The following is a 53816-nucleotide window of genomic DNA, read 5'->3' as shown; positions in this document are numbered from 1 at the left end:
TGCAGACGCCAGGGGCTCAGGTGCTTGCTCAGCGCGACATTGATGCCCGCTTCCGCAGTGTCTTCATCGCCAACACAAGCTCGGGGCTGCAACCGATCAGCTCGATTAACGGTCTCACCAGTCTGCGAGGCAAGCGGTTTTCTTTCGGTTCAGAGAGTTCGACCTCCGGCCGTTTGATGCCACAACATTTTCTTGCCAAAGCCGGAGTGACACCAAGTCAGTTCAGTGGTGGTCGGGCCGGATTCAGTGGCAGCCATGACGCCACGATCGCCGTGGTGCAGAGCGGTGCCTACGAAGCGGGTGCCCTCAATGAGCAGGTCTGGACATCGGCGGTGAACGACGGACGCGTGAACAGCAAAAAGGTGAGTGTGATCTGGAGAACTCCTGAATACGTTGATTACCACTGGGTGGTTCGCCCCAAGCTGGATCAGCGGTTCGGGCAGGGTTTCACCACGCGCCTCCAGAAAGCGATTCTTGGTCTTCAGCCCACCACACCCCGTCAGGTGACCATTCTTGAGCTGTTTGCTGCCAAGCGCTTCATTCCAGCGGAGGCGAGTCAGTACAAGCCGATCGAAAAGGTGGGCCGGGAGTTGGGCAAGATCAGGTGACAACGCTGTTGGAGCTGGATGAGGTGCGTGTTGAGGGTCCCCACGGGGATCGGCTGAACGCTGTCACTTTCAGGATCCAGAGCGGTGAGCGCATCGCCCTGCTCGGACGCAGCGGTGCCGGCAAGAGTTCACTGATCGGTGTTCTCAACGGCAGCCTGTCCCCAGCGTCAGGGCACGTGCGCTTTCAGGGTGCAGCGCTTGCGTCGCTCAGCCGGCGACAGCGCGCGCGGATCGGCACCCTCTGGCAGGACCTGCGTCTGATCGAAGAACTCAGCATTGGGCAGAACGTCAACGCCGGCGCTCTTGGCCGCCATCGCCTGCCGTGGGCTTTGGCCAACCTGTTGTTGCGGGTCGATGCGGAGGCCAGCCGATCCTGTTTGCGTCAGGCAGGTCTGGAGGAATCGCTGCTGGCTGACACGGGGCTTGATCGTCCTGTGGGGCAGCTGTCGGGAGGTCAGCGGCAGCGAGTGGCCCTGGCCCGACTGTTTCGTCAACAACCTGATCTGATGCTGGCGGATGAACCCCTTGCCAGTCTTGATCCCGCCATTGCGGCCGAAGTCCTGGAGCGACTTCTCACTTCTGAAGCCGATGGCACTCTGCGCAGTGGTGCGCAGGCTGTGCTGGTGTCCTTGCACAGACCGGAGCTGATCGATCGTTTTGATCGGGTGCTTGGCCTTCGTGCTGGACGACTTGTGATCGATGCGCCTGCATCGGCTGTCTCAGTCGATGATCTGCGCGATCTGTATGCGCCGTGATCGTTGCAATGCGGCCTACTGCACCAGCCCTTGTGCTGTTGCCGGCTCTTGCCCTGCTGCCGGTGCTGATTGTGGTGCTGAACGGAGCCCATGGCGGTGGGGCGGAGATTTTGGGCTCCTTTGTGGTTGGCGCTGTCAGTCCTTCCATGGACCCGGCTCTGTTGAAGGCCTTGCTGATCGGTCTGCAGGTCACGATCGCCACGGCACTCACTGGATGGAGCTGCAGTCTTGTGTTCGGCGTGTTGCTGGGGTGTCTGAGTTCGGAGCGCCTCTGGCTCACCTGGTCGCTTCCTGTCTGGCCAGCGATCGTGTTTCAGCGCCTGATGGCCCTCCCCCGCTCCGTCCATGAGCTGATTTGGGGATTGCTGCTGCTGCAGGTGCTTGGGCTGCATCCCTGGGTTGCGGTGATGGCGATCTCGATTCCCTATTCGTGTCTGATCGCCCGTGTCTGGCGCGATCAGCTGCAAAGCCTTGATCCTTCCCGGCTGCAGGCCATGCTCCAGACAGGCTCTTCTCCCATGGCTGCCTGCATGACGGCTTTGTCGCCTGCCATGGGCTCGGTTCTGGTGAGTTATGGGGGCTACCGCCTGGAGTGTGCGTTGCGCAGTGCCACCTTGCTTGGAGTCTTCGGGCTTGGCGGTCTGGGGATGGATCTGGAACTGAGTCTGAAATCTCTGCAGTTCCATGACCTGTGGACGGGACTGTGGTTGTTGACGCTGGTCACCGTTGCTCTGGAGCAGGGACTCCGCTGTTGGAGGCGCTGGGGTGAACAGGCTCAATTTGGACAGCGCCAGGTCATGGGGTTTGCCCTCGCGGTTGGGTTGTCAGCAGGTCTTGGCGGTGTCTGGCTGGCTCACCTGTTTCCCGAAGCAGGTTCCCTGAACTGGCTTCCTGTGCAATGGCCTGATTTCAGCAGTCTGCGCCTGGCGGCTGAGGAGCTCCCCTGGATCTCGATGCTGCGGGACACCTTGATCCTGACGGTGCTGTCGACTGGCATCGCCATTGGTCTGCCGCCATTGCTGCTGCTGCTGACCCCCGCGCGGCTCTGGCAACGCTGCATCAGTGGTTTCTGGATCCTGGTACGGGTGATTCCTCCACCTCTCGCCGTGCTCCTGCTCTTGCTGAGCAACCAGCCAACTCTGGCCATTGGCGCATTAGCACTGGGGCTCCATAACAGCGGTGTGATGGGGCGATTGCTGCAGGAGAGCCTGGAGCAGCAGGACGGCTCCGCTCAAGTTGCTCTGGCCAGCAGCGGAGCGTCGCCCCAGGTGAGCTGGCTGTATGGATTACTCAGCCCCAGGAGCCCCTCCCATCTCGCCTATGGGGCCTATCGCAGTGATGTGATTCTGCGTGAAACGGTTGTGGTCGGTCTGATCGGTGGAAGCGGTCTGGGCTGGCAACTGCTGGAATCGCTCAGCTCCTTTCACTGGGCGGCGGTGTTGCTGTTGATCACCACCTATGCGGTGCTGACCCTGACCGGTGAATGGCTCAGTGATCGCTCACGGCAGCACTGGCTGCAAAGCTGACCCTGTTCAGCTGAACAGCAGTGGATTCATGCGGGCTCCCCGTCAACTGATCGTGATCGGAGACAGCGGCGTGGTGGGCTGGGGTGATCGTGAGCGAGGCGGATGGTGTGAACGTCTTCGCTGCCATTGGATGCAGCTCCCGGATGCTCCGCTGATCTACGGGCTCGGGATTCGCGGTGATGGTCTTGAGGCGGTGTCTGCCCGCTGGGAACGCGAGTGGTCTTGCCGAGGGGAATTACGCCGGAAGAAGCCCGAGGCCCTGTTGCTGTCGGTGGGGCTCAATGACACGGCTCGGGTCGGTCGTATCGATGGCAGGCAACCCCTGGATGCGCAGGCTTTTCGCTTCGGTTTTGAACAACTGCTTCGCGCCATTCAGCCCCATGGATCGGTGTTTGTGCTGGGGCTGACGCCTGTCGATGAACAGGCGATGCCGTTTGCCGACTGTCTTTGGTACCGCAACAGTGATATTGCTCTACATGAAGCTCAGATCGAGGAAGCCTGTCTGGAGGTGGATGTTCCTTATCTCTGCCTTCACCGGGCCATGCAGGCTGAGCCTGAATGGCTGCAGTGGTTGGAGCCGGATGGCATCCATCTCAATGCCGATGGGCATACCTGGATCGAGCAACGTCTGCGCTCATGGAGTGCGCTCCAGCAATGGGCTGGGCTCCAGCCATTGCAACAAGTTATGCCCTGCTAAACGAGCAGCATTGCGAATGGAAATTTATTGGTTTTAACAAGCAAAAAAACAATAAGCTTGCGATTTTATTTGGACATACTGCTGTTATTGATTCAAGTTTGGTGTTGAACATGGCTTGAACGTTTTAATTGAATTTTGCCAAATTCTTTTCTTGTTCTCAGTGCTATCAGGCTATTCAATATTCGATGTGTTGACGCATGATTTTTGATGGCTAGCGTTAAATCGATCAGAGGAGATTAATGGCTTCAGCATTTTATCTTGATGTCCCCGCTTCTGACCCTGCTAACCCGCAAGCCAAGACTTGGGATTTTGTTTCTTCCTTAGATGGAAGTGCTGTTTTGATCGGTGAGTTTGGACAGGCGGATCGTACGCCGAAGAAAAATACACCATTATTTGGAAAAACTCTGGGTGTAAGCCATGCTCTCCACAATAATAATAAAAGTGCAAATTATAACTTTTGGAGCCTGATATCAAAGCAGGTAATGGCTGTCGATCACTCAAGTTCCAAAACAATTAGAGACTCCGCCCGTAATATTTTAGAGGCAGCCTTGCTTTATCCCGGTGAGCTGATGACGACAGCAGAGATTTCGAAACAGGGAGACAAGTTGTTCTGGGCACAGGACATAGAATTTTACCCGGGAGAAATTGGTAACGCAACACCCCAGGAAACTGCCAATCAAGTGTATGCAGGAATCATTGCTTTGCTATGGGCAGGCAGGCACTATTATGGAGCGGATTTAAAAATAATACCTGTTGCGGGTAGTGCTGTTTTGCAAAATTTAAATCCTGATAATGCTCAAAGCAAAGGATATGGCGGATTCGTTGATATTGAGAGTCTTTTAGCTTCAAAAACTTATTTGGCACAGCTCAAGCTCGGGGTTCTGCCGAAAATCAATAATAAATCCCCAAATTTAATGTCAACGTTGCATAAAAATGGCTTGATTGATGGATTTATTAATCAGGATTATAATGCTTCAAAATTGCCGGGCCAGGAGCCTATGGCAACGTTCTCTGCCTCGCTCAATACGCCATTTGCCAATCAGGTCAAGTATGCGAATGTTGTGGCGGATCCCACTTTGAATCATCCTTTCAAGCTTTATTATTCGGGAGGCTCTTTACCTGTTGATGCATCGGTTTTCTTTACCACTAGGGCTAATGCCAAGCGTGTAAATCCAATCAAAAATTTCTTTACGCCTAAAGAAAATAATATTATTTCTATCAATGCCAGTCACTTTCAGGACCTTTCAGGCAGTCCTGTTGTTGATCTGACGTCACTGGCTGGCAATCAGTCGGTTGATGTGGTGGTTGAGCTTGGGCGCAATGCTGGGAATGATTCGTATGCTGGTTTCTATAAGGTATCTGATGCTAATGGTGCTGTTAATGATCCTTTGACAGGCCAGCAGATTCTTCCGGGTGACCCGAGCTATGCGAAGGTTGCGTTGGACAAAGGCAACCTGATATCAAGTATGAAAGATTTCGAATTGGATCAAAATGGGCGTCAGGATGTTGTAAGAACTGTTGTGGAGGGCTTCATGATGGCGCCTTTTGCTATCACAACAGTATCAGGTAAAGAGACTCCTTATTTTGCCTTTTTGGATGCTAATAGCGATGGTATTAATCATTTCAAGAGGCTAGGCCAAAATGCATTCGGTTTTGAAGATATTTATGGTGGTGGCGATTTTGATTACAACGATTTGGAGATTTCGTTGCGCTTCATGGATGTAACCTAAAGCTCTTTGTTTTTATTGTTATGGTTTAAGAAAAACGAGTTAAGTTTTCGGGCTTATTATTCATGCAGATTGTGTAGGCTTTGATTCAAACGAAGATGACGCGCTTTTTCCTCTATTCACTGTTTTCGTTGATTCTTCTGGCTTTGCCTGCGGCTAAGGCTCAGCAAGGTCTTGTGAACTGTGAGGCCTTCTCCAGTGGTTTCAGCACTCCGGAGGGCTGTATCGATGGTTCACAACCCAGTTCAGGCCCAATTCCCGCGAATCAGGATGGGATCAATGACGACTGGGGTGACATGCCCTTTGGTTGGTATGGGCCGGGAGACTGGATGGATTTCTAGTGGCAGTCGGTTGGATCTTCCCTGTTGATGCGTGGGCTCTTGAGCAGCTGTGCGAGCGCTCCCACCGGCCACCCGAGGTTGCGCAAGTGGCGGGCAAGAGATCTCGACGCCTCGTAATAGCCCTCTCCGTAGCTGTGGGAATAGCCGATCTCCTTCAGTGTCAGAAGAAGCAACCGGTGCTCTCGACGGGTGCCCTCTCTTGCCTCCAGCAATTGGAAGCCCCGCTCTCTGAGCTGCTTAAGGGCCTGTTCGTTCAGATCGTCTTGAAACCCCAGATACATCACATGGTCGATCTCTCTATACGCGGTGAAAACTCGGGCGCCGCGGTGGATTTCCAGGAATTGGTAGCGCTCCGTGACGGCGATCACGGCATCCATGCAGGGGGCGAGCAGGGCATCCTCGATCTGAACGATGTTCATGGCGTTGCGCTGCCGGCGGCCAGACGTTCTTCGCAGGCCACTTCGTAGTTCCTGACTGCACCAGCAGGGATCGAACCGTTGCTTTTGAGTTGGCGTACAGAAAGCTCGACACACTGCAAGACCACGCTGGTCAGCTCGCGACCCTCGCACTGAGCCCAGCTGCGTAGCAGCACATGCAGGCTCGGTGGAACGGAAACCGTGAGCTTCACCTGGTTTTCCCGTGGGGGCGCCATCCGCTCGGTCTTTGCGTCGATTGCACTATAGCTTTAAGTCACTGTCAAGCAACCACGCGGTAGCTGCTGGGTAGCTGTGAAGTTGCTCTAAGCCTCTTTAGGTTTGTGTCTGTTACCGTCTTGGTCGCGTGCGGTTACCGCAGGGTGGCTGCCAAGGGACTTGGCGCTTCAGCGGACCCAGGTGATCATCCGATTGTTGGCGGGCATCAAGGTGATGTTCTGAAGCTTCAAGCCCTCTTCACAGGCTTGTTTCATCACCGTCGTCTGGTCTCGCACTCCCCAGGCTGGATTTCTCTCGCGCAGTGAGGCATCGAAGCTGCGATTGCTCTCACTGACGTGATCGCCGTCCACGCTGAAAGGGCCGTAAACGCAAAGCCTTCCACCGCTTGGCAGCACGGCCGCTGATTGCGTGAACAGGGCGATTGTGCAGTCCCAATCAGAAATATGGAGCAGGTTGATCGCAACCACTGCCTGTGCAGGCTCCGTCAGTCGGTTCAGCCAACCTTGGTCTCTCACATCCAGTTGCAGGGCAGCCGGCATCTTCACAGTCAGCTGCTCGTGACGAATCCATGAGTCGATGCTGCGGCAATGCTCAGGATCAGGATCACTGCATTGCCAGGTGAGCGCTGGAAACCGTTTCTGGAAGGTGACGCCGTGCTCACCGGATCCGCTGGCAATTTCAAGAACTAATCCTTGGGTTGGGAGTTGATCCGCCAGGACATTTCCAATCGGGATGCGGTTGCGCTGGGTGGCAGGGAAGATCAGGCGTTCATCGCCGAAGCAGGAATTCATGCGATCAGTGCTGTCGGTTTCAGTCTGTTGATCGGCGGTTTGCGTTCATCGTTTCAGACTGCTTTATGTGTGTTGAGCATGAAGGCAGCGACTGCTCTCGATAGCTTGAAGGCATCAATCGGGAGATTGCGTTGCCGCTCAGTTCGGTTGCCGACTACCTCGACTGGGTGATCAGTTTTGACGTCAGCAATGTCCGTCAGGAAGTGCTGCTGCTTCGCAGGCGCTTTCCAGATGCGACGGCCTATGAGCTTGCGGAGCAAGCTTTCAGCGACGTGCGTCTGCGCGTGATCACCGCCGGCGCTGCCATGGGTCTGGCTGCTCACCCGTTGCTGAGCATGGCTGGAGCGCTTGCTGATCTTTCCGTCACCACTCGAGCGCAATTGTTCGCTGCAGCCTGTGCAGCCGAACTGTTGTGTCCAGGTTTTCTTGACAGCGAAACAGCTCGCTATGAATTGCTCGTTCCGGTGCTCGGCTCGAGCGTGATCAGTCAGTTGACTATGGAATTCGGCATGAAGGCTGCGAAGACCGCAACACGCGAGGTCGTGGTCAGATTGCTCAATCAGGGCAGCCTGCGGGTGGTCAATGCTGTGATCACAAGAGTTTTTGGGCGCAGGGTGACGCAGAGAGCCCTGATCACCAAGACGATTCCTCTTGTGGGCTGCGTGATCGGCGGCGCCTGGAATGCCATGGAAGTTGAGGTGATCCGCGGCCGCACGCTTCGATACCTTTCGGACCAATTCATGGGTCCGGTGAAGGTTGTCAACGTTGAAGTGATTACCAACTGATTGAAGAAATGAGCTGGCCAGAAGGTTGAGGCGATGCTCAGTCAGGCGATTCGATCAACCAGGGTGTAATCCAGCAAGCTCGTTGTGTTTGACAGCTTCGAAGCAGTTTCCGGCTTATGAGGCAATGCCTTGTTCATTCTTCGTTTGTTTTAATTCTTCTCCTCACTTCCCGTCGGTTTTGGGTCAAAAAATCATGGACTATTTTAAGTGTCAAGTTCATTTGATCGTCAATCAACCAGTTCGCTTTCATGCAGTGAGCCCTTGAAATGCTTGTCGACCCTGTGTCAGAACAGTAGGAGCTAGAAAAGATTGATGAAGAGAAGTCGCTCCACTCGTTTTTGGTTATGGATTTCCATATCTTTTTGTTTGGGAATGATTTCAGTTGTAGGAGCTGCGATAACGGCTTTTCTTGTGTCGTCCTCATTCAATGCAAATCAGCAATTCGTGGTTCGGAAAGTTCTTCCGCGAGATGAATTGTTGGAGCGCCGGCGGATGGAAATGAGGGCTTTTCTTGACTATAAAAAACAATCGGCGGAAATGTTGGTGGAGCGGATGTATCGGAGATATCTGCAAAATCCCGATGTAACCGTGAATTTTCTGGTCGTTTCCGGCGGTGGCCAAAAGGGGGCCTTCGGGTCTGGATTCCTTGTTGGATGGTCAGGTGTCGAAAAGGGGCTGGGGGCGATGCCTTTGTTTGATGGTGTGACTGGAGTCAGTGTCGGTTCGATTATTGCTCCTTTTGCATATATCGGTAAACAAGAAAGTCTGAAAAAGATTGATCATTTTTTTCGCAACCCCGATCAGAATTTATTAATGTTGAGAAATCCGCTTCGTCTGCTGCCACATAATTCAAGTTTGTTGAAAGTCTCCGGCTTGGAGACATCATTCCGCGATGTATTCAGCCTTGATCTTGCCGAAAATATCCTTAAGTCATCTGGCACCGGGCGAACTCTTCTTGTTCAGTCAACTAATTTAGACCTTGCATCTCCGAAAATATTTAACTTTATCTTGGCAGCAAAAGAGTCGCTCAAAAGCAATAGTAATGAAGCGATGGTCAATATACTTATGGCTTCAACCGCAATTCCTGGGCTCTTCCCTCCAAGGGAGATGCGTGATGGTCTTTATGTTGATGGTGGTGTTGAGGGTAATCTTTATTACGGTGGGCACCCTTCTAAGCCAGAAGAGACTTTTGGTGGAATATGGAAAAGAAAATTTCCGAATATTCCCATTCCCTTGACTCGTTATTGGGTGATTGTCAACAGCAATCTACCAGAGCTTCCGATGAATATTAGGCCAGGCTGGGCAAGCGTTGCTGCACGAAGTCTCGATGTTAAATATCGATCAGCGGAAGTTGTTGCGCTTCGAGAGCTTTATGCCATTGCTGATTTGACGCGTTTTCGAGGCCTTGGTGATGTTGAAGTGCGATGGGTCTCCATCAATGAGCCAATTGAAAAGCCAGGCTTTCCAAACTTATTTGAGGAGAAGGAAATGCGGCGGCTATCCGATTTGGGTAGGCGTCGTGGTGGTGATCTGAATTCGTGGAATCTTGTGGCGCCTTGAATTGTCTTTGTATCTTGAGCGATTGTTCATTTATCTTTTTTTGATGCTGATGCATCGTAGCTGTAGTGAACTTCTGGCTTTTGGGATTTGCAAGAATCTCGATTGATAGGCAATGATTAATGCAGGTCAATACACTGACTGGCTTACAGCCTGGTGGCTGTTCGCCAGGATCGAGAAGTCTCTGGGCCGTCTCCGATGCGCCTGGTCGTCTCTGAGGTTTGATCGAAGCCTCTGGCCTAGGCTCGGAATCGTTATCAATACCTCAGATTGTTGTAATTCACACAGCCATTTCCTGAGCTTTGTCGCTGAATGGTCTGAGCTGCTTTTTGCGGATGAGTTATGAACCTGGCAGCTTGGATTGCCGTCAGTTGATTGATGCCAAGCATCACCTGGAGCTCGCACTGGCTTCACTCAGTGGTCTGCCCCAGAGCGATCACATTCAACAACAGCTCAAAGCTGTTCATCAGCAGCTTGAGGGCATGCACGATCTCAAGAGGTCTCTTCAGGTTGACAATGCCTGACCACTTGCTCTTGCCTTCCCCAATTCGATTGATTTGATGCGCTTCTGGGTGACAATGACGTCACCGACCTCAGCCCGCATGTTCGAAAAGAAGGATCGTCCTGCCTGGCTCAACTGGTTGTTCCTGGGCATTTTCCTGCTTTCGAGTTGGCAACTCGCTGGCTTCTGGTTTGAGAAGCTGCACGGCTGAACGCCTCGTTTAATCGGCTGCGATCGCCTTGGCGGCGCTGCGCGGCACTTCAGCCGCTGGCTGGGCAGATGTTCTGTTCAGTTCACGCTCGAGCGCTTCAACCCGTCGCTCACGCAGACAATGTTTGCAACCGCCAGTGGTTTGGAGGTGTCGTTCAGGCGTGATGGTGATTTCCCGAACAGGGTGCTTGCAACAGCGAATTTTGACAGGGCTCTTGAAGCTCCGCCATTGGATGCCGGTGTAGTCGAACTGATCACCGAAGCGCTGTTTGGCTCGCTTCAGGAACGTTTCCAGCGTGATCCTTGCTCCCATCTCTGCAATCTATGGGCTGTGGCCGGCAACTTTGCTCACCCTGTTATCCGTCTTCACGCTCCATCAAGGTTGCGCGAGCGCCAGAGTGCTCGGCCCTGATGGTGGTGCAACGGATGGCCGCAAACGAGGCCGTTGAAGTGACGAACTGGACTCATCAGCCAGCCTGGCTGAGACCTGACGACAGCCAGATCTGGATGGATCGCTGCATTCAGCGGATCAGCTGGGATCAGCCGCAGGTCCGCGTCTATGGGCGATGGCATCGTGTGCCAAGGCTGACGGCTTTTCTGGCCGATCAGCAGGTTGCCTATCGATACAGCGGTGCAGTTCATCGAGGAGCGGGCTGGCCGGACTGGTTCCGGCCATTGCTGGACCTTGTCTCGTCCCGAAGCTCAGCGCCGTTCAATGGCTGTCTGTTCAATCTCTATCGGGATGGTCAGGACCGGATGGGATGGCACGCTGATGACGAACCAGAGATTGATGCGTCGTTTCCGATCGCTTCGCTGTCGCTGGGATCAAGCAGGGATTTGCAATTCCGCCATCGTGTCAGTGGAGCCCGTTGCGATGTCTCACTGGCTGACGGCGATCTTCTGCTGATGGATCCTGATTGTCAGACGCTATGGATGCATGGCTTGCCGGTGAGAAAGCGCGTGAAGCAGGCAAGGCTCAACCTCACGTTCAGGGTGTTCCGTTCAGTGGACTGATCAGCAGACCCCAGATCGGAACGCTGATCAGCGCGACCAGTGTGCTGATCAAGATCAGTTGTGCCGGTCTGGCTGAGTTCACCTGTTCGGATTCTGCGATCAGCAGAACGGAAATTGCCGTTGGGGCAGCCGCCTGCAGAACCAGCGCCTGACGCGCAAAGCCAGGCAGGGGAAAAGCCAGGCTGATCAGAAGCATGAGCGCTGGAAACACCACAAGTTTGCAGATCAGTGGAGCCGTCAGATCGACTCCCGGGCCGTTCAGCTTGCGTGCTGCGATATCACCCAGGCGCATGCCCACCACAACCAGCGCCAGCACGATCACAGCCCGCGACGGCAGCCAAAGAGCATCACGGATCGGTTCATGCCATGGGGTTGCCTTCACGATCAGTGCACCAAGCAATCCTCTTGTGGCTGGACTGGCGCTGAGATGTCCAAGAAGATCCCGCCAGCGCTCACGGATGGGTTCCGCTTGGCCTCTTCGGCTGAGCCAGAGAGGTCCCAGGCTCCAGGTCAAAAGGGTTGCGCCCAGGTCGTAGCCAATGCTCACCGCCAGGGCCTCCGGTGGAAGCAGGGCCAGGGTGGCTGGAATCCCGAAGTAAGCCGTGTTGCCGATGCAGCTGCCCATCTGCAGATCCGGTTGGCCCAGAGCAGCGATGCCAGCACTGAACCAGTGCAGGATCACAAGCATGAGGGCGATGGCTGCGACTGCGAGTAGCGCCATCCCAAACAGTGAACCGTTGATGCCGCCATGCAGCAGCAGCCCCATCAGGCTCAAAGGAACGCCAAATCGCACCAGTGGAACAGCCAGCGGTGCAATCCACTGAGGTCGCCATCGTCCGATCAGTGCTCCCCCGAGCAGGCAGGGAGCCATCTCCCAGAGGAGGTTCAGCACGGGGACTGCTTCAACACATCAAAACTAGGAACCCAGGCCCTTGTGCCAGACTTCCATCCGTCCGCGCCAAGGGGGAATTTTGACCGTCGCTGCACCCTCCTGCTTGATACAACGGCATTTTCTTCAGCTCAGTGCGACCCTGGCTGAGCGATGCCAGCAGTTGCAGTTGGAGCTGTCTGATCAGGTGGCCAGCCTTCCTTTTGGTAATGAACGTTGGTTGGTGACCGAACGGGAGCTCTCGGCGGCAGAGGATGCGCTGCTGCGTCTCCACGACCGTGTGGATCAGCTTGTCTCGATTCCGTAGTAGTGAAGGGGGACGCCAAACGTCACCACGTCATGCGGATCGCTTGGCAGCAGGGCCACGATGGCAAGTTCTCGGTCGTCGAAGGCTTGCTTGGATTTAACGACGAAGGCTGCCGCCTCCGACGCGCTCCATAGAGGGGCTCCACCGCTGCGTTCTTCGCGATAGATCTCCAAGAGTCCTGCAAACTCCTCTCCGTAGTGGGCATTGCTGAGCATGAGCTCCAATGCCGACTGATCACTTCTGGTCTGGATCAATTCGAACAACTGCTGCATCAGTGGATGGTCGATGGTCGTGGAGACCCGGACAACATTGCCGATCGTTCCCACCGCGGTGACGTGGAATCGCCGTCTGTCGGACCGGGCATCGATCACCGCGACGGGCAGCGTCAGATCCCACTGATGATGGGCCCCCACATGGATGGCAAGGCTGCGGAGATCTTCGGCGTGGTCTTCGCAAAGCTGCTGAACCCGTTCGCGTTGGTCCATAACGCCTAGAGGTGAGGGTGAGCAGACAGGTGCATCGTTGCTCTGCCTGGCAGGCAGACCATCAGATCAAGGCTGGCAACATCGTTCTGTCCGGTCTCCGCGATCAGCATTGAAAAGCGATCACTCCACCGGATGGAAACGGCGGTTTCGACCGCATCACGGGGTGGTTGTCTGCATGGATCGCTCACCCAGTCAAGTCCTCAACGCATCCTCACCATGGCCAAGCCATTAGCCAAAAAACAGTTTCCTGCGGACCAGTTCCTGATCAGTGCGCCATTTGATTGAGAAAACGTCGGCTGCGTTCCTCCTTCGCCTGGGAGAAAAATGTGGCTGAGTCCGTCAGTTCCACGACCCTCCCTGCATCCATGAACAAGACCCGGTCGGCGACTTCACGCGCGAACCCGAGCTCATGGGTCACAACAATCATCGTCATGCCGTCGGCAGCCAGTCTTCGCATGGCATCCAGCACTTCCTTGACCCGTTCCGGATCCAGGGCACTGGTGGGCTCGTCAAACAACATCAGTTCGGGATCCATGGCCAGTGCTCTGGCGATGGCCACCCGTTGTTGCTGACCTCCGCTCAATTCAGAGGGATATTTCATGGCCTGATCGGCAATCCCCATCTGTGCCAAAAGGCCTCGAGCCCGTTCTTCTGCATTGGCCCTGCTGATCTTCCTCACACGGATCGGTGCCAGCGTGATGTTGTCGAGGATCGACAGGTGCGGGAACAGGTTGAATTGTTGGAACACCATTCCGACACGACGGCGAATCCGCCGGATCTGCCGTTCATCCTGATCCGTGTCCAGGGGGATGCCGACGATCTCCAGCTGCCCGGAATCGATTGCTTCAAGTCCGTTGAACGTGCGAATCAGCGTGCTCTTGCCGGAACCCGATGGTCCCATCACCACCAGCACTTCGCCGTGGTTGACGCTGAGGTTCACCTGATCGAGCGCTTTCTGTGAACCGTTGAAGGTCTTGGTGATGGATTCGGCTCTGACGGCAATGGTCATGAAGGAATGGCTGAAGTGGAGGCAGAGGGGCCCTGACGTTCAAGCTGGCGAGCCATGAGGGCCATGGCGGTGCACACCAGCCAGTACAGGCCTGCAAGCCAGATGTAGGTCTCGAGGTGTCGGCCGATATAGGCAGGGTTGGCCAGCAGGCTTCGGCTGATCCCGAGCAGTTCAACCAGGCCAAGAATGGCCATCAAACTGGTGTTCTGAAGCAGGCCAATGGCTTGATTCGTGAGTGCCGGTACCGCCACGCGCAGGGCTTGAGGAAGAACCACGAGCTGTTGGATCTGCCATGGACCCAGACCCAGTGCGGCCGCTGCCTCGAGCTGAGTTCCTGGAATGGCCTGTAAACCTCCGCGGACATCTTCGGCGACATAAGCGGCCGCAAAGAGTGCGAAGGCCACGACGGCTCGGAGCACACGATTGATCTCGATATCGACCGGCAGAAACAGAGGAAGCAGCAGCTGTCCGAAAAAGAGCACGGCGATTAACGGCACTGCTCGCATTCCATCGATGTAAAAGCGACAAAGATGGCGTGGCAGTGTCAGCTTGCTTCTGCGCCCGAGGGCCAGCAGGACTCCTAGTGGCAAAGCCAGAAGACCGCTGAAGCCCGTGAGCAGGACCGTGAGCGTCAAGCCACCCCAGTCCCTCGAGCTCACGCCCGGCAATCCTGCTCCGCCGGCGAGCAGCAGCAGGCCGAAGGGGAGCATGGCGAGCCAGCACCATGACAGAGCTAAACCACTGATTCGCCAGCGTGCGGACACGAGTGGCTGCAGCAGAGTTGCCGCTGTCATCAGGCACAACAGTCCAAGCCAAAGACAAGGTCTCCAGCGCTCGTTCTCCGGATAGGCCCCAACGGCAAAAAGCGGAAGATTTTCCGAGACCACAGACCAGTCAGCACCCACAACGAGCCAGGTCGCTGTGGACCAGACGACCCAGGCGATCAGGGCCAGGATCACAACGCTGAGCACTGTCTGCAATGGATGTCGTCTGGCCTGGAGAAGTCGTTTCCGATATGCAGTCCGTGACCCGGTCATCAATTCCCGGGCTGCTCCGCTGGTGATCTGAACAGGTTGAGAGCTGAAGTGAACAAGGCGACACCGAACAGGGTTCCAAGTGCCCAGAGGCTGTCGAAAGGCCACTCAACCACCAGCAGAACTCCAATTAAGGAGGTGAGTATGCCATCAACAATGCTCAGGCCACCGGCTGGACCTGATGCACTGGCTCCTGAGGCAAGCTCCATGACACCCTCAACCAACAGCAGGATTCCTGCGAACAGGGTGAGGCTGACTTCACTGTCGATGGGATCAATCAGGATGAAGATTGAGCCACCGACGTACAGCAGTCCTGAGAGAACACGAAACAGTTTTCCCTGACTGTTGTTCTCATCGCCAAGGCGTAGAAACTGGCCGATGCCTGCGGCAAATGCGATTCCACCAATTCCAATTGTGAGAAGCGTTGCGGAAGCAAAGGGAAGCAGGATCGCAGCGATTGCGGCGACGACCAGCAGCACCGCAGCGATGCGACGGGAATTCATGAGCTAAGGACTGACAGGTCGATGCTAGATCCGCTGTGCAGGACGAACCACGATTCGATTCAGCACCTGCATGCCTCCGTTAATCAGAAGATTCAGTGCGAGAAAGCTCAGCAAAAGGATCAGGAATCCTTCGATGGCTCTTCCGGTCTGGGTGATCGCTGTATCACTCACGGCGTAGAGATCTGCAAAGCCAACGGCGATTGCCAGTGTGCTGTTTTTTGCCAGATTCAGATACTGACTGCTCAGGGCCGGAAGAATGGCCGGCAAAGCCTGTGGCAACACGACTTTTTTAAGGCCAAGGAGTTCGCTGATTCCCAGGCTGCGGAATGCTTCCCACTGGCCCTTTGGAACCGAGTCGAGCCCACCGCGAACCACCTCAGCGATCGCCGCACCAGTGAAAACGCTTAAGCCCACCAGAACCGCAGAAAACTCCACGCTGAGGTTCAGTCCAAGAATGGCAACGCCTTGATTGGAGAGGCTGATCAGCGCTCCAACAGGAGCCAGCGGTTCGGATGGCAGGCCCAGAAAAGCCACGAAATACCAGAAGAGAAGCTGCAGCAGCAAGGGGATTTGGCGGATCAAGCCCACGTACAAGGCCGCCAGCTGACGGAGCAGAGGATTGAGACTTCGTCGTGCAGCACCGGCCCCAACACCCAGCACCGTGGCCAGCACGATGCTGCATGCAATCACACGCAGGCTGTTGAGCCAGCTCACCAGCAAGGCCCAGGCTGTGCTGTCTCCTGGTTGATAGGGAAGTGTGTGCTCGCTGAGAGCGAATCCTGCGGGCTGCCAGAGCCATTCGAAGCTCAGTCCCAAGCCTGTGCGGATCAGATTCACCGCCAGGTTGTTGACCAGAATTCCAACAACGGTGAGAACAAAGATCACCAGAATGATCTCAAGCCATGGAAAGCGTTTGCCTTTCATTGCAACGGTTTCATTGGAAGGGTGGCGCGGTGATCACTCCTCCATCGCGATGCAACTGATTGAGTCCGCGTGGGATCGGAACGGCGCTGTCTGGCCCCAGGTGTCGGTTGTAGATCTCTCCGTAATTGCCGGTGCCCCTGATCACGTTCACAACGAAATCATTGCTGAGCCCCAGCTTGTCGCCTAGGTCACCTTCAACCCCAAGAAACCGTCTCAACTTGGTGAGATCAGGATTGTCCTGCGCCTCTTGAAGTTTGTTGTCCACATTGGCCTGAGTGATTCCCATCTCTTCTGCAGTGATCGTTGCATAAACCACCCATCGCATGGCATCCGAGAGTTGTTGATCACCACCTGAAGACAGGGGAGCCAGGGGTTCTTTACTGAGAACATCGCCAAGAATGACATGCTCCTCCGGCCGCTCAAATCCTGAACGTGCTGATGCCAGTTGGGATCGGTCTGATGTCATTGCTTGGCAGCGTCCCTGGAGATAGCCGGCAACCACTTGGTTGAGATCCTGATATTTAATCGGTTTGTATGGAAGCCCGAGTGATTGAAATGCATCATTCAGATTCTGTTCGGTCGTTGTACCTGAGCCAACACAGATTGACTGACCTTTGAGATCTTTAAGACTTCGGATTCCGCTGTTTCGGTTGACCAATAACCCCTGCCCATCGTGAAAAACGACTGGCGCGAAGCTCACTCCATTTCCACCTGAAGCATCTCTACTGAGGTTGAACGTTGTATTGCGTGAAAGGAGATCGATCTCTCCAGTTTTCAGTGCTGTGAATCGTTCCGGTGCTGTGAGCGGTCTGTATTGAACCTTGCTGGGATCACCGATGATCGCTGCCGCGAAGGCCTTGCATAGATCCACATCAAGGCCCGCATAGCTGCCATCTCTCTGGAGGAAGCTGAAACCTGGGATCTTTCCGCTGACGCCGCATCTCAGTTCTCCCCTTTTGCGAATCAGATCCAGCCTGGAAGCATCGCCGTCTCCAAGGGTTGCGCAGGCTGAGATTGCCAGGCATGCGGAGAGAAGGGAGATCAGTGAGCGACGTTTCGTCATACGGGTGATCCTTGAAGGGCAATTTTGTCAGAAAATTGAGAGTTTTGAGACGGATGTCTGCTGACCTTGGCAGGAATCTCTACTGTCATCACCATGTTGACCAAGAGCCGAAAGATGTCTCGGTTTCGGCCGCGATCCTTCTTCGCCATGGCGTGTGTCCTGTCCGTGGTTGGTTCTCCTGCTTTGAGCTGGCAGCTCGGAGACCGACAGGCCTACAACAACAAGATGGCCCTGCTCAACGTGATGCTTGAGGGAGCCAAGCAGCGTGCTGTTGATACCGACGATCTTCAGACTCTTTGCCTCGTGATGAGCATCGGTAATGACGTCACCGAGCGCTATCTCCAGGAGCATTCGAACGATCAGCAGATCGAACAGCGCCTGCAAGGAATGCGTAATGACTTCACGTCCTGCTTGGGCCTTCTTTACAGCAGTCAGTGAACCTGTTGATTCATCTGTTCGGATCGCAGCCCTAACTATTGCTTCCTTCAGCCATGACCCCCTTCAGGCTGAGACCCGATTCGTTCGAAAAGATTGAGACTTTCTTCGTTCAATCCTTGAACATCGACCTTCGATCCACCTTGCTGAAGCTTGCGAATCACCTGATTAAGTGCGCTGACGCCGCTTTGATCCCAGATATGAGCGGCTGAAAGATCAATCGTGATTTGACTGGGATGATCATGAACGTCAAATCCCTGAAGAAAATAGATCTTGCTGACGAAAAACAACTGCCCAGTGACGACGTAGCGGCGCATCTCCTCATTCACATCCACAGCATCAACACGGATCACTTTGGCCACCTTTCGGCTGAACAGGATTCCTGCCAGAGCAACCCCTGCAATCACTCCAAGCGCCAGATTGTGCGGCGTGGTCAGCATGGTGACAGCGAAGGTCATCAGCATCACGGCCGTGTCGCTTTTCGGGATTGACCGGAGGCGACGCAGTCCGGCGATATCAGCTGTACTGACGGCAATGCTGATCATCACAGCCACCAGAGCCGCCATGGGGATCTGTTCGAGCCATGGCCGCCCCAGCAGAATCATGGCCAGCAGGCTGACCCCTGAAAAAAGTGTGGAGAGCCGGGTGCGTCCGCCGTTGTCGATGTTCATCACCGACTGACCGACCAGCGCGCAGCCCGCCATGCCACCAAACAGTGAAGACACGATGTTGGCGATGCCCTGACCTCTTGCTTCAACGTTCTTGTTGGAGTTGCTGTCGGTGCGGTCATCCAGGATGTCTTGGGTCAGGAAGGTCTCCATCAGACCCACAAGTGAGATGGCCAGGGCCGTGGGCAGCACGATGCCCAAGGTCTCCAGACTGAAGGGCACTTTCATGTTGGCTGGCGAACCGAAGGGCCAGCTCGGCAGCGGCAGTCCGGTTGGCAAGTCCCCGAGGCTGCTGACGGTGGGGATCTCCAGGCTGAAACCGATCGAGATCACCGTCAGCACAATGATGGCCACTAGCTGTGATGGCACCAGTCGCGTGAGGCGCGGCAGTCCATAGATGATCACCAGGCCAAGCAGGACCAGTCCCCAGACGATCGGAATCTGGCTGCCATGGGGCAACAGGTCATGAGCATGCCCCGCCACGTCGGATTCGCCGAAGTGCAGATTGATGCCCAGCTGAGGAAACTGTGCCTGGAAGATCAGCAGCGCCAGCGCGTTCACAAAGCCGCTGAGCACCCCAAGAGGCACGAAACGCATCTGGTAAGCCAGACGCAGCCAACCCCAGAGAATCTGCAGGATGCCTGTGACGACACCGGCGACCAACAGGTAGGTCAGTCCCAGTCCTTCGCCGCGCGCTTCCCCCGTTGCGACCAGACCGGTCATCAGCAGTGCCGTGGAGCCGGTGGCGGAGGTGATCATCGCTGAGCGACCACCGACGAAAGCGATCGTGATCGAGAGCAGAAACGCTCCGAACAGGCCGACCTGCGGATCCACACCAGCAATGCCGGAGAACGCAATCGCCTCCGGAATCATGGCGAAGGCCACCACAAGTCCGGACAGCAGTTCCTTGCTTGGGTTGCCGAAGCCGAGATTCAACTGCCGAGGCGCGGATCCTGAGGCCATCAATTAACTGTTGAGTGCAGGGACCGTAGTTCAGAGCGGCGGCAATCGTCCCTCCGGATCCAGTTCGCTCTTGAGTTGGCGCAGGTCCGGCAACCACTCGCCGAAGGCTTCAACCAGTTCCTTTTGATGGCCGGGCAGATGGTCGTGCAACTGAGCGAGATGCACTCCAGGGCATGTCGTGCTGAAGTCGTCACTCACCTGCTGCATCCACTCAAGGCTTTGTTGGCGCCCGACGCGATCTCCTGGATTCCAGGTTGCTGTGATCCAAGGCTTCCAGACTGAATCACGGTGAATGAATGATGTGCTGCCGCGCTTGACCCGCGTTGTTGCTCCCCCGAGCTGTTGAGCGCTGATGCGACATCCACCATGGGGTCTCTCCTGCATCCGCCGGTTCAGGCACTGCACTAACGGGTCGGCCTCTTTCCCCATGGCTGGACCGAGTCGTGCGAGCACCTCGCTGTGGACCGGAATGGGAGCAGTGGTATCCGAGGCGAGACGGCCAAAGGTCGGTTGATCCAGTTGATCTGTGCAGGACTGGATGGCAGTTTGATGATCTGAGCCCAGGATCGGATCCAGCGTCTTCAGCGTCTCGGGTGTGGGCTGTTCTGAGCCGCAGTCCACCGCATAGATCTCCAACCTGTCGCCCCAGCTCCACTGCAGGCTGCAGGTTTCAGGCCAGCCCTCCGCGATTTGAAGCAACTCGGGCAGTTGCGATGGAGCGATGACCCCATGGCGCACGTGCAGCGGTTGGCGTCGTTGGGTGCGCAGGCGTAGGCGGGTCACGACAGCCAGGAAAGCTGAGGCACCCATCAATCCGCGCCAGCGACGGCCACACTCTGTTGTTTGATCCCTCTGAAGCGAGAAGGACTCGCCTGATCCCCAGATTCCTTCGATTGCAGTGATGCAATCCAGAGCAAGGCCTTGTGAACGGCTCAGGGGACCCATCCCTCCGGTGAGGATGAATCCACTTCCCGTCAGACCAGAGAGTCCAATGGGAATGCTGCGGTCAGCCGCTTGCAGGACTTGCAGCAGCTCAGCCATCGTCTGGCCGGCGCCGAACTCGATTTCTGCGGAGTTCTCGTGATAGCGGACCTGTCGATGTCGTCGCAGATCCAAGGTCCAGCAGCCATCGCCTGCGCAGCGACTGGTGGTCCCTCCTGCGCAGACCCGCAGAGGGGTTGAGGCAAGCGGCTGCAACATCAGCTGTTTCAACAGCTCCGGACCGGGAGTCAGACATCCAAGGGTTTTTGCATCACGCGCCAGCGGATTCATGGTCTTTGTTTTACGGCCGTGAATAGGTTTGATACAGATGCAACGCACTTGTGACCCTGCAGATCATTGCTCCTGCTGCAACCAAACATGGAGTTCTGATCTGTGGTCATGGCAGCCGCAACCGTCTGGCGGTTGCCGAGTTCGAGGGATTGGCCAACGGACTCAAAGAGCGTCTGGCGGGATTGCCGGTGGAATACGGGTTTCTTGAATTCGCACGACCCATCCTGAGAGATGGCCTGGAACGACTGCGCGAGCAGGGAGTCGTCAAGGTGCTTGCCGTGCCGGCGATGTTGTTTGCCGCTGGGCACGCCAAGAACGACATCCCTTCGGTGCTCAACACCTACAGCGCTGAAACCGGACTGGAGATCGACTACGGCCGGGAACTGGGCGTGGACAGGCTGATGATCGCCGCGGCAGGAGCCCGCATTCAGGAGGCTCTCAACAGGACATCCAGTGTTGACCTCTCCGACACCATGCTTGTGGTTGTCGGCCGTGGTTCCTCGGATCCGGACGCCAATTCCAACGTCGCCAAGGTCACCAGGATGCTGGTGGAGGGTTTTGGCTTCGGCTGGGGAGAAACCGTGTATTCGGGTGTCACGTTTCCACTGGTGGAACCCGGGCTGCGTCATGTGGTGAAGCTTGGCTTCAAGCGCATCATCGTGTTTCCTTATTTTCTGTTCTCCGGGGTGTTGGTCAGCCGCATCCGCCAACACACAGAGCGTGTTGCGGAAGATCATCCAGACGTTGACTTTGTCAACGCGTCCTATTTGGGGGATCACAGCTTCGTTCTCGACACCTTCCTGGAGCGGGTTCAGGAGGTGATGGGGGGAGAGGCTGCAATGAACTGCTCTCTCTGCAAATACAGGGCTCAGGTGCTGGGCTTTGAGCAGGAAGTGGGACTTGACCAGTCAAGCCACCATCACCACGTTGAGGGGCTGACAGAAGCCTGTGCCCTCTGCGAAAGCGAATGCACGGGGGTTTGTCAACCCGACGGCATCCCGATTCCTGTAGGCGGTGGCCACCATCACGACCACGACCATTCCCATGACCATCACAGCCATGACCATGGACACCACCCCTACCCCCATGCCGACCATCCCCTTGGACCGACGACCCTGCGTCGCTTAACACCACAGCAGGAGGCCACTGAGTCTCAAATCTGAAGGAATTCAGTGGAAATGGCGCGCTCAAGCGTCTCTGTCTTGCCCGAGTCTCGTGAGACTTGCTTAGATAAGCGAGGCTGATGTCCGGCGGTGCTGTGGAGAAAAGCTGGGCTTTTCCACAGCTTTGGGACGCTTTTCCACCGCCGTTTCCCGAAAGCAGTCGCCTGAGGGCTGAATCTGTGGTTTTGGATTCCGGTGCCTTTGGTGACTTGACAGAAGTCTCCGCTTGATTCGCCGAGTTTTGGTCTGAGCTCTTCTGTTGGGTCAACCTCCTGCGCTGCAATGAGTCTTGTTTGAGATCCCTGTTGACTGGCAGCGCGTTGTTCGCTTTGACGAACAGGGCAGTTGTGTGGCTCTCTGTTGGTGGAAACGGGACGCAGAAGCGCGGATGGATCGCAATCATTTGGAGCGCTGCATGGATTCGCAGCCGGCCACCGCATCGGATGGTGAATCGCCTTTTGTGAGTCTTGAGGCTGAAATCCCTGAAGTGCTCTATCAGGGCATGAAAGCTTTCATCGGATCCAATCCGGCTTGGGATCAATACCAGGTCATGAGTTCCGCCCTGGCCCAGTTCCTGTTCCAGAACGGCTGTTCCGAGCGCGCCGTCACGGAGCGCTATCTCGATGATCTGTTCAGTCGTTCCCAGGCGTAACCGCTGCCAGGCATGCCCTGCGGGTGATGGCCATCATGGTGAGCGTCGGGCTCTGCCATCCGGAGCTGGGCCAGCAGGCCCCATCCACAACCAGCACGTTGGGACAGCGCCAGAGACGGTTCCATCGATCAACGACGCTGTTGTCTTCGCTGGTTCCCATCGCTGCCCCACCGACTTCGTGGATGTAATACCCGGGAGGTGGAGCGTTCTCCTGAGCAGAGAGAGCTTTGGCAACGAGGGGCTTCACAAGCGGAAGGTGCACTTGATCAGCCAGGGATGTCGTGACACCTCCTGCGACGTTGATGCAGTCCTGAATCGTGCTCTGCATGTGCTGCACCATGGCCTGCTCATTCGCTCTCCATTGGCAGCTGATATGGGGCACTGGCACATCCAGTGGATCGCAGCGTTGCGAGAGGCACACCTGATTTCTTGCATCTGAGAGCACCTCGCCGTGGCCGATCAGAAAGCCAAGCCGATGGTCTGGATTGCGTTTCAGCCACTGAGGTGGATCAAACCGGTTGATGCCTCCCCAAATCCCATAGCCGCGCAGAAAGGGGCGCCCCGCGCAAGTTTCTGGGACATTGCCGAAGGGCAGGAAGAAGCTGCCTGCTCCTGAAAGTGTGCTGGATGGGTCGGACACTTGTGTCGCCCCACATCCGGTTGCACTGGGAACGGAGAAGAATCGACAGCAGGACACATGGTCCATCAATCCTTTCCCCAGTTGGCCGGAGGGATCACTGAACCCTCTGGAGTGCGTTTGGCTCTCTGACTGCAGCAGCAGTCGCAGCGTTGCAATCGTTGAAGCGCAGACCACCACAAGGTTGCAGTCCAGTCGTTGACGTTCTCCAGTGCTGCGGTTCACCACCACAACAGAACGGGCACGCTCTTGTGCTGGACCCATGTCGAGGTATTCCGCCATCGAATTGGACAGAATTTCCACCCGGCCCGTGGCCAGAGCGCGCTGAAGGCTGGAGCCGTTGCTGCTTGATTTGGGCCAGGTGGGGATCTGCTGGCGTTGGTGGGCCTCAAAGCCTCGCGAATGGATGAAGGGGATGCCGCGTTCCCTTGTCAGCAGCTCACGGAACCGCTCCTCCTCAGGCATGAATGGCAACGCCGGTGCCATCTGACCATCGGGGAGCTGCTCAAGGCCATCCCGCTCACCACGGACTTCAAACAGCTGCTCGAGTGCGCTGTAGTGAGGATCGAGATCAGCGTGAGTGATGGGCCAGTTTTGGCCGTATCCGTCATGATCCGCGCTCTTGAATTCATAGTCGGAGAGTCGCAGTGTGATGCCACCCCAGGTGAGGCTGCGGCCTCCAACTTGACGACCCTGGGTCCAAAGAAATGGTTGATCCTCTGGCGTGCTGTACGGGTACAGACGCTCGTCTGCATAGAGGGCGGGGTTCTGTTTCCAGTAGCCAGGATGCTGGATCTGACGACGATGGCGGCCGCTGATCAGCCCTTCGGCCCGCCTCAAACTGTTGCCAGGCTCGCTCCCCAGAGCTTCCGAAGCTGATTGATCGGGGCCCGCCTCCACAACCAGAACCCGCAGCCCTGCCTCGGCAAGTGTCATCGCGGCGACGCCACCTGTGGCTCCCGACCCGATCACAATCGCTTCAAAGGGATTCAAGGACACGGCATGACGACGACCTACCGATAGTGTCCGACGCGGTCGATGGCTCTGGCCAGTCTCCTGAGTCTTGCTGCTGCGGCTGCCGTCCCTCTTGCTCAGACCTGTTTCCGAGCTGAGCCATCAGAGTTTGATGGCAGCACCACCGATCGCCGAGAGCGAATGCAGAGGATTTCAAGGCTGATTCGGGCGGTTGTTGAATCAGACAAAAGGCTCATTTTGATTCTGCGTACTTCATCGGCAATCGAGATCTTTCTTGCAAAGTTGAATCTCTACGTTGTCGTCCAGATGCAACGATTCACCATGCTGCTGACCAGCGCTGTGGTGGCAGCCTGAAACCGATGTGTTGCTTTCAAGACAAGATGCTGAAATCGCGTTCCTTGTTCAGACCTTGCGTTTGAAGCGATTCGAGCGCAATTAACCACCCGAGGAAAGCATTAAAAAACCCCAACAAAGTGGGGCTTTTGAAATTGGTGGCGGGGGGGAGATTTGAACTCCCGACCTTCGGGTTATGAGCCCGACGAGCTACCAGACTGCTCTACCCCGCGTTGACCTAATAACTATACAACTTGGTGATCGAAGACACCACTCAAGCGTGATCAGGAGGTTCGCAGCTCACCTTCCACATCCAGATGAACGCCAGGGTTGAGAATCAGCAGTTGTTCCTCCAGTTCCTTGAGTCCGCTCGGCGTCATCCAATCGAGCTGACGCAGCAGATGCAGAGCCACAGCCTGCTTGGCACGTCGGGCGCCATCTTCAACCTTGATGGCCACGCCCAGGCCTTCGCCGGTTCGGCTCAGGCATTGAATGCCTTCTGCCCCTCCTTTGCTGATCACCTGGTGATGGGAGCGGCGCATCAATTCCGTATCGAATCGCCCCTCTCCAGCCACCAGTTCGGGATGCGCCAGCATCGCCCGGCTGATCTGTTCCAACTCCGCATGAGCGGAAGAGCCCAGATGGGCAAATAACAGAGCGATCTGGTTGAGCTGAAGGCGCAGTGTGGGGGCGCCGCAGTCATCGCGTTCAGCGACCAGTTCATCAGGGGGCAGGCCGAGCAGTTCTGCCACGCGACGCGTGATCTCCTGCTGCAGAGGATGGTCTCCCTGGAGGTAGGTCTCAACGGGCCATCCCATTTTTCGGGCTGTGATCAAAAACGCAGCGTGCTTGCCCGAGCAGTTGTGCTCAAGAGGACTGGAACAGCCTGATGGGATGGGGCACTGCAGATCATCACTGTCCAGTTCTGCGTTCCAGAGCAACCGGAAGGCCTCACGCGCATGATTCGGGGTGCCTGAATGAGATCCGCAGCTGATGGCGATTCCCCGTTCCCCACAGTTGTAGGTCTCCGAGGCACCGCTGCTGATCAGCGGCAGCGCCTGAAAGGGTTTGAGCGCCGAACGAATAAACGTTTCGAAGTCTGGCTGCCCAGCTCTCATCAGCACCCGGCCGCGGCTGTCGCAGACCACTGCATGCACACGGTGGGTGGACTCGATGGAGGAGCCTCGTCGCAGCCGGACCTCCAATGGTGGTGTACTCAGGGAGCGCGCCGAACCGCGGTAACCCGATGGGATCGACATGCCCTGATGTTCCAAAGGTTCAGAGAGCCTGACAGATGCTTGCACCGCCCAGCATCAGGCCGGTCACGAGGGCCATGGCCCTACCGAGACGGCCAAGGATGGGCCTGACTTCATGCTGAGCGAGCAGAAGATCACGTTCTCGCCAGGACACGGGTTTTTCCCAGACCTGACCGTCATACCAGCCTGATTCCTCATATTCGACCTTCTCCGACAGCAGGCGTTTGTGCACGTAGGTCCAGCCCAGCCATTGTCGAATCAACAGCAGCATCGGCATCACAAGTGCAGCAACTCCGCCGGCAAGCAGCAAACGGACTGGATCGTGGCGCAAGGTCCAGCTACCACTGGCCACCAGCACTGTGATTGGTGAAATCAGCAGCCAGCTGATCAGCAAAGCCCGATCCAGCGACACCTGGGCCGTACAGGGCCATGCAAAAAACCAGGATCGGCTGAATTGAGAAAATTCCTCCTGAGGTCTCTGCTCAGGGGGAACAGGACAAGAAATGCTTGAGGCCATGCCGGGCCGCCTGCTAATCGTCTGATGATCTGGACGTTAGGTAGGGACGGCGTTCCCCGTGACTCCAAAATGCTTCAAGGTCGTAGTAACTCCTTTCTCCGGGTTGGAGCACGTGCACGATAAGTTCGCCGTAATCCAGCAAGGCCCAGCGTCCCTCGTTGACTCCCTCTTTTCGTAGGGGAAGTCTCTGGAGCTCATCCTCAATCCGATCCTCGACAGAGCGTGCAATCGCTCTGACCTGAACGTCACTCTGGCCACCGGCGATCACCATCCAGTCAGCAAGACTTGAGACCTCATCAACGCGGATGAGCTGGATGTCCACCGCTTTGCGGTCATCGCACGCATCGGCGGCGAGCTCCGCAAGCTGTTCACTATCCATAGACATTTTCGCTGGTGACGGACTGACGAGAACCTTGCTGTTGCGCCATTTCAGCGCGAGCTTTGCCGGCACTCTTGCGTAATGCCTCGAGTCGGTCTTCGTAGAAGCTGCGTTTTTTCTTCTTTCTGGTTTTTTCGACGAGATCCTTCAGCGCGCCGCCCAGGCTTTTGTAGGCATTCGGGACGCTGTAACCAAAACGACAAGCCAGATCGATGGCCCGTTCATCAGCAGAGATGGCATCGCGCAGCCGTTTTTCCGCATTGTTCTTCAAATACAGGCGGTAGCCCGCGAATCCGGACAAACCGAGGGCCATGAACAACAGCAGGCCGTCTTGCACCCAGAGCTCACCGATGGCCCCGCCCAGACCAATCGCAAGGGCTGCCATCTCCCATCCATCGCGGGGGATGGTGTCGTTCTGAATCCTGCCCACCTCGTGCCAGAACAGCAGATTGCGGTGGTCGAGGGCGAGGTTGTCCCAAGCTTCGAGATCAATCTGAATCTCAACCTCATCCCTGCCGATCTCTTCAAGGGTGATCAAAGCCGGCTCTACGGCAGCGGCTGCCTCGACGAACACCCAGCTCTGCATCTCCGGGGGAAGCAACCCTTTCAGACGCTGGAGCTCACTCATGATTGTCGCTTGTTCTCCTGACCCCCAACGCTAGCGACTGCCGGGCACCTGCCGCTGAACAGATGCATGTGGACATGGGGCTGCGTGGGAGACTCAAAAGGTTTGGCCGCTGAGAGAACGCCCATGCCCCGGCGGAATGACCTTCGTCGCATTCTTCTGCTGGGTTCAGGGCCGATCGTGATCGGCCAGGCATGTGAGTTCGATTACTCGGGAACTCAGGCGTGCAAAGCACTTCGCGCCGAGGGATATGAGGTCGTGCTGGTGAATTCCAACCCGGCTTCGATCATGACCGATCCGGATATGGCGGATCGCACCTACGTGGAACCGCTCACCCCTGAGGTGGTCGCGAGGGTGATTGAACAGGAGCGACCCGATGCCCTGCTTCCCACGATGGGAGGCCAGACCGCCCTCAATCTCGCTGTCAACCTGGCTGAGAACGGAACCCTGGAGCGATTCGGGGTCGAGTTGATCGGTGCCGATCTGCAGGCGATCCGAAAAGCGGAGGATCGACTGCTGTTCAAGCAGGCGATGGAAAGGATCGGAGTGAAGGTCTGTCCTTCGGGAATCGCGTCATCGATGGAGGAGGCGGAGGCTGTGGGAGCCGCTATCGGCACTTATCCCAGAATCATTCGCCCCGCCTTCACTCTGGGCGGAAGTGGAGGTGGGATTGCCTACAACCCAGAGGAATATGCCTCGATCTGCAAAACCGGCCTTGATGCCAGTCCCGTCTCGCAGATTCTGATCGAACAGTCGCTGCTGGGTTGGAAGGAATTCGAACTGGAGGTCATGCGCGATCTCGCCGACAACGTGGTGATTGTCTGCAGCATCGAAAACCTCGATCCCATGGGTGTTCACACCGGTGATTCGATCACCGTGGCCCCAGCCCAGACCCTCACGGATCGCGAGTACCAGCGACTGAGGGATCAATCCATCGCCATTATTCGTGAGATCGGTGTAGCCACTGGCGGCAGCAACATCCAGTTCGCGATCAACCCCGCCGATGGCGAAGTTGTGGTGATCGAGATGAATCCCCGCGTCAGCCGATCGTCGGCTCTGGCCAGCAAGGCCACAGGATTCCCCATTGCCAAAATTGCCGCGCGTCTCGCCGTTGGCTACACCCTCGACGAGATTCTCAACGACATCACCGGCAAAACACCTGCCTGCTTTGAACCGACGATCGATTACGTCGTCACCAAGGTTCCGCGTTTCGCTTTCGAAAAATTCAGGGGTTCGCCCGCAGTGCTCACCACGGCCATGAAATCGGTGGGCGAGGCGATGGCCATCGGACGCTGTTTCGAGGAGTCGTTCCAGAAAGCGTTGCGATCTCTGGAAACAGGCCTGGCCGGCTGGGGTGGTGATCGCGCTGAGCCGGAGCTCACCGCAGCAGAACTTGACCGCTCCCTGCGCACGCCCTCACCGGAACGAATCCTCTCTGTTCGAGCCGCCATGGTGGCGGGACGCACGGATGAGCAGATTCACGAGCTCAGCCGCATCGACCCCTGGTTCCTGGCCAAGTTGCGCGTTCTGATCAACACCGAATCTGAACTGCTCAACGATCGTCAGTTGTCGGACCTCAGCGCTGCGGATTTGCTCAGGCTGAAGCAGCTCGGCTACTCCGATCGTCAGATCGCCTGGTTCACCGGCTCAGATCAGCTGGATGTGCGCGAAGCGCGACTGAACCTCGGTGTGCGTCCTGTGTTCAAGACCGTGGACACCTGTGCGGCCGAATTCGCATCGACCACTCCGTACCACTATTCAACGTATGAACGTCCGTGGTCTCGCCTGGATGCAACAGGCACATTGACGGTGCAGCCCCCGGCGACGGAAGTGTCGGAGGACAACAGACGCAAGCTGATGATCCTGGGCGGCGGTCCCAATCGCATCGGCCAAGGCATCGAATTCGATTACTGCTGTTGCCATGCATCGTTTTCCGCCCAGGACCGTGGCTTCGCCACAGTGATGCTCAACAGCAATCCCGAAACGGTCTCCACCGACTACGACAGCAGTGACCGTCTTTATTTCGAACCACTCACGTTTGAGGATGTTCTCAACGTGATCGAGGCGGAACGGCCTGAAGGCGTGATTGTTCAATTCGGCGGCCAAACGCCGCTCAAGCTGGCGATGCCCCTGCTGCGTTGGTTGAATTCGCCGGCAGGTCAGGCCACGGGCACCCGTATCTGGGGAACATCTCCGGAATCGATCGATCGTGCTGAGGACCGTGAGCAGTTCGAAGCGATTCTGCGTGAACTTGACATCCGCCAACCACGCAACGGCCTCGCCCGCAGCGAACAAGAGGCACGCAAGGTGGCAGAGACCGTGGGATATCCGGTGGTGGTGCGCCCCTCCTATGTGCTGGGTGGTCGGGCGATGGAGGTCGTTCACGACGAGTTGGAGCTCAATCGCTACATGACCGAAGCGGTGCAGGTGGAACCGGATCATCCGGTGCTCATCGATCAATACCTCGAGAACGCCGTTGAGGTGGATGTGGATGCGCTTTGCGACCGGGATGGTGTGGTGGTGATCGGTGGGCTGATGGAGCACATCGAACCCGCAGGGATTCATTCAGGTGATTCCGCCTGCTGTCTGCCATCGGTCTCTCTCGGAGATGAGGCCCTTGCCACCATTCGCTCCTGGACGAAGGCCCTCGCCCTACGCCTTCAAGTTCAGGGTTTGATCAACCTTCAGTTCGCTGTTCAACGCACTGCTTCAGGGGAGGAGCGGGTGTTCATCATCGAAGCCAATCCGCGCGCCTCAAGGACGGTGCCCTTCGTGGCCAAGGCCACCGGTGTTCCATTGGCACGAATCGCCACTCGCCTGATGGCCGGCGAGATTCTCGCTGACATTGGTCTCAGCCAGGAGCCTTCTCCGCCGCTTCAAGCGGTGAAAGAGGCTGTTCTCCCCTTCCGGCGCTTCCCCGGTGCCGATTCACTGCTGGGTCCGGAAATGCGCTCCACCGGAGAGGTGATGGGTTGGGCTTCGCACTTTGGGATGGCTTACGCCAAGGCAGAGCTCGCCGCTGGAGAGGCCCTGCCAACCAAGGGCAGTGTTTTTCTCTCGACCCATGACCGGGACAAGCTGGCGCTGGTTCCTGTGGCCAAGCGTTTGCTTGATCTGGGTTTCTCGCTCACCGCCACCGCTGGCACAGCGTCCACATTGAGTGAGGCTGGTCTTCAGGTGCAGCCAGTGTTGAAGGTCCATGAAGGGCGCCCGAATATCGAGGATCTGATCCGCTCCGGTGCTGTGCAGCTTGTGATCAACACGCCGATCGGACGTCAAGCGGCCCATGACGATCGCTATTTGCGGCGTGCTGCGCTCGATTACTCCGTACCGACCCTCACCACGCTTGCCGGTGCTCGGTCCGCTGTTCAGGGAATTGAGGCGCTGCAATCGCAGACGTTTGATATCCATGCCCTTCAGGATGTTCATCGATAGGGTCAGCCCCGGTAGGGTCGCCGAAGCGTCAATGTCTTCAAGTGACTGTCACCAGCATTCCCAACGTTGCCCCCGGCAGTGACTGCCGTGATGCTTTCCAAGCTGCTTACCAGAATCGCTACACCTGGGAACCGGGTTTTGGCGGATATCAAGGACGTTGCGTCTGGGAACAAGGCGACCGTCGTGTTGAAGGTCGTTTCCAGATCGGTGCGGATCTGAAGGCCAAGGTCGAGGGCATCGACGATGCCGAGGTGGAGAAGGCGATCGCATCCCAACTCTGGGAAGTCGCCATTCATCGCGTTCGCAGACCTTTTGAACAGGTGCATGGTGCCAACACCTTCACTGCTGGTGACAGCACTGACGAAGGTCTGGAGGTATTGATCGGAGGGAAAGGAGAGGGTGATCGCTATCGCATCAAAGCTGATGTGGTGACGATGGTTCACCGGCATATCCATGGCACGGTGGTCACGATTCACACCGGAAGCACCACGGACACCGGATCGGGTTATCTCAGTCGCAACTACACCAGCCAGTACTCGGATCCCGCCAGCGGCGAAGCCAGGGGTGCCTCCAGTTCGTTTGAAGACACGTTCGTGCCCGTTGGTGAGCAGGGCTGCTGGGTTCTTGAGCGTCGAGCGATCAGCACCAAGGATGCCGACGGCAACGACACGCTTCAGGTGTTCGAGTTCAACGATCTGGCGGCACTCTGATGTCAGTTCCTGCCAGCGCTGCCGACAATTTCGACAGCGTGGTCACCGCGATCAATGGTCCGGTCAGTTCCTTCGCCTGGGGATGGCCGACCGTGGGTCTGATTTCGATCACCGGCGTTCTGCTGATGGTCGGTCTGCGCTTCATGCCGATCCTTCGGCTTCCGTATGGAGTGCGCATGATGTTGGCCCCTTCAGATCAGCAGGCTGAGGGTGATATCAGTTCCTTCCAGGCTCTGATGACATCACTGGCGGCCACCGTCGGCACCGGAAATATCGCCGGTGTGGCAGGCGCGATCGCCATCGGTGGGCCAGGTGCGGTCTTCTGGATGTGGTTAATCGCCTTCTTCGGCATTGCCACCAAATACGCCGAAGCCGTTCTGGCGGTTCACTACCGCGAGGTGGATGACCTGGGTCATCACGTCGGCGGGCCGATGTACTACATCAGCAAAGGTCTTGGACCTCGATGGGTCTGGCTCGGAGGGGCGTTCGCTCTGTTCGGCATGCTGGCCGGTTTCGGCATCGGCAACGGCGTTCAGTGCTTTGAAGTCTCCAGTGCCTTGCTCGGGCTCGGGGTGCCTCGGGAAGTGACAGCTGTCGTTCTAGGGGTGTTGGTCTTTGCCGTGATCATCGGCGGTGTGCGCCGGATCTCCAAGGCCGCCTCCGCGATTGTGCCGTTCATGGCGATCGCCTATGTGCTGGCCTGCCTGATCATTCTTCTGGCCAACCTCGGCAGCGTCGGTGACGCCTTCGCCAGCATTTTCAGCAATGCATTCACTGGTCAGGCCGCTGCAACCGGCACGCTCACGCAGGTGATCTTGATGGGATTCAAACGGGGGGTTTTCTCCAATGAAGCCGGCCTGGGCAGTGCACCGATTGCCCATGCTGCTGCCCGCACGGATGATCCCGTTCGTCAGGGCACTGTGGCGATGCTCGGCACCTTCATCGACACGATGATTATCTGTACTCTCACCGCCCTCGTGATTTTGGTCAGTGGGATCGCCGGAGGTGGATTGTCGGGCTCTGAGCTGTCGATCGCAGCCTTCAACGAGGCGCTGGCCGGTTCGGGCTGGATCGTCACCTTCGGTCTGCTTGTTTTCGCGTTCACCACCGTCCTCGGTTGGAGTTTCTATGGCGAACGCTGCACTGAATATCTGTTTGGTGTGAAGGCGATTCTGCCTTTCAGGGGCGTGTGGGTGGCAGTGGTGGTGATCGGTTCGTTGGTCGGCGATCGCGGTGTGGTGTGGGGTGTTGCGGATACTCTCAATGGCCTGATGGCCATTCCCAACCTGATCGCGCTGGTGCTGTTGTCAGGAACCGTTTTTGAACTCACCCGTCGCTATCGCTTCCCCGATGCGTCGGAATCATCCAACTGATCGGATCGGATGATCCGCTGTGGGAAAGCCTCCGCCATCGGCCGGAGGCTTTTTTAATGATGGGGATTGTGCAGACCCCTTGATCGCTCAGCCTTGATCGGGCATCGGGGTGACGTTCTTCAGGCGTTCATTCAGCTGCATGGCCATGGATTGACGACCCACGGCCAGAACTTTCAGGGTGTCTTCGTGCATCCGCAATTGCGCATCGGCGACCTGCATGCCGCGCACCAGTTCCTTCAGATCTTCAGGAAGCTCATTGAGGTTGTAGCGCTTGCCTTCGAAGGTGAGCACTGGATTTTCTGCTGGCGTTGCGGTCATCGGATGGACTGAATCACTGTTGAATCCATCGAAACTTAGCTGCACCGATCGCGAATCATTTGGCGTTCACACAGATCTCGATAGCGACCGTTGTTCGCCATTAACTGATCATGGCTGCCTCGTTCGCTGATTTGACCACGGTCAAGCACCACGATCTGGTCGGCTTCCTGCACCGTGGCCAGTCGGTGGGCAATCACCAGCACGGTGCGGCCATGCATGGCCTGGCGTAATCCCAGCTGAACAGCCGCCTCAGCCTCAGCGTCTAGGGCACTGGTGGCTTCATCAAGCAACAGCACCGCGGGATTTCCCAGCACGGCTCTGGCAATGGCAATGCGTTGCAGCTGGCCTCCGGAAACATTGGTGCCACGTTCCTCCAGCTTCGTCTCATAGCCATCTGGCAAGGCCATGATGAAGTCATGGGCATTGGCCAGACGGGCTGCTTCGAGCAGCTGATTATGGCTCGCTGGTCTGCCGAAACGAATCGCTTCAGCAATGCTGCCGGAGAACACCGTTGTGCGCTGGGGAACGAGGGCGACCTGCTGCCTCAGCTCGCGCGCTTTCACTTGCGCCAGGTTCTTGCCATCCAGCTCGATCTCTCCTGACTGGGCACTGTTGAAGCGCAGAAGCAGGGAGAACAATGTGCTTTTGCCGGCACCGGATGGGCCAACCAGCGCCACCACCTGACCGGCTTCGATGGTCAGGTTGATGTCTTGAAGCACAGGTTCGCCATTGCCGTAAGCGAAATGAACGCGATGCAGATTCAGGTGTCCTGCAGGCCGACCAATCGGCAAGGCGGGGTCAGGGTCCGCAGTTTCCTGAGGCTCCTGTTCGATCTGGCGCAGTCGTCGCAGCGAAGCCTGTCCCTGCTGAAATTCATTGAAGTTGTTGGTGACATGCGCAATGGGGTCGATCAGCACCACAAGGCCGGTGAGATAGCTGCTCAGGCCAGCAATGCTCAGGCCATCGTTCTGAATCCTCCAGGCGGCCAGTCCCAGTACTGAGAAAAGGCCCACCACTTCGATCATTCCCACCACCGGATGCTGCAGCGCCACAAGGCTGTAGGTGCGATGTCGAGCCTGACGATGCTGATCAATCTCGTCTTCAAATCGACCTTGCAGCCAGGGCTCTGCTGCAAACGCCCGCACAAGCGGCAGGCCCTCGATGGCTTCGCCGAGCAAACCGGCCAGTTCGCTCACTTTTTTCTGGCTGCGTTCGGTGGCTGCCATCACCCTGGCGCCAAACAGGCTGATCAGCCAGATGATCAACGGTGCCAGCAGCAGAATGGAAGCCGTGAGTTTCCAGTCCAGCCAGAGCATGTACCCCAGCACCGCCAGCAGTTGTAGAGCGCTTGGCAGTGTGTCGTGAATCGATTTGTACAGCACTTCACTGACACGATCAGCGTCTTCGGTCAGTCGGTAGGTGAGATCGCCGGCTGAGAGCTTCTCCAGTGCTCCCAGTTCAACGGTCTGCAGACGACGAAACAGATTGCTGCGCAGGGTCTTGCTCACCTGAAGGGCGGGGCCTGCCAGCAGTGAGTCCTGACCGAATTGAGCCAGCTTCTGGATCGCGAAAATCAGCACGCCCTGCCCGATCAACGCGAGCACCCGCCCTAGATCCCTCGATCCCAGTGCGGGGAAAAGGGAACCCGCGAGGTTGAGCAGCAATAGAAAGCTGCTCACATAGATGAGCATGCAGACCAGCCCGAGGCTCAGTTGGGGCAGATGCGGACGCAGCAATGGCAGCAGCCTGCGGAATCCTGCCTCGGAGGTTTTCAGCATCGCGTCACACTATCAATGCTCTTTCGTGATCTCTTGGGCTGATGCGACTCGATCAGTTCCTGAAATGGCAAGGATGGGTTGGCACCGGTGGTGAGGCCAAGATGTTGATTCAGGCCGGGCAAGTGCTTGTGAATGACAGCGTTGTGACTCAGCGAGGACGTCAGCTCAAGCTCGGGGACAGCGTGATCCTGGGAGGAGATCAGGCGGTCGTCACGAAGATCTGAGACGACTTTGCTCCCGTAGGAACGTAAGTTGGCTGCTGCTGAGCCGCAGAGGACGCAAGCGTGGGCAAACCGGTGATTGCTGGAAACTGGAAGATGCACATGACCTGCGCCCAGGCCCGGGACTGGTTGGCCACGTTTATGCCACTGATCGCCGACACGCCTGATGACCGTGATTTGGTCGTTGCGCCTCCGTTTACGGCGATCAGCACCACCGCTGAAGTCACGTCAGGATCACGGCTGGAGATTTCGAGTCAGAACGTGCACTGGGAAGCAGAGGGGGCGTTCACGGGTGAGATCGCTCCATCGATGCTGGAAGAGCATGGAGTGCGTTACGCGATCGTTGGTCACAGCGAGCCGCGTAAGTATTTCAGTGAGAGTGATGAGCAGATCAACCATCGGGCGCGTTCAGCTCAAGCCCATGGACTGATCCCCATCGTCTGCGTGGGAGAAAGTGATGAACAGCGCAGCCGTGGTGAAGCCGAGCGCGTGATCCGTCGGCAGGTCGAGCAGGGCCTCGAAGGACTCGATCCGAATCGTCTTGTGGTTGCCTATGAACCCATCTGGGCCATCGGCACCGGTAAGACCTGTGAATCTTCGGAGGCCAACCGTATCTGTGGCCTGATTCGTAGTTGGGTGGGTGCTCCTGATTTGATCATTCAGTACGGAGGATCCGTCAAACCCGGAAACATCGATGAGCTCATGAGCATGAGTGATATCGACGGCGTGCTCGTGGGTGGTGCGTCACTGGATGCGGAAAGCTTCGCTCGCATCGCCAACTATCAGGTCGCCTGATTCGTCATGCGTCATCCCGACTGCTGGGGCCATCGCCCGGCTGTGATGGGGGTGATCAACCTCACCCCGGACTCCTTCAGTGATGGAGGACGATTCAACCGGGCGGATCTGGCGTTGAATGAGGCGTCACGTCAGCTGCGGGATGGAGCGCAGCTGCTCGATTTAGGTGCCCAGAGCACCCGTCCTGGTGCTGTTGATGTGGGTGCGGAAGCAGAGCTGTCGCGTCTTCTCCCCTGCCTTCAATCCATTCGCGCAGCCCATCAGGAGGTGATCCTTTCCGTCGACACATTTCGGGCATCCGTGGCTCGAGCCGCGTTGGAGGCAGGCGCTGATTGGATCAACGATGTCAGTGGAGGCAGGCGCGACCCGGCCATGCTGCCCTTGGTCGCCGATGCTGGCTGCCCGTATGTGCTGATGCACAGTCGTGGAGACAGTCAAACCATGGACGACTGCACCGAGTACGGCGACCAGGGCGTTGTTGCCGGAGTGTTGCAGGAACTGAGGTTCAGCACCGACCGTGCTCTCCAAGCGGGCTTGAGCCAGGAACAGCTGATTTGGGATCCAGGTCTTGGCTTCGCGAAGACCACAGACCAGAATCTCCAGCTGATCAGACAGTTGGACGAGCTTCAACAGGACGGCATTCCGCTGTTGCTTGGGCCCTCACGCAAGCGTTTTATCGGTGCTGTTCTTGATCAGCCCCGCGCCAAGGCCAGGATCTGGGGGACGGCTGCTGTCTGCGCCAGGGCTGTGGAGGCCGGGGTTCACGTGGTGCGAGTCCATGATGTAGGGCCGATCAGTCAGGTGGTGACCATGGCCGCGGCGGTGGCCCGGAAGGGTTCACCCACCAACGTTCGTGACTGAGCTGGCTAGAACGGACGCCTCTGTGAGGCATTCATGAGTACGAGCCCTGAGCTCACCCTCCTCTACGACGGTGGATGTCCACTCTGTGTTCGCGAGGTGACGTTTCTGCGTCGGAAGGATCGCGATCAGTCCATCCGCTTCGTTGACATTGATGCACAGGACTATTGTCCAGAGGATTGGTCCGGCATCGGCTACCGCCAGGCGATGGCGAGGATTCATGCCATTCAGGCCGACGGAACAGTGCTCACTGATGTTGCGGTGTTTCGAGAGGCTTATCGCCTGATCGGTCTCGGCTGGCTGTATGCGCCGACCCGCTGGCCAGTGATAGGGCCAGTGGTTGACGTCCTTTATGGCGTCTGGGCCCGGTATCGGCTGAAGATCACCAAGCGTGCATCGCTGGACCAGCTCTGTCAGGAGCGTTGTTCGCTGCCGCAGTGAATGGGCTGGTTCTTTAAAGCAGTTCGATCAAGTCAGGATTCGGGTGTCGTGACACCCTCAATCCGATCCTCAACTTCCTGGTAGAGCTCCTGAAGCTGTTCGATGTTTTCGTCGGAAGTCTCCCAGTAACCACGACCGTGCACCTCAAGCAACGTCCCCACAATGCGGCGGAAGCTGTTGGGATTCAGATCGAGAAGACGCTTGCGCATTTCTGGATCGTTGATGAATGTGTCGTTGGCTTCCTCATAGACGAAGTTGTCGACTGAGCCACTGGTGGCACTCCAGCCAAGAGTGAAATTGAGGCGCTTTGCAACTTCTCGAACACCCTCATAACCCGAGTCGAGCATGCCCTCGTACCACTTCGGATTGAGAAGTTTGGTGCGCGAGTCGAGGCGAATCGTTTCATTCAGGGAGCGCACCTGAGCATTGGCGGTGGTGGTATCGGCGATGTAGCTGGTGGGCGCCTTGCCGTCATCACGCAGACCGGCGATCAGTTTGGTGGGATCGGAGTCGAAATAGTGACTCACATCGGTGAGGGAAATCTCAGCGGAATCCAGATTCTGGAAGGTGACGTCAGCGGTTTTCATGACATTTTCGAAAACATCACGCTTCTGGTTCATCTCACCGGGATTGTCAGCGTTGAAGGCGAATGTTTTCCTGGAGAGATACATCTCCTGCAGCTCGCCTTCCTCTTCCCAGGTGCTGTTTTCCACGGCCAGATTCACGTTGGAGCTGTAGCTGCCGCTGGCATTCGAGAACACACGACAAGCCGCATCTCGCAAACTGCTTCCCTCTTTTTCAGCCTGCTCAAGGGAGTGTTTGCGCACAAAATTCTGCTCTAGCGGCTCATCAGCTTCGGCTGCCATCTTCACGGCCTGATCGATCAGTGCCATCTGGTTGATGAACAGATCGCGGAAGACTCCTGAGCAGTTCACCACCACATCAACACGGGGACGTCCCAGCTCCTCGAGAGGAATGAGCTCGAGCTTGTTGACTCGACCAACGGAGTCCGGCATGGGCTTCACACCCACAAACCAGAGAATCTGTGCCAGAGATTCTCCGTAGGTCTTGATGTTGTCCGTGCCCCAGAGGACGCAGGCAATCGTTTCGGGCCAGGCTCCCTGCTCTTCGCGCTGGCGCTCGATCAACTTGTCCACAACCCCTTTAGCCGCGGCCACAGCAGCCCGCGTCGGGATCGCCTGAGGGTCAAGCGCGTGGATGTTTTTGCCACTGGGGAGAACACCGGGATTCCGAATCGGATCACCGCCAGGACCGGGGAGAATGTATTCGCCATCGAGTGCTTTCAGAAGACTCTCCATCTCCATATCGGCGCAGACCTGCTCAAGGCAGAAACGCAGATAGCCGAACAGTTTGTCGAGCTCAGTCGGATCGATCTCACTGAAACCGTTGGTTTTGCAGGCCTTGAGCCATGGGGACGGCAGCTTGAAGCCGAAGCGGGTCAGCAGGTCGCTGAACCACGACCAGTTGTTGCGCAGGTTGACTCGGCCGTCACTGCCGGTTACAGACCGAACCATGGCGAAGATCGCTGCACGCGATGTCTCTGTGATGGTGCGGTTGAGCTCCACATCAGCGAGAACACCGTTGTCATTCCCCTTGTAGACGTCTTCAATCGTGCGTCCGATCGATTCAGCAAGCAGGCCTGGAAGGGAACGCAGTTCGTCCTCATCCCGCTCAAGAGCAGCGATGTTCACGAGGGTGGCAACGGCTTCCTCAGCGGTGGGGGGTTTACCAATGGTGTGGAGTCCGCAGGGAAGCAGACGACTCTCAATCTCCATCAGCTGGCGATAAACAGCACCAACGAGGGCGTCACGTCCTTCAAGGTCGAGAGATGCGGCATCGTCCTCGGGAAGATCAACATCCTTGTCGAGGTTGCATTGGCGGGCCGTCTCCACAATCGTGTTGACGATTTGCACGCCGCGACCACCTTCACGAAGTTGTTGATAGGAACCAACCAATTCACCAAGTTCCTTGAGGCCCTTGTAAAGACCTGCGTTCTCCGCCGGTGGAGTGAGGTAGCTGATCGTTGAGGCGTAGCCGCGTCTCTTGGCGATGGTGGCTTCAGATGGGTTATTGGCTGCGTAGTAGTAGAGGTTCGGCAGCGATCCAATCAGAGAGTCCGGATAACAGGTTTCGCTCATCCCCATCTGCTTGCCGGGCATGAACTCCAGTGACCCGTGGGTGCCGAAGTGGAGCACGGCATCGGCTTGCCAGATTTTTTCCAGGTAGGTGTAGTAGGCCGCAAATCCGTGATGGGGGCTGGCGCTGCGCGAATAGAGCAGACGCATGGGGTCACCTTCGTAGCCGAAGGTGGGCTGCACGCCGACGAAGACGTTGCCGAAGTGTTTGCCGAACACGAGCAGATTCTGTCCGTCGCTGTTCAGGTTGCCGGGAGGTTGCCCCCAGTTCTCTTCCAGCCGTTCTGAATAGGGAGTGAGTCGCTCGTACTCCTCGACGCTCATCCGGTGCGCGATTGAAAGCTCTGGGGAGCCCTGCATGGCATTGGCGTCGTTGATCACCGCTTCCAGCAAGGCTCTGGGAGTTGGAGGTAAATCTTTGACGTCGTATCCCTTCGCTTTCATCTCTTCCATGACGCGATGGATCGAGCCGAACACATCGAGATAGGCCGCGGTGCCAACGTTGCCCTTGTCGGGCGGGAAGCTGAACACCGTGATCGCCAGCTTTTTATCAACGCGGGGTTTGATGCGCAGCGATGACCATCGAATGGCGCGTTCAGCGATGGCATCAACACGATCCTGCAGTGTGTGAGCTTTTCCGGTTGCGTCGTCTCTGCCGGAGAGAACAATCGGTTCGATCGCACCGTCCAGTTCGGGGATGGCGATCTGGAGTGCCACCTGCACAGGATGCAGGCCCAGGTCACTGTCCTCCCATTCCTGGGTCGTCTGAAACACCAGCGGCAAGGCCACCATGTAGGGCCGGTTCAGTTTCTTCAGTGATTCGACGGCTTTTGGATGGTCCTGTCGGGCCGGACCACCCACCAGAGCAAAGCCGGTGAGGGACACGATGCCGTCAACCAGAGGTTGTTCGGGATTGATTGGGTCGTAGAAAAATGCGTTGACGGGTCTCGAAAAGTCGAGACCACCACAGAAGATGGGAATCACGCGGGCCCCGCGGAACTCGAGCTCCTGGATCGTGGCCACGTAGTGAGCGTCGTCTCCTGTGACGATGTGGCTTCGCTGCAGCACCAGGCCGATCACTGGGCCTTTGAGCGCTTCCTCGGAAAGATCTGTTCGTCTCGACATCCAGTTGAGGTACTCCTTGAGGTCCTCAAACATCGATGGGGCAAGAGGATGCCAGATCCCGAGATCGGGGAAGACCTCCGGCTCTGCGACCTCCATGACAGGACGCTCCTCTCCTGCTTCAGCAGGAAAGACGTATTTGTCCGCCAGCATCAGCAGGAAATTGCGCAGATTGTCCGGTGTTCCACCCAGCCAGTACTGGAAGCTGAGCATGAAGCTGCGCGCATCCTGAGCCTTCTCAACCGGCAGGTACTTGAGAACTGTGGGCAGCGTGTTCAGGAGCTTGAGCATGGCGTCCTGGAAGCCGGCGCCGCCAGCCTCCTTGCGCTTTTTCATGAATCCAGCAATGGCGCTCTTGCTCTGTCCGAGCTGAGCCATCGAGAAGCTGCCGAGCTTGTTGAGGCGCATCACCTCCGGCATGGAGGGGAAGACGACAGCGGCTTTAAGACGGTCACGGTGGGGTGTGACGGCGTCGACAACCTTCTGAGCCAGATCTTCGATGAAAATCAGTGAGGCGATGAACACATCGGCCTGAGCTACATCGCTCTTGAAGTCCTCGTAATTGGTGTCGTCGCGAAGTTCCTCGATGAGGTAGCCGCTGAGTTCGATGCCCAGATCACCTCCGCTGGCGTTCAGAGCGGTGGCCGCCTGCGTGAGTGCGTTCTGATACTGCGGCTCCAGCACCACGTATACCGCCTTCATGACGGATTTATGGTTCTGACCCTCCACAGGAGCCACGCGGCGATTGGCGGAGCGGACCTGTGTGAACATCGGCGCACGTTTACCTGTGTAACGAACTTTACGGCGGTGAGCAGTTCTACGCGCAGGTTTTCTCGCGGTGTTACAACTCGATCCGTTCATAGGCTCTGACGAGAGACATCCCTGGCATGAGTGCTGCTGAGAATCAGTCGATCCCTGTGTTGGTCACCGGAGCTCTGGGACGCATGGGCGCGGAGGTGATCCGTGCTGTTCAGGCTTCACCCGACTGCCACCTGGTGGGGGCTGTCGACACCACACCGGGCAAAGAGGGAGCCGATATCGGTGAACTGATTGGTCTGGGAGCCATCGAGGTTGCCGTCACGGCTGATCTGGAGGGCTGCCTTTGCGCCACCAGCCAGTCCGTTCGTGATGCCGGCCCCGGTCAGGGAGCGGTGATGGTGGATTTCACCCATCCATCGGTGGTGTATGCGAACACCCGAGCGGCCATCGCTTACGGCGTCCACCCTGTGATTGGAACCACAGGACTTTCTCCTGAGCAACTCAAGGACCTGCAGAGTTTTTCAGAGAAGGCCTCCGTGGGCGGTGCTGTGATCCCCAACTTTTCAGTGGGCATGGTGCTGCTTCAACAGGCCGCGGCTGCCGCAGCACGTTTTTATGACCACGCAGAACTCACGGAGCTTCACCACAACCGCAAGGCTGATGCCCCCAGTGGGACCTGCATCAAAACTGCGGAGTTGATGGAGGAGTTGGGCAAATCATTCAATGCCGCAGAGGTTGATGAGCACGAGTCGCTGGAGGGCAGCCGCGGTGGTGAACGCCCCAGTGGACTGCGTTTGCATTCCCTGCGCTTACCAGGGCTGGTGGCTCATCAGGAAGTGATGTTCGGAGCTCCGGGTGAGACCTATACGCTTCGCCACGACACCATTGATCGCGCTGCATATATGCCTGGCGTGTTGTTGTGCGTGCGCAGAGTGAGACAGCTGCCAGGACTCGTCTACGGCCTTGAGAGGCTGATCTGAGTTTTCATGCTGATTCCACTTCGTCCCGGCGAACTGCAGACGCTGATACCAGCTGTGGCGACCGGGACCCAGTTCAGATTTGCACTGGGTGATCCACGCAAGATTTTGCAGCGCTTGCTGATCTCAGGCATTGGTGGAGTGATCACTCTGTTGATCAGTCAGAGCCTTTCATTCAACCGCTGGGGCTCTGTTTGGTTGATTGCAGGAGTCGTTTTGCTGCTTTACATCCTGTGGGGGCCGATTCTTGAGGCGGGTCGACGCAATGCGTCCTTGCGTCGCTACCCATCAGCTGCCCTGTTTGAGGGCGAGGTGATGGAGGCTTACACCAAGGAGCGTGTGGAGAATCAGCGCGAACAGGCCGATGCGAGCGGACGACTCGAGCTGGTTGAAAACCGCAGAACCTGGATGATCCTGGAGCTCGCCGATGAAGACGGCTACCTGGGGAGGGTCAGTTTTCCAATGACCAAGACCCATTCAGCGATTCGGCCAGGCGTTCTGATTCGCTGCATTGTTCTCAGTGAGCGCAAGGATTTTTCGAGTGTCGGCGCACTCACTGATGCATGGCTGCCCCAGCTCAAGCTCTGGGTTGGGGAGTATCCCTTCCTGCTCAGGCCGGCCTTTGAAGATCTCTGCAGGTTGCGCTTGCGTAAAAGTTCTTAATAATGCGTTACGCTGTGTAAAGAAGTCAGGTTGATCATGTCTCAGGTTCCCTCCAACGCTCCCGGTATCCGCGGCGCCACTGTGACCACAGAAGATGGTGGTCGTCTCAATGCTTTTGCAACAGAACCCCGCATGGAAGTGGTGGACACTGAGAGCGGCTGGGGGTTCCACGAGCGCGCGGAAATGCTGAATGGCCGCATGGCCATGCTTGGTTTCATTGCATTGCTGGCCACGGAATTCGCTTTGGGTGGCGAAGCTTTTACTCGTGGTCTTCTCGGCATTGGCTGATTGTTTGACGTGGTGACAGCTGATCCTCAAGTCCGAGACTCCGCTGTCAAAGCAGTTCATCACCAGTTCCGCATCGTTGGAGCTGGCCCGACGGGAGCCCTGTTGGCGCTTGGATTAGCGCAACAGGGCTTTTCTGTTGTTCTTCACGATCGCTTGAGCGCTGAGTTGTTGTTGAGCCGCAGTCGGGCTTACGCCATCACGCACTCCTCAAGGCGTCTCCTGAACGATCTTGGCCTCTGGGATGCCTTGCTGAACGAGATGGAGCCTTTTCACTCTCTGCGGCTTGATGATTGTTCCTCTCGCTGCACCGCCTGGTTCCACGTGCGCGATTTGCGACCTGCCAATCGCACCTCGGAGGCGATTGGATGGATTCTTGACCACCGTCCTTTGATGACTCTTCTGCTCGAGCGGCTAGAGGCCTCAGATCGGGTTGCGCTGCAATTGGATGACGCCACGCCAGCAGAGGAGGCTCTCGCCAGTGCTGGATCTCGCCAGTGGATCGTCGCTGCGGATGGCCCTCGCTCCATCCTGCGTCGCTGGGCTGAGGTGCCTTTCTGGTCCCACGCGTACCAACAGGGTTGCCTGACCGTCAAGCTTCGCCTGACGGGAGCGGATCAGCAGTGTGCTTACGAACTGTTCCGGCCTGAAGGTCCTATGGCCGTTCTGCCCCTTGGGCAGGACCGTTACCAACTGGTTTGGAGTGCACCGTTGCCGCGATGTCGAGATCGAGCTGCCTCTTCTCCATCAGAACTGTTATCGGCGTTGGACGCCATCCTTCCCGATGGAGTGAACGCTGTTCAACTGCTCGATGAACCTGGCGCTTTCCCATTGGAATTAAGCCTGGCGCCTCGTCTTCACCGTGGATCCTTGCTTTTGGTGGGAGAGGCTGGGCATCGTTGTCATCCAGTGGGCGGACAGGGCCTGAATCTTTGTTGGCGTGATGTCAGTGACCTCTTAACTCTCACTGCGGCAGTCCGGCGAGAAGAGATCGCGTCCCCATCGCTGGCTCGACGCTATTCCCGTCGTCGACGCACTGATCTGGTGGGAGTTTTGTTGTCAACGGATCTTCTGATTCGTTTCTTCTCCAATCGCAATCCTCTGCTGATGCCTTTCAGGCGTCTCGCGCTTTTGATGCTGAAGCGCATCAGCTGGATTCGGCGCTTCAGTTTGTCCGCGATGACCGACGGCCCTGGCACCTTGCTGAAACCGCTGCCAAGGTAAGCGCCTCACTCTGAAGTTGATGGTTATCAGCAGTGATCCACAACCAGTGGCGTCCAGAGCGCTGATTGCCTTTCTGCAGCAGCGACTGGGCTTGAGTGAGAACGCCATCAATCTCGGCATTCGTCAGGCCCACCTGGAGCAGGCTCCCCTTCCTGTTGTTCTCTGGAGCTTTGGATTGCTGAACCTGGCGCAGTACCAAGAGGTTCTCGATTGGCAACAGCAACAGGACTAATCGAACCAGCGGCCCACTTTCAGAGTTGGCGCTCCAATCAGTCGTAACGGATCAGTGATTCGATTGGAAGTCCCTCTGGCAAGCGACGGCGTCCGCCCAGATCTGCCAGCTCAATGACAAACCCGCAGCCCACGAGCCTGCCTCCAGCCTTTTGAATCAGCTCCACACTGGCGGCTGCAGTTCCGCCTGTTGCAAGCAGATCGTCGACCAGCAAGACACGGGCTCCATCCGCCAGAGCATCGGTCTGGATTTCAAGACGATCGCTTCCGTATTCAAGGGTGTAATCAACACCGGTCACTTCGCCGGGAAGTTTTCCGGGTTTTCTGACCGGCACAAAGCCAATCTTTTGCTGTGTGGCCAGAGGAGTGCCCACGATGAAGCCCCTGGACTCAATTCCCACGATCAGGTCTGGTTGGAGTCGGTCGCAGACGTCGCCAAGTTGCTGGATCACCTCCCCCCATCCACGGGGATCACGCAACAACGGTGAGATGTCGCGGAACAAAATTCCTTGTTTGGGGAAGTCCGGCACATCGCGAATGAACTGACGAAGATCCACAGGGTGGTGACGCAATGGCCTCAACCCTGGCATCATCGCAGCCATGACCGATGTCACTGCCGAGGCGGCTCCAGATCCGTCGATTCCTGAAGCGGTTCTGGGCCGCCGTGCTCTCGAGCGCCTAGATCTGCTTCTGCTCACTGTTGAATCTCTTGACCTGAACGGAGGGGAAGCCATGCTCTGGGCGACCCGCCAGCTTGGTTTTGAAACGATCTTTCCCAATCGCGTTGAGCTCTGGAAACGTCGCTGCCATAACCCGCTCAGGCGTTCCACGCGACGTGGTCAACTCAGTGCCGTGGAAACAGAGGCCTTGATCAGGATCCTCTGCGTGATGGCCGACCGGCTCTATCCAATGCTTCACCAGTTGCTGTCCAGCAAAGAGCCCCAAGACCTCACTCGCCAGCGCTGGCAGCTGGTCCATCAGCGTCTGCGCGATCTGATTGAAGAGCGCATGAATCTTCGGCGTGGTGCCATTCAGCGTTTTCTCGGCAGTGAGCCTGAAGGCCCGCTGCAGCGACAGCTTGTGTTGACACTGGCACTGGCTGCTGGACCCGGCGGGGTGGATCGTCTCCGCGCCAGTCTTCTTGATCCGACCCCCTGAATGGTGATGCTCAAACAGTCCTATCGCTACGACCAAACCACCGCTCGCCTGGAAGTCGAAGGCTTGCCTGACTTTTCTGCTGGTCATGCAGAGCAGGCCATCGGAATTCTGTCCAGCTGGCGTTTGAAAATCGTCGGCGCCTCCGAGCTGGAGGGCAAACGTGAGCATCTGGAAGCATTGATGCAGGTGGTGATTCCCTACGTGCGGCTGCGTCTTTCAGGGGTAGTCCGTTCCCTGGGTGAGCTGAACGATCCAGTTCGGCTGGTTCCCGATGGGTCTCAGCATCGTCTTGACCTCACCAGTGGCCAGCCAGGAATTCCGCCTCTGTCGATTCAACTGGATGATGCTCAGTTGGCCGATCTCGTTCGTTGTCTTGATGCCTTGCGAAGCGACGGCCGTGTCTGTCTCGCCTGGCCATCGATTCAGCATGAACCCCTTGCTCGTCGAGACATTGTTGAGCGGATCCCCTTAACGCAGAGGCTGACAGCTCCGCTGCTTGGAGGCGCCACGGTTGTGGTCTTGGGTGTCGTGGGGCTCCTGTTGCCATTGCCTGAGGTTCAATCCCCCATGCCTGCGCAGGCTCCCGAGGTCAAGACAGAAACTCCAATCAGCGATCCTGCACAACCTGATCAAGAGCGTTGACCTCTGAGCCAGGCGGCTCAGAATGGCGCGATTGCCTCACGGTTCGCATGGCAGAGAGTCCGTCCAACCTCAAGAGTTCTGTTGTTCGGATTGCTGAGTTCTTGCCGTCAGCGTCTCTCTGCTTTTTGATCATCGTGCAGCGCTGCTGTCGAATCACTGGCTTTGCTCAGGAATTCGCTCTGGAGGCGGTGTGATGAATTCCCCCAATCTGAGACCTCTTAGAGCTGTGCCCAAGACTCGGAGAGTATTCAGCAAGCGGCCCCGGTCAAGGGTGGTTTCAGTTGGCCGTCAGATGCTTGAGGGGGTTCTGTTGTTGGCCCTTGGCTCAGGGTTACTCGCATTTCTGAGCTGGTTGCCTCAGAAGGTCGACGCCATGGTGGTGGTGAGTGAGGCCATCGCTGATCTGATTCGAGGTCTTGGACAGCTCCTGGAAGCATTGCTCGGACTGGCTGCGGTCATCCTGATTGCAATGCTGCTTCTCGCAGGTCTCTTGGCTTTGGTGTCCGGAGTGTTCCGCCTGGTCAAATCCTTCACACGGCTGATCAGCTCCGAGCGTCTCAAGCCAAGTCAAACGATCCATCGTCGATCCAGACCTCGGCGCTGAACTCAGTGTCGAGGGGCGAGTGAACGCTGCACCGTCCACAGTTCCTCAAGCGTCAGTCCACCATCGGCGTCAAGATCGAAGCTCACAAAATTCCGGCTCAACCAGGGCAGTGATTGGCATTCATTCCGATCGATCCGACCATCACCATTGCGATCGGCTTGATTGAAGCGTTTCTGCAGCCGCTGCCCGCTCGGGTGAGGGCTTAAGGGTCTGAGATCCTTCAGCAATAAATAGCCACGCGAGTCAGGTCGTCGCAGACGCCGCTCGAAATAGGGCCGACCCCTGACTTCTCCCGATTCCAGACGACCATCACCGTTCACATCCATCCGGATGAACAGTGCCTCCATGCGTCGGCCGTAGATCTGCACGTGCCGTGGGCTCGCCAGAACCGAGGCGAAGGGGACAACACTTTGCATCCCAAGCAGCACGAAGGCCATCAACACTGGTTGTGTCAAGCGCTTCGCCATGCACTGAGCATATGGAGATCTGGCGACATGGACATGTCTGAGTCGTGACAGATCTCCGATCAGCTGTGACAAGGTCCGTTTGAGCGCGACAGGACGCAACGGCATCCATACGATCAGTGCAACTTGAAGCAGCGCCAGAACCCATGCCCCGCACTTCGATGATCTGGGTGGTTGATGATGACCCTGATTTGCGTCAGATGGTCGGCACCTATCTGCTGGATCAGGGGTATGACGTGCGCAGTCTCAGCGATGTGAAGCAGCTTGAGGCCCGCCTGGAATTTCAGCGACCTGATCTGATCGTGCTCGACCTGATGATGCCCGGTGATGATGGTCTGACGGCACTCCGTCGTCTCAGGGATGCAGGCGATGACCTGCCGGTGGTGATGCTGACGGCTCGTGGAGAAGGCGTGGATCGCATTATCGGTCTGGAGCAGGGGGCTGATGATTACCTGGCCAAGCCTTTTCTGCCCCGTGAGCTTTCAGCGCGGATTGAAGCGGTGTTAAGGCGGCGCAGTGCACTGCCTGCCGGCACTCCTCTGGCTGAAGGCGGTGATGTGGTCTTTGGCGACAATGTGCTGGACCTGGCTGCCCGCACGCTCACCCGTGAAGGCAAACCTGTTGTGATCACCAGTGGCGAGTTCAGCCTGTTGGCGTCATTCGTTCAGCATCCTCATCGCCCTTTGTCGCGCGAGCGGTTGATTGAGCTAGCCCGTGGGCCTGGCTGTGACACCGACAGCCGCAGCATGGATGTTCAGGTCTCGAGGGTGCGCAAACTGGTGGAGCCGGATCCAACCCGCCCGCGTTATCTGCAGACCGTCTGGGGTTATGGCTATGTATTTGTCCCCGACGGCGAACCAAGATCCCGCTGATCCCTCCCTCACGACTGTTGTCGATGCCTTCCCGTCCTTGGCAGAAGCGTCTCACTGCTTTGCTGGGTTGGGGAGGACTGGCCCTCGGTAGTTCGGCGTTTTGTCTGGTGGTTTTCCAGGCTCTCTTCGGTCGTCAACTGGAGCAGTTGCAGACCATTCAGCTTGGAAGAGATCTAGCCCTGAACGTGAGGCTCACTGAGCTGGCACTTGAGCGTTATCCCCCTCATCTGGTTGCGGAACTGAGCGGTCTTGATCTCGAAGTCACGGTTCGTCCCAAACCCGCACCGCTGCCACCGTCAGCAGCTTTTAAGCGACAGGCGGAGGCGTTGCAGCTGCAACTTTGCCAACGCCTTTCACACTGTCCCATGGTGTTGCCCGACCGGGCCGCCCGCGGGGAACGCAGTGTGTGGATCGAATTGATTTCTCCTCTGGAGCCCATCTGGTTGCGTGTGGACGTGCCCTCGGTGATGCGATGGCCTCCGGAACCCACGCTGCTTGGACTTGCCTTGGTGGGCGCAGGCATCATCTGCGGTGGGCTGTTTCTGCTGGTGGAGGTGGAGGCACCTTTGCGGGGGTTGGAGAAAGCGCTCTCCCGTGTGGGTGATGGTGAGGATCCTGATGCCGTCACCGCCCGCGGAGCTCCTGAGGTCCAGCGCCTCACTCAGCGCTTCAATGCCATGGTGCAGAGGCTGGCTGCCAATCGTCGAGAACGCGCCACGATGCTTGCCGGCATCGCCCATGATCTGAGAGCACCGATCACCCGACTTCAGTTCCGTTTGTCCATGCCGCAGCTTTCAGCGGATGAGCGGGAGCGGTGTGCTGGTGACCTTCAGTCTCTTGAGAGGATCACGGGTCAGTTTTTGCTGTTTGCCGGTGGTGGTGACAGTGAAACCTCGGTGCAAGTCCCCCTGGATCAATTGCTGGCGGAGGTGGCGAGCAGTCATCCGGCGGATCAATTGCGTCTCGACCTGGCCCCTCTCTCTGTTTCGGTCAAACCTGTTGCTCTCGGTCGTGCAATTGCCAACCTCATTGACAACGCCTTCTCCTACGGAGTTGCTCCAGTCATTCTTCGTCTGCATGTCGACAATTCACGCTGCTGCATCGAGGTCTGGGATCAAGGCAAAGGGATGCCTGCCCAGCAATGGGAAGAGGCTCTGCAACCGTTTCATCGTCTTGATTCGTCCCGCGGTCAGCAGGGCCACTGCGGTCTAGGGCTGGCGATTGTGTCTCACGTTGCGCGTCTCCACGGTGGCCGGCTCGAGTGCCTCCATCGTCACGAAGTCGATTTAGGACCTGATCCAGGCAGGTTTGCGATCCGCTTCAGCCTGCCGTTGTTGGATGGCCAGGCCAGCTCCCTGACGAGTTGAAATCTGAGAAAAACCGGAGCAGATGTTGAGCTGCCTACCTCCGATGCTTCCAATAGGAGCGGAGCTGTTCCGAACATGGGCAACAAGGGCAAGGCAAAGAAAAACGACCAAGCCAAGAGCAAAGCTCGTTTAGACCGCGTCTCTGACATTGCTTTGGAAAGCCTGGGGGTCAATGCTCAGGACATTGACACTCCATCTGAGCGGTTCGGGGATCTCATGGATGACCATCAGGCCAAGATTGTGAGGCTGAACAAGAAGCTATATGAGGCTGAATTGATCCGCCTCCAGACTGATTTGGTCAGGATGCAGTACTGGATTCGTGAAACCGGCTATCGGATGATCGTTCTGTTTGAAGGGCGTGATGCCGCAGGGAAAGGCGGCACGATCAAACGATTGACCGAACCCCTGAATCCAAGAGGTTGCAGGGTTGTGGCACTGGGAACGCCAACAGAGCATCAAAAAAGCCAGTGGTATTTCCAGCGCTATGTCGAACATTTTCCTGCTGCTGGTGAGATTGTTGTGTTCGATCGAAGCTGGTACAACCGAGCAGGTGTTGAGCGGGTCATGGGGTTCTGCACCCCTGACCAAGTCGAACAGTTTCTTGATGATGCTCCTCAATTTGAACGGATGCTGGTCCGCAGTGGCATTCTTGTTCTCAAGTATTGGTTCTCTGTCAGCGACACTGAGCAGGAGGCACGTTTTCAGTCGCGAATCGATGACCCAACACGTCGTTGGAAGCTGAGTCCGATGGATCTTGAGGCTCGCAATCGCTGGGTTGATTTTTCTAGGGCCAAGGACGAAATGTTCACGCGAACCAATATTCCAGAGGCTCCCTGGTTCACTGTTGAAGCCGATGACAAGAGAAGAGCGCGACTGAATTGTCTTCATCACATTCTCAGCAAAGTGCCCTGGGAAGACATGACACCTCCTGGGATCAAGCTTCCTCCCAGGCCTAAAAAAGGTGATTATGCACGCCCTCCCATCAACGAACAATTCTTTGTTCCCAATGGCTATCCCTTTTGACTGGAGTCGGAAGAGAGTAACACTCGAATGCCGGCGATTCTTGACGTGAAATAATTTTGAATCCGGTTCAGAAAATCAGAGAAAACCCCCAGTGAATTGCCTATCCTTGGCGATTCGGATTCGCGATGATGCACTAATATGTGCCACTAGATTGGAGCTTTTGCAAAGAATTGATTGACAATATTGTCGTCTTAATTGTGACCGTGCCTGTGGAATTTGAATCCTGATTTGATCTTACAAATAGGGTCTGAATTGCATTAAAAGCCAAGCTGTGGTGGGTTGACAGTGATTTGTCCAGAGTGCTTTAAGAGGGTTGCGCGTGTATCTGGTTGTTCGCGGAGTCGGAATCAAGACCACTAGCGTGGTTCAAATTTTTCCAACTGATGCCTGATACAACAGTGAGCTATTTCACCATACGATCAATCGAACTCAAGACTTCGATCGCGGACGGCTATGAAAAAGATAGTCTGGAAAGATTCCTGAATCAATATATCAGTCGAGGTGTTCAAGGATCTGTTCGCTATTTTTGTGAATCAGAGTTTGAAGTTTATTCCAAAATCAGAGTGGTTATGGAATTTATGCAACAGGATTTGGCTTCAGTGAATGAGATTTTTGAGATGATCCAAACCATCGAGCTTGATCAGTGGTCATTGGAGACGAATGCTGAAACTAGTGCGCCAACGCTTGTGCGACAAATCAGGTCTGCAGAACATCAAGTTGCTTAGAAGCTGGTTAGGAGCAAGGCCTCTACATCACCAATTTATCCTTTTTACAGAATGCTTGAACGATTGATATTTGCGTATTGGTTCTTGCTACGGATGCAAAAAATTACTTAAGTCGATAAAATTAAAGTTGATGCATCGGATTTGACTTTATTGTAGATCGTTGATTCCAGACTTGAATTTTGCGGAACGTTCAAGAATTCAGATCACATCTTCAAACAATTCATCTTCGCCGTAGAACAACCACGGTTGACCATTGTCAAGACGATTGCGCTTGAGCCAGGCGCTAAAGCTTTCGACCTCATCCTGTTGAGGCAGAGTTTCGTTTGAATTTTCGTTCATGGAGAACAATCTGATCAGAAGCGGTGAATCTCACGTGTGATTTCATTCATTCAGCCGTGATTGTTTAATCATCTTCAGGTTCCTTCTGCTGGACCTGGAAGTTGAAGCACCCGAGACTTGGCGAAGATGAACCAGCTTCAAGGGCTTGTCATCACTGTTTCACGATCTGAGCTGGCATGTGTTTCATGGCTGAATTTTCCTGATTCCCCTGGTTCTGCCACAAAGGTCTCTTTTTGTTCTGGATCATGACCCTGTCTGGTCCTTGCCCCAGGCACTGTTTCCGACGGGGCGATAGGGATACCGCCCCGTTTTTTTTTGGTGATGAGTGTTGTCCAATGGTCTCTCAACCGTGATCTCCAATGAGTGGAGTGCAAGTGCGGAATCTGAGACAGTAAAAAAATTTGGCTTTAGGAAATTATTGCGATTCAATGAATGTCGACGTTGATTGAATTTTTATTGTGTTTTGATCGGACCTTGTCGGGTCGCCACTGCTCATCAGGTTGGAGTTACTTTTTGACGCTTTGTCCTGTTTGATGCTCACTCCTTCTGTGATCCGACAGGAGCGGCCGTTTCGATGGCTTGACCTGCCATGACATGGAGCTGAAAAGCCCTTGACAACCTGCTTGTTGGCGTAATGATAATAAAAATTTGTTCAAAACAATGTTTATCACTGTTTTCGGTCAGAAAGGAGGTGTTGCAAAAACATGTACGAGCGTTCACTTAGCTGCTATCTGGGCTCATCAACACAAAAAAGTTGCCTTGATCGATGCGGATAGGAATCGTTCGGCAACTGCTTATGGAGCACGAGAATTGCTCCCTTATCCAGTCATCCCGATTGAAGCCGCAGCCAAAGTCGCCAGAGGTGCCGATATCGTTGTCACAGATGGTCAGGCGAGCAGCAACGAAGAAGAACTAAAAAATCTTGTTGAAGGTTCCGATATTATTGTGCTCCCCACAACACCACAGAGTCGCTCGTTAGAATTAACGATCGAAATGTCGACCTTGTTGAATCATTACCGCATTCCTTATGCCGCTTTATTAGTCAAGGTTGATTCACGCAAACGGTCTTCAGCAGAATCAGCTGTTGAAATCCTTGAAGGATTTGATATTCACGTTTTGCAGTCTCAAATTCCTCTTTTAAGTGCTTTTGAGAGTGCTGAAACAAACGGCGTCACGGTGGATCAGTCTGTTGATAAAAGAGGTCGTGCACATTCAAGGCGCATGATGGGCTGGTTCGCTTATGACAAAGCATGCACTGAGATTGAAGAGCTTTATGAGGCTCATCGAGAAACAACTCAGTCGCTGACTCCAATCGGTTGGGATTTCACACCGTTGGAACAGAGAGCCGCGTAATTCAGAACAGCATGCTGATCGCGGATGTGTGTTGAAAGCATCTAACTCATCTGTTCGGCTCATTCTGAACGTGGTTTTAAGCCACGGATCAAGTGAATCCGTTTCAGCACACTTTTCTCTGCTGTGAATTGAAGCACGAATTCGATAGTCTATTTGGTTATCTATTCTCCAATTGATCTTGTATTCTTTGTCGATCGAACAAGCCTGATAGACAGTCATGTGTGCACTACCAGGCTTTTTTGTTGCTGCTGATATCAGGAAGTGAAGATTAGATTGTAACCCTGATAAAAACCGAAGGCAACGACCCAGGCCACGATCATTGAAACAGCAACAGAAAAGAGTGTAAATCTCGCCGATTTGGTTTCACCCCAGATTGTGGCAACTGTTGTGAGACATGGGACGTAGAGAAGACTGAAAAGGCAATAGCTGAAACCCTGTTGGAAGTTGATGACACCGCCAAGGGTTGTTTTGAGCGCATCGCTTCCTTCAGTCATCCCATACATTGTCGCAACAGCAGCCAACTGAACCTCTTTGGCGACGAAGCCAATGATGAGTGAAACTGTCAATAATGGATTGATCCCCAAAGGAGCCATCAAAGGTTGGAAGAAGGTTCCGATCTGACCTGCGTAGGTGTTCAATCCCTCAGAGCCACCGGGATAATTTGTAAG

62 protein-coding genes and 1 tRNA gene (2 of these 63 only partly in view) are annotated in these 53816 nt (G+C 56.3%); 37 read left to right on the top strand and 26 right to left on the bottom strand.

From position 1 onward, the window contains the following. From AC6EI9_RS04655 to AC6EI9_RS04625, 7 genes are all read left to right on the top strand, one after another. Positions 1 to 608 carry the 3' portion of a putative selenate ABC transporter substrate-binding protein gene (locus tag AC6EI9_RS04655; protein WP_498469360.1) on the top strand. 292 nt of this gene lie to the left of the window's left edge, so only the last 608 of its 900 coding nucleotides appear in the window; its start codon lies off the left edge, out of view; its stop codon occupies positions 606 to 608. Then, the gene (locus tag AC6EI9_RS04650; RefSeq protein ID WP_498469359.1) at positions 605 to 1363 is read left to right on the top strand and encodes a phosphonate ABC transporter ATP-binding protein; all 759 of its coding nucleotides are present in this window, start codon (positions 605 to 607) and stop codon (positions 1361 to 1363) included. The genes AC6EI9_RS04655 and AC6EI9_RS04650 overlap by 4 nt, the downstream gene beginning before the upstream one ends. 8 nt (positions 1364 to 1371) lie before the next feature. Then, positions 1372 to 2889, top strand: coding sequence for a PhnE/PtxC family ABC transporter permease (locus AC6EI9_RS04645; protein WP_498469358.1), 1518 nt, complete (start codon positions 1372 to 1374; stop codon positions 2887 to 2889). A 28-nt stretch (positions 2890 to 2917) separates the two neighbouring features. Next, positions 2918 to 3586, top strand: coding sequence for a GDSL-type esterase/lipase family protein (locus AC6EI9_RS04640; protein ID WP_498469916.1), 669 nt, complete (start codon positions 2918 to 2920; stop codon positions 3584 to 3586). Then, a complete protein-coding gene (locus AC6EI9_RS04635) occupies positions 3544 to 3705 on the top strand; it encodes a hypothetical protein (protein ID WP_498470161.1) in 162 nt (53 codons plus the stop codon). The genes AC6EI9_RS04640 and AC6EI9_RS04635 overlap by 43 nt, the downstream gene beginning before the upstream one ends. Positions 3706 to 3825: 120 nt before the next feature. Beyond that, positions 3826 to 5316 carry a DUF4114 domain-containing protein gene (locus AC6EI9_RS04630; protein WP_498469357.1) on the top strand — a complete coding sequence of 497 codons (1491 nt, stop codon included), beginning with the start codon at positions 3826 to 3828 and terminating at the stop codon, positions 5314 to 5316. A 95-nt stretch (positions 5317 to 5411) separates the two neighbouring features. Beyond that, the gene (locus AC6EI9_RS04625) at positions 5412 to 5654 is read left to right on the top strand and encodes a hypothetical protein (RefSeq protein WP_498469356.1); all 243 of its coding nucleotides are present in this window, start codon (positions 5412 to 5414) and stop codon (positions 5652 to 5654) included. On the opposite strand, the gene AC6EI9_RS04620 is transcribed toward AC6EI9_RS04625, so the two are convergent. The 3 genes from AC6EI9_RS04620 to AC6EI9_RS04610 all read right to left on the bottom strand — a co-directional run bounded on the left by AC6EI9_RS04620 (position 5651) and on the right by AC6EI9_RS04610 (position 7098). Then, positions 5651 to 6073 carry a hypothetical protein gene (locus AC6EI9_RS04620; RefSeq protein ID WP_498469355.1) on the bottom strand — a complete coding sequence of 141 codons (423 nt, stop codon included), beginning with the start codon at positions 6071 to 6073 and terminating at the stop codon, positions 5651 to 5653. The two genes, AC6EI9_RS04625 and AC6EI9_RS04620, sit on opposite strands and share 4 nt — an antisense overlap. Then, positions 6070 to 6306 carry a hypothetical protein gene (locus AC6EI9_RS04615; RefSeq protein ID WP_066905332.1) on the bottom strand — a complete coding sequence of 79 codons (237 nt, stop codon included), beginning with the start codon at positions 6304 to 6306 and terminating at the stop codon, positions 6070 to 6072. Before AC6EI9_RS04615 ends, AC6EI9_RS04620 begins: the two co-directional genes overlap by 4 nt. 168 nt (positions 6307 to 6474) lie before the next feature. Then, complete coding sequence (locus AC6EI9_RS04610) at positions 6475 to 7098, bottom strand: DUF938 domain-containing protein (RefSeq protein ID WP_498469354.1); 624 nt, start codon at positions 7096 to 7098, stop codon at positions 6475 to 6477. Between the two features lie 131 nt (positions 7099 to 7229). Between AC6EI9_RS04610 and AC6EI9_RS04605 the strand changes: the two genes are divergently transcribed. From AC6EI9_RS04605 to AC6EI9_RS04590, 4 genes are all read left to right on the top strand, one after another. Next, positions 7230 to 7883 carry a hypothetical protein gene (locus AC6EI9_RS04605; protein WP_498469353.1) on the top strand — a complete coding sequence of 218 codons (654 nt, stop codon included), beginning with the start codon at positions 7230 to 7232 and terminating at the stop codon, positions 7881 to 7883. Between the two features lie 312 nt (positions 7884 to 8195). Continuing rightward, positions 8196 to 9443, top strand: a complete 1248-nt coding sequence (locus AC6EI9_RS04600) for a patatin-like phospholipase family protein (RefSeq protein WP_498469352.1) — start codon at positions 8196 to 8198, stop codon at positions 9441 to 9443. Positions 9444 to 9775: 332 nt separating this feature from the next. Beyond that, positions 9776 to 9964, top strand: a complete 189-nt coding sequence (locus AC6EI9_RS04595; RefSeq protein ID WP_498469351.1) for a hypothetical protein — start codon at positions 9776 to 9778, stop codon at positions 9962 to 9964. Positions 9965 to 10018: 54 nt separating this feature from the next. Next, on the top strand, positions 10019 to 10153 hold the full coding sequence (locus tag AC6EI9_RS04590; RefSeq protein WP_255483307.1) for a hypothetical protein: 135 nt from the start codon (positions 10019 to 10021) through the stop codon (positions 10151 to 10153). A gap of 9 nt (positions 10154 to 10162) precedes the next feature. On the opposite strand, the gene AC6EI9_RS04585 is transcribed toward AC6EI9_RS04590, so the two are convergent. After that, positions 10163 to 10465: a DUF723 domain-containing protein gene (locus tag AC6EI9_RS04585; RefSeq protein WP_498469350.1), complete on the bottom strand. Its 303-nt coding sequence runs from the start codon at positions 10463 to 10465 to the stop codon at positions 10163 to 10165. A gap of 113 nt (positions 10466 to 10578) precedes the next feature. On the opposite strand from AC6EI9_RS04585, the gene AC6EI9_RS04580 reads away from it, so the two are divergent. Beyond that, a complete protein-coding gene (locus AC6EI9_RS04580; protein ID WP_498469349.1) occupies positions 10579 to 11166 on the top strand; it encodes an alpha-ketoglutarate-dependent dioxygenase AlkB family protein in 588 nt (195 codons plus the stop codon). Here the strand turns inward: AC6EI9_RS04580 and AC6EI9_RS04575 are convergent. Beyond that, positions 11141 to 12058, bottom strand: coding sequence for an AEC family transporter (locus AC6EI9_RS04575; RefSeq protein ID WP_498469348.1), 918 nt, complete (start codon positions 12056 to 12058; stop codon positions 11141 to 11143). The genes AC6EI9_RS04580 and AC6EI9_RS04575 overlap by 26 nt on opposite strands. A gap of 40 nt (positions 12059 to 12098) precedes the next feature. Here AC6EI9_RS04575 and AC6EI9_RS04570 point away from each other — a divergent pair, with 40 nt between their 5' ends. After that, positions 12099 to 12362 carry a hypothetical protein gene (locus AC6EI9_RS04570; protein ID WP_498469347.1) on the top strand — a complete coding sequence of 88 codons (264 nt, stop codon included), beginning with the start codon at positions 12099 to 12101 and terminating at the stop codon, positions 12360 to 12362. Here the strand turns inward: AC6EI9_RS04570 and AC6EI9_RS04565 are convergent. The 6 genes from AC6EI9_RS04565 to AC6EI9_RS04540 all read right to left on the bottom strand — a co-directional run bounded on the left by AC6EI9_RS04565 (position 12341) and on the right by AC6EI9_RS04540 (position 17380). Next, positions 12341 to 12847: a hypothetical protein gene (locus tag AC6EI9_RS04565; RefSeq protein ID WP_498469346.1), complete on the bottom strand. Its 507-nt coding sequence runs from the start codon at positions 12845 to 12847 to the stop codon at positions 12341 to 12343. The genes AC6EI9_RS04570 and AC6EI9_RS04565 overlap by 22 nt on opposite strands. Before the next feature lie 265 nt (positions 12848 to 13112). Further along, a complete protein-coding gene (locus AC6EI9_RS04560) occupies positions 13113 to 13856 on the bottom strand; it encodes an amino acid ABC transporter ATP-binding protein (RefSeq protein ID WP_498469345.1) in 744 nt (247 codons plus the stop codon). Further along, on the bottom strand, positions 13853 to 14893 hold the full coding sequence (locus tag AC6EI9_RS04555) for an amino acid ABC transporter permease (protein ID WP_498469344.1): 1041 nt from the start codon (positions 14891 to 14893) through the stop codon (positions 13853 to 13855). The genes AC6EI9_RS04560 and AC6EI9_RS04555 overlap by 4 nt, the downstream gene beginning before the upstream one ends. Continuing rightward, a complete protein-coding gene (locus AC6EI9_RS04550; protein ID WP_498469343.1) occupies positions 14893 to 15393 on the bottom strand; it encodes an HdeD family acid-resistance protein in 501 nt (166 codons plus the stop codon). Before AC6EI9_RS04550 ends, AC6EI9_RS04555 begins: the two co-directional genes overlap by 1 nt. A 24-nt stretch (positions 15394 to 15417) precedes the next feature. Then, positions 15418 to 16317, bottom strand: coding sequence for an ABC transporter permease subunit (locus tag AC6EI9_RS04545; protein ID WP_498469342.1), 900 nt, complete (start codon positions 16315 to 16317; stop codon positions 15418 to 15420). Between the two features lie 10 nt (positions 16318 to 16327). Beyond that, positions 16328 to 17380 carry an amino acid ABC transporter substrate-binding protein gene (locus AC6EI9_RS04540; protein ID WP_498469341.1) on the bottom strand — a complete coding sequence of 351 codons (1053 nt, stop codon included), beginning with the start codon at positions 17378 to 17380 and terminating at the stop codon, positions 16328 to 16330. A 147-nt stretch (positions 17381 to 17527) separates the two neighbouring features. Between AC6EI9_RS04540 and AC6EI9_RS04535 the strand changes: the two genes are divergently transcribed. Further along, positions 17528 to 17818, top strand: coding sequence for a hypothetical protein (locus AC6EI9_RS04535; RefSeq protein WP_498469340.1), 291 nt, complete (start codon positions 17528 to 17530; stop codon positions 17816 to 17818). A gap of 47 nt (positions 17819 to 17865) precedes the next feature. On the opposite strand, the gene AC6EI9_RS04530 is transcribed toward AC6EI9_RS04535, so the two are convergent. Both AC6EI9_RS04530 and AC6EI9_RS04525 read right to left on the bottom strand, forming a co-directional pair. Next, on the bottom strand, positions 17866 to 19446 hold the full coding sequence (locus tag AC6EI9_RS04530; protein WP_498469339.1) for a SulP family inorganic anion transporter: 1581 nt from the start codon (positions 19444 to 19446) through the stop codon (positions 17866 to 17868). Between the two features lie 30 nt (positions 19447 to 19476). Next, a complete protein-coding gene (locus tag AC6EI9_RS04525) occupies positions 19477 to 20718 on the bottom strand; it encodes an FAD-binding protein (protein ID WP_498469338.1) in 1242 nt (413 codons plus the stop codon). A gap of 50 nt (positions 20719 to 20768) precedes the next feature. Here AC6EI9_RS04525 and AC6EI9_RS04520 point away from each other — a divergent pair, with 50 nt between their 5' ends. After that, complete coding sequence (locus tag AC6EI9_RS04520; protein WP_498469337.1) at positions 20769 to 21881, top strand: sirohydrochlorin chelatase; 1113 nt, start codon at positions 20769 to 20771, stop codon at positions 21879 to 21881. Between the two features lie 388 nt (positions 21882 to 22269). Continuing rightward, positions 22270 to 22533, top strand: a complete 264-nt coding sequence (locus tag AC6EI9_RS04515; RefSeq protein ID WP_498469915.1) for a DUF2811 domain-containing protein — start codon at positions 22270 to 22272, stop codon at positions 22531 to 22533. Here AC6EI9_RS04515 and AC6EI9_RS04510 read toward each other — a convergent pair. The 6 genes from AC6EI9_RS04510 to AC6EI9_RS04485 form a co-directional block, all read right to left on the bottom strand. Further along, entirely contained in the window at positions 22514 to 24169 is a 1656-nt protein-coding gene (locus AC6EI9_RS04510; RefSeq protein WP_498469336.1) for a GMC oxidoreductase, read from the bottom strand. The genes AC6EI9_RS04515 and AC6EI9_RS04510 overlap by 20 nt on opposite strands. 465 nt (positions 24170 to 24634) lie before the next feature. Then, positions 24635 to 24711: transfer RNA gene (locus AC6EI9_RS04505), tRNA-Met, on the bottom strand. 51 nt (positions 24712 to 24762) lie between these two features. Further along, on the bottom strand, positions 24763 to 25737 hold the full coding sequence (locus AC6EI9_RS04500; RefSeq protein ID WP_498469335.1) for an asparaginase: 975 nt from the start codon (positions 25735 to 25737) through the stop codon (positions 24763 to 24765). A 19-nt stretch (positions 25738 to 25756) separates the two neighbouring features. Then, complete coding sequence (locus AC6EI9_RS04495) at positions 25757 to 26251, bottom strand: CGLD27 family protein (RefSeq protein ID WP_498469334.1); 495 nt, start codon at positions 26249 to 26251, stop codon at positions 25757 to 25759. Positions 26252 to 26264: 13 nt separating this feature from the next. Then, positions 26265 to 26630, bottom strand: coding sequence for a ribosome silencing factor (rsfS, locus tag AC6EI9_RS04490; RefSeq protein WP_498469913.1), 366 nt, complete (start codon positions 26628 to 26630; stop codon positions 26265 to 26267). Beyond that, positions 26623 to 27258, bottom strand: coding sequence for a DUF3318 domain-containing protein (locus AC6EI9_RS04485; RefSeq protein WP_498469333.1), 636 nt, complete (start codon positions 27256 to 27258; stop codon positions 26623 to 26625). The genes rsfS and AC6EI9_RS04485 overlap by 8 nt, the downstream gene beginning before the upstream one ends. Before the next feature lie 123 nt (positions 27259 to 27381). Here AC6EI9_RS04485 and carB point away from each other — a divergent pair, with 123 nt between their 5' ends. From carB to AC6EI9_RS04470, 3 genes are read left to right on the top strand one after another with little or no spacing between them, the layout of a single operon-like run. Next, positions 27382 to 30690, top strand: a complete 3309-nt coding sequence (carB, locus tag AC6EI9_RS04480; RefSeq protein WP_498469332.1) for a carbamoyl-phosphate synthase large subunit — start codon at positions 27382 to 27384, stop codon at positions 30688 to 30690. 41 nt (positions 30691 to 30731) lie between these two features. Beyond that, on the top strand, positions 30732 to 31400 hold the full coding sequence (locus AC6EI9_RS04475; protein WP_498469331.1) for a DUF3386 domain-containing protein: 669 nt from the start codon (positions 30732 to 30734) through the stop codon (positions 31398 to 31400). Further along, complete coding sequence (locus AC6EI9_RS04470; protein WP_498469330.1) at positions 31400 to 32773, top strand: alanine/glycine:cation symporter family protein; 1374 nt, start codon at positions 31400 to 31402, stop codon at positions 32771 to 32773. Before AC6EI9_RS04475 ends, AC6EI9_RS04470 begins: the two co-directional genes overlap by 1 nt. 87 nt (positions 32774 to 32860) lie before the next feature. Here AC6EI9_RS04470 and AC6EI9_RS04465 read toward each other — a convergent pair whose 3' ends face one another. After that, positions 32861 to 33091 carry a DUF6447 family protein gene (locus AC6EI9_RS04465; protein WP_114992619.1) on the bottom strand — a complete coding sequence of 77 codons (231 nt, stop codon included), beginning with the start codon at positions 33089 to 33091 and terminating at the stop codon, positions 32861 to 32863. A 35-nt stretch (positions 33092 to 33126) separates the two neighbouring features. Next, entirely contained in the window at positions 33127 to 34869 is a 1743-nt protein-coding gene (locus tag AC6EI9_RS04460; protein ID WP_498469329.1) for an ABC transporter ATP-binding protein, read from the bottom strand. Between the two features lie 41 nt (positions 34870 to 34910). Here AC6EI9_RS04460 and AC6EI9_RS04455 point away from each other — a divergent pair, with 41 nt between their 5' ends. The 4 genes from AC6EI9_RS04455 to AC6EI9_RS04440 are packed head-to-tail and all read left to right on the top strand — an operon-like array spanning position 34911 to position 37184. Continuing rightward, positions 34911 to 35093, top strand: coding sequence for an RNA-binding S4 domain-containing protein (locus AC6EI9_RS04455; RefSeq protein WP_498469328.1), 183 nt, complete (start codon positions 34911 to 34913; stop codon positions 35091 to 35093). Positions 35094 to 35153: 60 nt separating this feature from the next. Continuing rightward, the gene (gene tpiA / locus AC6EI9_RS04450; RefSeq protein ID WP_498469327.1) at positions 35154 to 35885 is read left to right on the top strand and encodes a triose-phosphate isomerase; all 732 of its coding nucleotides are present in this window, start codon (positions 35154 to 35156) and stop codon (positions 35883 to 35885) included. A 6-nt stretch (positions 35886 to 35891) separates the two neighbouring features. Continuing rightward, entirely contained in the window at positions 35892 to 36746 is an 855-nt protein-coding gene (folP, locus tag AC6EI9_RS04445; RefSeq protein WP_498469326.1) for a dihydropteroate synthase, read from the top strand. 33 nt (positions 36747 to 36779) lie between these two features. Continuing rightward, positions 36780 to 37184 (top strand): thiol-disulfide oxidoreductase DCC family protein, encoded by a 405-nt coding sequence (locus tag AC6EI9_RS04440; protein ID WP_498469325.1) that lies wholly within the window; start codon positions 36780 to 36782, stop codon positions 37182 to 37184. Positions 37185 to 37216: 32 nt separating this feature from the next. Here AC6EI9_RS04440 and AC6EI9_RS04435 read toward each other — a convergent pair whose 3' ends face one another. After that, positions 37217 to 41233: a magnesium chelatase subunit H gene (locus AC6EI9_RS04435; protein WP_498469324.1), complete on the bottom strand. Its 4017-nt coding sequence runs from the start codon at positions 41231 to 41233 to the stop codon at positions 37217 to 37219. Between the two features lie 116 nt (positions 41234 to 41349). Between AC6EI9_RS04435 and dapB the strand changes: the two genes are divergently transcribed. From dapB to AC6EI9_RS04410, 5 genes are read left to right on the top strand one after another with little or no spacing between them, the layout of a single operon-like run. Then, positions 41350 to 42201, top strand: a complete 852-nt coding sequence (gene dapB, locus AC6EI9_RS04430; RefSeq protein ID WP_498469323.1) for a 4-hydroxy-tetrahydrodipicolinate reductase — start codon at positions 41350 to 41352, stop codon at positions 42199 to 42201. A 6-nt stretch (positions 42202 to 42207) separates the two neighbouring features. After that, positions 42208 to 42861, top strand: coding sequence for a DUF8619 family protein (locus AC6EI9_RS04425; protein ID WP_498469322.1), 654 nt, complete (start codon positions 42208 to 42210; stop codon positions 42859 to 42861). Between the two features lie 36 nt (positions 42862 to 42897). Continuing rightward, a complete protein-coding gene (locus AC6EI9_RS04420; protein ID WP_498469321.1) occupies positions 42898 to 43149 on the top strand; it encodes a CAB/ELIP/HLIP family chlorophyll-binding protein in 252 nt (83 codons plus the stop codon). Between the two features lie 12 nt (positions 43150 to 43161). Beyond that, positions 43162 to 44370, top strand: a complete 1209-nt coding sequence (locus AC6EI9_RS04415; RefSeq protein ID WP_498469320.1) for an FAD-dependent monooxygenase — start codon at positions 43162 to 43164, stop codon at positions 44368 to 44370. Between the two features lie 19 nt (positions 44371 to 44389). Further along, a complete protein-coding gene (locus tag AC6EI9_RS04410; RefSeq protein WP_067097090.1) occupies positions 44390 to 44602 on the top strand; it encodes a DUF2949 domain-containing protein in 213 nt (70 codons plus the stop codon). A 37-nt stretch (positions 44603 to 44639) separates the two neighbouring features. On the opposite strand, the gene AC6EI9_RS04405 is transcribed toward AC6EI9_RS04410, so the two are convergent. Continuing rightward, positions 44640 to 45203, bottom strand: a complete 564-nt coding sequence (locus AC6EI9_RS04405; protein WP_498469319.1) for an adenine phosphoribosyltransferase — start codon at positions 45201 to 45203, stop codon at positions 44640 to 44642. Between AC6EI9_RS04405 and AC6EI9_RS04400 the strand changes: the two genes are divergently transcribed. The 4 genes from AC6EI9_RS04400 (at position 45202) to AC6EI9_RS04385 (ending at position 47005) form a co-directional block, all read left to right on the top strand. After that, positions 45202 to 45759, top strand: a complete 558-nt coding sequence (locus AC6EI9_RS04400) for a DUF3038 domain-containing protein (protein ID WP_498469318.1) — start codon at positions 45202 to 45204, stop codon at positions 45757 to 45759. The two genes, AC6EI9_RS04405 and AC6EI9_RS04400, sit on opposite strands and share 2 nt — an antisense overlap. Continuing rightward, a complete protein-coding gene (locus AC6EI9_RS04395; protein ID WP_498469317.1) occupies positions 45760 to 46401 on the top strand; it encodes a DUF4335 domain-containing protein in 642 nt (213 codons plus the stop codon). It abuts the gene before it with no gap. 47 nt (positions 46402 to 46448) lie between these two features. Next, positions 46449 to 46595, top strand: coding sequence for a hypothetical protein (locus AC6EI9_RS04390; RefSeq protein WP_498469316.1), 147 nt, complete (start codon positions 46449 to 46451; stop codon positions 46593 to 46595). 77 nt (positions 46596 to 46672) lie between these two features. Next, the gene (locus AC6EI9_RS04385) at positions 46673 to 47005 is read left to right on the top strand and encodes a hypothetical protein (RefSeq protein ID WP_498469315.1); all 333 of its coding nucleotides are present in this window, start codon (positions 46673 to 46675) and stop codon (positions 47003 to 47005) included. 2 nt (positions 47006 to 47007) lie between these two features. Here AC6EI9_RS04385 and AC6EI9_RS04380 read toward each other — a convergent pair whose 3' ends face one another. Next, complete coding sequence (locus AC6EI9_RS04380) at positions 47008 to 47472, bottom strand: EF-hand domain-containing protein (RefSeq protein ID WP_498469314.1); 465 nt, start codon at positions 47470 to 47472, stop codon at positions 47008 to 47010. Between the two features lie 143 nt (positions 47473 to 47615). Between AC6EI9_RS04380 and AC6EI9_RS04375 the strand changes: the two genes are divergently transcribed. From AC6EI9_RS04375 to AC6EI9_RS04360, 4 genes are all read left to right on the top strand, one after another. Then, on the top strand, positions 47616 to 48341 hold the full coding sequence (locus tag AC6EI9_RS04375; protein ID WP_170951832.1) for a response regulator: 726 nt from the start codon (positions 47616 to 47618) through the stop codon (positions 48339 to 48341). Between the two features lie 23 nt (positions 48342 to 48364). Then, positions 48365 to 49708 carry an ATP-binding protein gene (locus AC6EI9_RS04370; RefSeq protein ID WP_498469313.1) on the top strand — a complete coding sequence of 448 codons (1344 nt, stop codon included), beginning with the start codon at positions 48365 to 48367 and terminating at the stop codon, positions 49706 to 49708. A gap of 75 nt (positions 49709 to 49783) precedes the next feature. Continuing rightward, positions 49784 to 50731 (top strand): polyphosphate kinase 2, encoded by a 948-nt coding sequence (ppk2, locus tag AC6EI9_RS04365; protein WP_498469312.1) that lies wholly within the window; start codon positions 49784 to 49786, stop codon positions 50729 to 50731. Positions 50732 to 51114: 383 nt separating this feature from the next. Next, positions 51115 to 51456, top strand: coding sequence for a hypothetical protein (locus AC6EI9_RS04360; protein ID WP_498469311.1), 342 nt, complete (start codon positions 51115 to 51117; stop codon positions 51454 to 51456). A 198-nt stretch (positions 51457 to 51654) separates the two neighbouring features. Here the strand turns inward: AC6EI9_RS04360 and AC6EI9_RS04355 are convergent, their stop codons facing one another. Further along, complete coding sequence (locus tag AC6EI9_RS04355; RefSeq protein WP_498469310.1) at positions 51655 to 51795, bottom strand: hypothetical protein; 141 nt, start codon at positions 51793 to 51795, stop codon at positions 51655 to 51657. A 660-nt stretch (positions 51796 to 52455) separates the two neighbouring features. Between AC6EI9_RS04355 and AC6EI9_RS04350 the strand changes: the two genes are divergently transcribed. Next, positions 52456 to 53148 carry a ParA family protein gene (locus tag AC6EI9_RS04350; protein ID WP_498469309.1) on the top strand — a complete coding sequence of 231 codons (693 nt, stop codon included), beginning with the start codon at positions 52456 to 52458 and terminating at the stop codon, positions 53146 to 53148. A gap of 254 nt (positions 53149 to 53402) precedes the next feature. On the opposite strand, the gene feoB is transcribed toward AC6EI9_RS04350, so the two are convergent. Then, positions 53403 to 53816 carry the 3' end of a ferrous iron transport protein B gene (gene feoB / locus AC6EI9_RS04345; RefSeq protein WP_498469308.1) on the bottom strand. Its footprint extends 1431 nt past the window's final position, so 414 of the gene's 1845 nt are visible here — the last part of the coding sequence; its start codon lies off the right edge, out of view; its stop codon occupies positions 53403 to 53405.

Source organism: Synechococcus sp. MIT2312 (genome assembly GCF_059772315.1).
The sequence above is the reverse complement of the archived record's forward strand: the minus strand, read 5'-3'. Positions and strand labels throughout refer to the sequence as shown.

What these genes read in the sequence shown, in the direction of transcription:
- AC6EI9_RS04355 (WP_498469310.1), bottom strand. Translation starts at nt 51,795, where the DNA reads ATGAACGAAAATTCAAACGAAACTCTGCCTCAACAGGATGAGGTCGAA.
- AC6EI9_RS04420 (WP_498469321.1), top strand. Translation starts at nt 42,898, where the DNA reads ATGTCTCAGGTTCCCTCCAACGCTCCCGGTATCCGCGGCGCCACTGTG.
- AC6EI9_RS04645 (WP_498469358.1), top strand. Translation starts at nt 1,372, where the DNA reads ATGCGGCCTACTGCACCAGCCCTTGTGCTGTTGCCGGCTCTTGCCCTG.
- AC6EI9_RS04580 (WP_498469349.1), top strand. Translation starts at nt 10,579, where the DNA reads ATGGCCGCAAACGAGGCCGTTGAAGTGACGAACTGGACTCATCAGCCA.
- AC6EI9_RS04615 (WP_066905332.1), bottom strand. Translation starts at nt 6,306, where the DNA reads ATGGCGCCCCCACGGGAAAACCAGGTGAAGCTCACGGTTTCCGTTCCA.
- AC6EI9_RS04390 (WP_498469316.1), top strand. Translation starts at nt 46,449, where the DNA reads ATGGCAGAGAGTCCGTCCAACCTCAAGAGTTCTGTTGTTCGGATTGCT.
- AC6EI9_RS04555 (WP_498469344.1), bottom strand. Translation starts at nt 14,893, where the DNA reads ATGACCGGGTCACGGACTGCATATCGGAAACGACTTCTCCAGGCCAGA.
- AC6EI9_RS04380 (WP_498469314.1), bottom strand. Translation starts at nt 47,472, where the DNA reads ATGGCGAAGCGCTTGACACAACCAGTGTTGATGGCCTTCGTGCTGCTT.
- AC6EI9_RS04565 (WP_498469346.1), bottom strand. Translation starts at nt 12,847, where the DNA reads ATGGACCAACGCGAACGGGTTCAGCAGCTTTGCGAAGACCACGCCGAA.
- AC6EI9_RS04360 (WP_498469311.1), top strand. Translation starts at nt 51,115, where the DNA reads ATGCCTGATACAACAGTGAGCTATTTCACCATACGATCAATCGAACTC.
- AC6EI9_RS04545 (WP_498469342.1), bottom strand. Translation starts at nt 16,317, where the DNA reads ATGAAAGGCAAACGCTTTCCATGGCTTGAGATCATTCTGGTGATCTTT.
- AC6EI9_RS04550 (WP_498469343.1), bottom strand. Translation starts at nt 15,393, where the DNA reads ATGAATTCCCGTCGCATCGCTGCGGTGCTGCTGGTCGTCGCCGCAATC.
- AC6EI9_RS04610 (WP_498469354.1), bottom strand. Translation starts at nt 7,098, where the DNA reads ATGAATTCCTGCTTCGGCGATGAACGCCTGATCTTCCCTGCCACCCAG.
- AC6EI9_RS04485 (WP_498469333.1), bottom strand. Translation starts at nt 27,258, where the DNA reads ATGAGTGAGCTCCAGCGTCTGAAAGGGTTGCTTCCCCCGGAGATGCAG.
- AC6EI9_RS04470 (WP_498469330.1), top strand. Translation starts at nt 31,400, where the DNA reads ATGTCAGTTCCTGCCAGCGCTGCCGACAATTTCGACAGCGTGGTCACC.
- AC6EI9_RS04405 (WP_498469319.1), bottom strand. Translation starts at nt 45,203, where the DNA reads ATGGCTGCGATGATGCCAGGGTTGAGGCCATTGCGTCACCACCCTGTG.
- AC6EI9_RS04530 (WP_498469339.1), bottom strand. Translation starts at nt 19,446, where the DNA reads ATGGCCTCAGGATCCGCGCCTCGGCAGTTGAATCTCGGCTTCGGCAAC.
- AC6EI9_RS04435 (WP_498469324.1), bottom strand. Translation starts at nt 41,233, where the DNA reads ATGTTCACACAGGTCCGCTCCGCCAATCGCCGCGTGGCTCCTGTGGAG.
- AC6EI9_RS04425 (WP_498469322.1), top strand. Translation starts at nt 42,208, where the DNA reads ATGCTGATTCCACTTCGTCCCGGCGAACTGCAGACGCTGATACCAGCT.
- AC6EI9_RS04370 (WP_498469313.1), top strand. Translation starts at nt 48,365, where the DNA reads ATGCCTTCCCGTCCTTGGCAGAAGCGTCTCACTGCTTTGCTGGGTTGG.
- AC6EI9_RS04540 (WP_498469341.1), bottom strand. Translation starts at nt 17,380, where the DNA reads ATGACGAAACGTCGCTCACTGATCTCCCTTCTCTCCGCATGCCTGGCA.
- AC6EI9_RS04410 (WP_067097090.1), top strand. Translation starts at nt 44,390, where the DNA reads ATGGTTATCAGCAGTGATCCACAACCAGTGGCGTCCAGAGCGCTGATT.
- AC6EI9_RS04460 (WP_498469329.1), bottom strand. Translation starts at nt 34,869, where the DNA reads ATGCTGAAAACCTCCGAGGCAGGATTCCGCAGGCTGCTGCCATTGCTG.
- AC6EI9_RS04515 (WP_498469915.1), top strand. Translation starts at nt 22,270, where the DNA reads ATGGATCGCAATCATTTGGAGCGCTGCATGGATTCGCAGCCGGCCACC.
- AC6EI9_RS04455 (WP_498469328.1), top strand. Translation starts at nt 34,911, where the DNA reads ATGCGACTCGATCAGTTCCTGAAATGGCAAGGATGGGTTGGCACCGGT.
- AC6EI9_RS04620 (WP_498469355.1), bottom strand. Translation starts at nt 6,073, where the DNA reads ATGAACATCGTTCAGATCGAGGATGCCCTGCTCGCCCCCTGCATGGAT.
- AC6EI9_RS04535 (WP_498469340.1), top strand. Translation starts at nt 17,528, where the DNA reads ATGGCGTGTGTCCTGTCCGTGGTTGGTTCTCCTGCTTTGAGCTGGCAG.
- AC6EI9_RS04625 (WP_498469356.1), top strand. Translation starts at nt 5,412, where the DNA reads ATGACGCGCTTTTTCCTCTATTCACTGTTTTCGTTGATTCTTCTGGCT.
- AC6EI9_RS04630 (WP_498469357.1), top strand. Translation starts at nt 3,826, where the DNA reads ATGGCTTCAGCATTTTATCTTGATGTCCCCGCTTCTGACCCTGCTAAC.
- AC6EI9_RS04495 (WP_498469334.1), bottom strand. Translation starts at nt 26,251, where the DNA reads ATGGCCTCAAGCATTTCTTGTCCTGTTCCCCCTGAGCAGAGACCTCAG.
- AC6EI9_RS04350 (WP_498469309.1), top strand. Translation starts at nt 52,456, where the DNA reads ATGTTTATCACTGTTTTCGGTCAGAAAGGAGGTGTTGCAAAAACATGT.
- AC6EI9_RS04560 (WP_498469345.1), bottom strand. Translation starts at nt 13,856, where the DNA reads ATGACCATTGCCGTCAGAGCCGAATCCATCACCAAGACCTTCAACGGT.
- carB (WP_498469332.1), top strand. Translation starts at nt 27,382, where the DNA reads ATGCCCCGGCGGAATGACCTTCGTCGCATTCTTCTGCTGGGTTCAGGG.
- AC6EI9_RS04525 (WP_498469338.1), bottom strand. Translation starts at nt 20,718, where the DNA reads ATGAATCCGCTGGCGCGTGATGCAAAAACCCTTGGATGTCTGACTCCC.
- AC6EI9_RS04590 (WP_255483307.1), top strand. Translation starts at nt 10,019, where the DNA reads ATGACGTCACCGACCTCAGCCCGCATGTTCGAAAAGAAGGATCGTCCT.
- AC6EI9_RS04595 (WP_498469351.1), top strand. Translation starts at nt 9,776, where the DNA reads ATGAGTTATGAACCTGGCAGCTTGGATTGCCGTCAGTTGATTGATGCC.
- AC6EI9_RS04585 (WP_498469350.1), bottom strand. Translation starts at nt 10,465, where the DNA reads ATGGGAGCAAGGATCACGCTGGAAACGTTCCTGAAGCGAGCCAAACAG.
- dapB (WP_498469323.1), top strand. Translation starts at nt 41,350, where the DNA reads ATGAGTGCTGCTGAGAATCAGTCGATCCCTGTGTTGGTCACCGGAGCT.
- AC6EI9_RS04440 (WP_498469325.1), top strand. Translation starts at nt 36,780, where the DNA reads ATGAGTACGAGCCCTGAGCTCACCCTCCTCTACGACGGTGGATGTCCA.
- AC6EI9_RS04465 (WP_114992619.1), bottom strand. Translation starts at nt 33,091, where the DNA reads ATGACCGCAACGCCAGCAGAAAATCCAGTGCTCACCTTCGAAGGCAAG.
- ppk2 (WP_498469312.1), top strand. Translation starts at nt 49,784, where the DNA reads ATGGGCAACAAGGGCAAGGCAAAGAAAAACGACCAAGCCAAGAGCAAA.
- AC6EI9_RS04375 (WP_170951832.1), top strand. Translation starts at nt 47,616, where the DNA reads ATGCCCCGCACTTCGATGATCTGGGTGGTTGATGATGACCCTGATTTG.
- AC6EI9_RS04400 (WP_498469318.1), top strand. Translation starts at nt 45,202, where the DNA reads ATGACCGATGTCACTGCCGAGGCGGCTCCAGATCCGTCGATTCCTGAA.
- AC6EI9_RS04640 (WP_498469916.1), top strand. Translation starts at nt 2,918, where the DNA reads ATGCGGGCTCCCCGTCAACTGATCGTGATCGGAGACAGCGGCGTGGTG.
- rsfS (WP_498469913.1), bottom strand. Translation starts at nt 26,630, where the DNA reads ATGGATAGTGAACAGCTTGCGGAGCTCGCCGCCGATGCGTGCGATGAC.
- AC6EI9_RS04600 (WP_498469352.1), top strand. Translation starts at nt 8,196, where the DNA reads ATGAAGAGAAGTCGCTCCACTCGTTTTTGGTTATGGATTTCCATATCT.
- AC6EI9_RS04635 (WP_498470161.1), top strand. Translation starts at nt 3,544, where the DNA reads ATGGGCTGGGCTCCAGCCATTGCAACAAGTTATGCCCTGCTAAACGAG.
- folP (WP_498469326.1), top strand. Translation starts at nt 35,892, where the DNA reads ATGCGTCATCCCGACTGCTGGGGCCATCGCCCGGCTGTGATGGGGGTG.
- AC6EI9_RS04500 (WP_498469335.1), bottom strand. Translation starts at nt 25,737, where the DNA reads ATGTCGATCCCATCGGGTTACCGCGGTTCGGCGCGCTCCCTGAGTACA.
- AC6EI9_RS04395 (WP_498469317.1), top strand. Translation starts at nt 45,760, where the DNA reads ATGGTGATGCTCAAACAGTCCTATCGCTACGACCAAACCACCGCTCGC.